Source organism: Streptomyces sp. NPDC058086 (assembly GCF_042885015.1).
In the GTDB taxonomy this organism is placed as follows: Bacteria; Actinomycetota; Actinomycetes; order Streptomycetales; family Streptomycetaceae; genus Streptomyces.
On the sequence record NZ_JBHVST010000018.1, the window covers coordinates 21,663 to 62,506 of the forward strand.

Genomic DNA, 40,844 nt, shown 5'->3' on the forward strand with positions numbered 1-40,844 from the left:
GGGGGGGCCGCCCCCCCCCCCCCCCCGACTCCCCCGCCCTCCCCTTCACCTGCTCAACTGCGCGGCCAGGGACGCCCGTCGAGACGCTCGATGTCACGGTTGAAACGGCTGAGATAGGCGGCGAACTCGGCCACCTCCTCGGGATCCCAGTCGGTCATGATCTTCTCCAGACCGTCCAGGTTCTCGGCGCGATGGGCGTCCAGTCGGCGCCTGCCCTCCGCGGTGATGACGAACTTGCGGGCGATGCCCCCTTCGGGGTCGGGCATGCGCTCGACGACCCCGGCCCGCAGCATCGCGGCGGTCTGCCGGTTGAGGGTGGACGCGTCCAGGCCGAAGGCCTCTCTGAGCTCACCGATGGACATCGGGCCTTGCACCTGAATCCGGCTGAGCAGGACGTACGCGCTGCGGTCCAGCCGCTCCTCACTCATCCCGCGCCCCCGCGGGTTGATCATGTGCATGTGGCGCCCGAGCAGCATGGTCTCGAATTCCAGCAGGTCAAGTGGCTTGTCCACGCGAGGCATCCTTCGGCTCCCGGCTCGCTTCCCCTACAGGAAAGCTACCTCCCGCCAGGTATACCACCGCGATGTGTATGATGCACTAGGCATGCATGATGCACATCGCGTGCAGCATGCAACTCGCGTGCGCCTTGCCCGCGACTCACCGTGATCCGGAGACACAGCAAGCCCGGTGATGCAGCAGGCCCGGATGCGCAGCTGGCCCGAATGCGCAGCAGGCCCAGAGACGCAGCACAGCAACAAGCCCGGAAGAGCAACAGGGAGTACCCGTGGACAGTTCCCAGCCCGCAGCCCGCTCCGGCGGTGTTGTCGGCATCCTCGCCTTCGGCGGCATCGTGGCCGCGATCACCCAGACACTGGTGGTGCCACTGATCGGGGAACTCCCGACCCTCTTCGACACCACCGCCTCGAACGCCTCCTGGGTCGTCACCGCCACGCTGCTCGCGGCGGCCGTGATCACCCCCGTCGCCGGCCGCCTCGGTGACATGTACGGCAAGAAGCGCATGCTTCTGGCCTCCCTGGTCCCGCTGATGCTGGGCTCCGTGGTCTGCGCCCTGTCCTCCTCGGTCGTCCCGATGATCGCCGGACGCGGTCTGCAGGGCCTCGGCATGGGCGTGGTGCCCCTCGGCATCAGCCTGCTGCGTGACGTCGTACCTGCGGAGAAGCTCGGCTCGTCCATCGCGATGATGAGCGCGTCCATGGGTGTGGGCGGCGCGCTCGGCCTGCCGTTCTCCGCGGCGATCGCCGAGAACGCCAGCTGGCGCGTGCTGTTCTGGGTCGTCGCCGCGCTGACCCTCGCGGTCGCCACGTTGATCTGGTTCTTCGTGCCCGCGGGCCGCGAGAGCACCGCCTCGGGCAGCTTCGACCTGCTCGGCGCGATCGGCCTGGGCATCGCGCTGGTCTGCCTGCTTCTCGGCGTCTCCAAGGGTGCGGACTGGGGTTGGGGCAGCGGCACCACGCTCGGCCTGCTCGCCGCCGCGATCGTCCTGCTGCTGGCCTGGGGCTGGTGGGAGCTGCGCAGCGCCGAGCCGCTGGTCGACCTGCGAGTGACCGCCCGTCCGCAGGTGCTGATGACGAACGCCGCCTCGATCCTGGTCGGCTTCGCGATGTACTCCCAGTCGCTCGTGATCCCCCAGCTGTTGCAGCTGCCCAAGGAGACCGGCTACGGCCTCGGCGAGTCGATGCTGGCCATGGGTCTGTGGATGGCCCCGGCGGGCCTCATGATGATGATCATGTCCCCGATCGGCGCCAAGCTCTCCGCCGCGAAGGGCCCACGCATCACCCTGTCCGTCGGCGCCCTGATCATCGCCCTCGGCTACGGCCTGTCGCTGCCGCTCATCGGCAACGGCTCCCCCTGGGGCCTGCTCGCGGTGACCATCGTCTGCAACACGGGCGTCGGTTTCGCCTACGGTGCGATGCCCGCGCTCATCATGGGCGCGGTGCCCCAGTCGGAGACCGCCTCGGCCAACAGCTTCAACACGCTGATGCGTTCGATCGGCAGCTCCGTCTCGGCCGCCGTGATGGCCGTGGTCCTGGCCCAGATGACCACGAAGTTCGGCCCGGTCTCCCTGCCGTCCGAGAGCGGCTTCCGTGTCGCCATGCTGATCGGCTCCTGCGTCGGCATCGCCGCCGCGATCGTCGCCTTCCTCATCCCGGTCCGCTCCACGGCCGCCCGCCCGCAGGCCGAAGCCGCCCAGGACACGACCCCCGAGACGGTCGAGGCAAAGGCCTGACCCGACCGGACCCAACCCGCGCGCCCGCGCACCCTCGCACCCTCGCACCCTCGCACCCTCGCACCTGAGCGACAGTCGCCATCGCAGGACCAAAGAAACCGCAGGTCAGATTCCTGACCTGCGGTTTTTTGTTTCCGCAGGTCAGGGCCTTGGGACGTCCCCGCGCGTCCCTGGGACGCCGGTAGGTCTGGCGCCCCGCCGACCTCCGATCCGACAGTCGTGACCGCTCCGGGAAAGTCCCGGTTCAGGAAGGACCACGGTGAGACGTCGGGTGTGCCCTGCGGGCACCTGCGAACGGACGTACGCGCGGCCGCACGCCGCACTGCGGCCAGGGGTGCACGGCTATCGCGGTTTCCGGCTGTCGCACGCGGGACCCCAGCGCCGGCTGGTCATCCCGCGGGGAACGGTGTCCTTGGTGATCGGCTTCGGGCCGCAACCGGAGCCGGACGGGCCGATGGGCGGCCAGAGCGGCGAGCCCGTCCGTGCCACCACCTCCCTGGCGACCGGTCTGCACACGCGGGCCCGGCACTTCGCGCGCCAAGGAGCCGTGCACGGCGTCGAGATCACCCTCGCACCCTGGGTCGCGCACCAGATCTTCGATGCGCCCATGAGTGAACTCGCGGACACCGTGGTCGACCCCGTCGACGTACTCGGTTCCGGTTTCCGGGAGCTGACGGAAGCCCTCCAGGCCGCCCGCGACTGGCCGGCCCGTTTCGCGCTGGTCGACTCGGCGCTGGTGCGGTGGACCCGGTCCGCGCACCTCGGGCGGTCTCCGGCAGGCGAGCTGCTGGGCGCCTGGGACCTGCTGGTCCGCTCCGCGGGGACCATCGCCGTACGGGATCTGGCGGCGACCACCGGCTGGAGTCAGCGGCACCTGGAGAACCTGTTCCGCGAGCAGTTCGGCCTCACCCCCAAACGGCTCGCGCGGATCATCCGGTTACGCCGCGCGCTGCGGCTGCTCACCACCGGCACCACCCCCGCCGACACCGCGTACGCCTGCGGCTTCTCCGACCAGGCCCATCTCACCAACGAGTTCACCACCCTGGTCGGCATGCCGCCGCGCCGTTTCCTGGCCGCACGTGGCACAGAAGGGCTGCCGAGTCACTGGGTGGCGGGGTGACCGTCTCCGCGTTTTTCTTCAATCCCCGCGCCCCCGCCCCTTGCGAGGGTTGACCGGCGCGGCCCGGCCGGGTCGCGCCATGGGATTTCCGTGGACGACCGACTCGAAGGAACGACTTGATGAAGAAGGCTCTGGCCACCCTGGCCATCGCAGGTGCCGCCGCCACGTCCGTGCTCGCGCTCGCGCCGGCCGCGTCGGCCGACTCATGCGTGCGGACCAACCTCAACACCGGATACCGCTCGTACTGGAACACCGCCTACAAGTCGTCCACCAGCGGCTGCCACGACCTCAACGTCGTCATGGCCAGTACCCCTGGTGGTTCCGGCGGTGATTCGGGCGATTACTACGCCGGCATGTACGTCAACTCGTCCGGCAACTGGACCTTCGGCTCGCGCGGGTACGTGTGGATCCCGAACGGGACGTACGCGGTCGACAAGTACGTCCTGGTGAGCGACCTCACGGGTGGCCGGGAGTTCGGCGTGGCCGCCTACAACAACATCGGTGGCGCGGTGACGATCGCGCACTGACGTCAGCCGCCCGTCGTTCCCGTGCCCGGCCGCCCGTACGGCAGCCGGGCACGGGAGCACCCACCCCGGCTCCGGAGGTACGCCGACCATGCCCCACCCCAACCAGCGTGTGCGCGTCACTCGTTGGCCGGTCCCGGTGCTGTTCCTGGGACTCGTCCTGGCCACGCTGGGCGCCTGCGCGAGCGGCCAGGACGGCGGGTCACCCTCGTCCGCGACCGCACCCGTGTCCGGGCACTCCGGCCCGGCGCCTCAGCGCGTCGCCGTGACGCACACGATGCCGACGGACATCACCGACCTGGTGCTGCCTGCGACGGGCGCGGACACCCGGTGGGCCCAGGGCCTCGACGCGCTCGGCCGGCTGGCCGCCGACAAGGCGACCCGCCAGTGCCTCGCGTCCCACGACGCGACGATGCCGCCTCAGCCGCCCGTCAGCTTCCTCCGCTACTCCGCCGTCCCCGACCTGGACTTCATAGCGCGGCACGGCTTCAACGGCGTTCCCGTCCCTGACGGCGCCGCCGCGACCTCCACAGCCGGCTCTCCGGCCGACGCGGCACCCTCGGGACCCGACGCCGCCCAGCGGACGTGTCTGACCCGGGGCTCGGCCGTCGGCAACGACTTCCGGACGTCGTACCTGCGACTGCAGACACAGTGGTGGCAGGAGGTCGCCTCCCTGAACTCCACTCCCGAAGTGAGGTCCGCGTTCGGCGAGTTCGGGCGCTGCCTGGCCGGGCACAAGACGCCGGCCAAGGACGAGAGTGCCTTCTTCGACCTCGTCGACCGGCGTCTGCAGGCCGGGGACACGGACCGTTCCCTGGGAGCCCTGTACGCCACCTGCATGAAACCGGTCGAGGACACCCGCGAACCGCTCCGCCAACACCTCAGGGACAACTTCCGCGAGGAACACCGCGGGGAGGTCGAGAAGGTACGTACGACACTGCCGCGCACCATCCGGGACCTGGAGCGGCGTTACGACATCCGCATCTCCTTCCCGGCCCCCTGAGAGAACCTCATCCCTGGGGAGTGCCGGGCACCGGCATGTGACGGGTGCATTCGCGGGCACCGCCGTTCGGCTGCGTCCCGCAGGCCCACGCGGTCATCCTCCCTGTCACGGCGACCATCGGTGAGTAGACGTCGTTGCCCCAGTGCACGGGCGTGGCGAAGCTGTCGCCCGCCGAGTTGTCCGCGTCGACGATCGCGCTCTTGCTGGCGTAGGTGATGCGTCCCCAGGCGGCGGCACAGGCCTTGCTGTAGCGGAGTTCGATGACGATGTCCTTGTTCCTGGTCAGCGTCAGCGTCTGCCCGTCCAAGCCGCAGTGCGTGACCGACGGGTCCTTGCCACCGCAACCCGCCGCCCTGCACTGCGGGGTCGGCGGCTCCGCGGACCCCGTCGCGGCGGCGGGCTTTGATGCGGCGGGGGCGTCATGGGAGTCCCCACCGGTGGCGAGTACCGCGGCGACGGACACCGCGGCGCCGAGGAGGCAGGCCGCGCCCACGAACAACAGCCGACGACGGCCGACCCACCGCTGCCGAAGGGACACGGAGGCATCGGCCTCCGCGACCGCACCGCTCCCGGCTCCGTTCGCCGACTCCTCCAACTCCCCGGCACCGTTCGCCGACTCCTCCGGCTCCCCGGCACCGTTCGCCGGCACCTCGGCACCGCCGTCGTCTGCACCGGCCGCGTCCGCGCGAGCCTCATCGGCCCGCTCCCACAGGGCCAGCAGCCGCTCGGGATCCAGTTCCAGGGCCGCGGCCAGGCTTTCGACAGCCGCACGCGGAGGGAACTGCTTGCCGTTGACCCAGCGCTCCCAGGAGGACTTCGCGTAGTGCGTACGCGCACCCAACCTGGCATAGCTGAGTCCTGAGGCCTGCTTGACCGCGAGCAGTTCCACGCGCAGCGCTTCGACCGGGTCTTCCGGCGGATGTCCCTGAGAGAAATGCCCGAAGGCCATCGTCCCCCGCCCCACACTCCATAGGCAGAGCCCGCACACGGACGAGGGCACGGTGAAACCGCAGCACCAAGAAACCAGCCCCCGCCCCCAGTCCCGGTGCTCCACGGTTCCTGAGAATCGCGCGAAGCATATCGCACAGAGGTTCGCCATAAATGCCCTTCTGTCGGGCGACACGCCGCTCGCGTACGGCCCGAAGAAATGACCTCCGAGACTCCTGAGGGGCGTGGGGTTGCTGTTCACCTCGTGGCGTCTTGCATGGGGGGACAGCCGGGGGGCTGGACATACTTCACAACGTTCGCCGACGCGCGCTCGGGCGCCGCCGCCGTCCGGCCACGCCCTTCCTCTTCCAGGAGGCCGCGTCGGCCCGCCGTAACACCACCCGTGGCGTCGTCGCCGCGTTGGCGGTCCTCGCCGTGACCGCTGGTCCCGGCCCGCTCTCCGTACCGGCCGGCTCTCCGTACCGGCCGACGCGGACGCCGCCGTCAACCTGTGGCACAACACCGGCAATGGCAAGGGATCGTTCGGGCCCCGCACGAAGATCGCCACGGGGTGGCAGACGTACAAGGCCCTGTTCCGACGACGTAGTCGGTGGCGCGCCGTGCGCGGTGACTTGAGCAGCCGGCGGCCCCCTCCGAGGGCCTCCTGCGCCGCCGACGCGTCCGGCAAAAGCAAAAGCCCCAGTTCACGGCGAGTGAGAATCCTGGGGCTTCTACAGAGCCGCCTTCGGGATTCGAACCCGAGACCTACGCATTACGAGTGCGTTGCTCTGGCCATCTGAGCTAAGGCGGCGCGCTGTCCGCACTATGGTGCGATCAGCAACGTCGGTAAGTCTACACAGTTTCCGGGGGTGCTCCGTACACGCCCCGGGAGGGCCGGTTCCGGGGCGTGTGGGAGGGCTATGAGCAGCGCTTTCCCTTCGCGGGAGGGGTGCCCTGGAGGAGGTAGCGGTCGATCGTGGAGTCGATGCAGACGCTGCCGCGGCCGTACGCGGTGTGGCCGTCGCCGACGTAGGTGAGAAGGACGCCGGAGGAGAGCTGGGAGGCGAGGGACTTGGCCCAGGCGTAGGGGGTGGCCGGGTCCCGGGTGGTGCCGACCACGAGGATCGGGCCCGCGCCCTTCGCCTGGATGCGGTGCGGCTCGCCGGTGGGCCTCACGGGCCAGTACGCGCAGTTAAGGGAGGCCCAGGCCAGGCCGTCACCGAAGACGGGGGACGCCTTCTCGAAGCCGGGAAGACCCTTCTCCACCTCGTCGGGTGTGGAGAAGGCGGCCGGGAGGTCGAGGCAGTTCACGGCCGCGTTGGCGAACATCAGGTTCGCGTACTTGCCGTCGGCGTCGCGCTCGTAATAGCTGTCGGAGAGGGCGAGCAGGCCCGCGCCGTCCTTGTCCTTCATCGCCGCGGTGAGCGCCTCGCGCAGCTGCGGCCACGCCGCCTGGTCGTACATCGCCGCGATCACGCCCGTCGTCGCGAGCGCCTCACCGAGCTTGCGACCGCCCGCGTCGCCCGTCGGGATCGGCTTCGCGTCGAGCTTCTTGAAGAAGGCGCTGAGGTTCTTGCCGACCTGGTCCGGGCTCGTGCCCGGGCCACCCAGCGGGCAGTCGCTGTGGCGCACGCAGTCCTTCGCGAAGGACTGGAACGCCGTCTCGAAGCCCGCCGTCTGGTCCTGGTTGAGTTTGCGTGCGGACAGGGACGGGTCCATCGCGCCGTCCAGGACCATGCGGCCCACCCGGCCCGGGAACAGGCCCGCGTACGTCGCCCCGAGGAACGTCCCGTACGACGCCCCCACGTAGTTCAGCTTCTGGTCACCCAGGACCGCGCGCAGGATGTCCATGTCCCGGGCCGCTTCGACCGTGGACACGTGCCGCAGCAGGTTCGGCGAGTGCCGGCCGCAGCCCTCGGCGAACTTCTTGTACGCGTCGACCAGTTCACCCGTCTCCTTCTTGTCGTCGGGGGTGACGTCCGTCTCCGTGTACGTGTCCATCTGGTGGCCGGTGAGGCACTCGACGGGCTCACTGCGGGCCACCCCGCGCGGGTCGACCGCGACCATGTCGTAGCGGGCACGGACCTCAGCCGGGTAGCCGATCCCCGCGTACGACTGGAGGTAGCCCACCGCCGAGCCGCCCGGGCCGCCCGGGTTGACCAGCAGCGAGCCGATGCGCTTGCCGGGACCTGTCGCCTTCTTGCGGGCCACGGCCAGCTTGACGTCGCCCGATGCCGGTTTCGCGTAGTCGAGAGGCGCCTTCATCGTGGCGCACTCGAAGCCGGAGGCGCCGCAGCTGCGCCAGGCCAGCTTCTGGTTGTAGTACGGCGACAGCGTGGAGGGTGTGGCGCGGGGCAGTGCGGCCAGCACCGCGTCCGCCGAGGTCGTGGCCGTCCTGGTCGAACTCCCCGTGGAGCAGGCAGAGACGAGCAGCGCGGTGGCGGCGAGCAGCACGCCGCCCGCACGGACGGTACGCATCGCACGGATCGCACCGCGGGGTCGGTTCGGCCGACGGGACCGGGGCGGCCGGGGGGTGCGCCTGAAGTACCTGGAGTACATCTCGCGAGCGTAACCCTGGGCGACGCAATGATCACCAACAGTCGTGGATGTGCCTCGTACGAGTGATTCCGTCAACACCGCGACTCAACTCCTGGTCCCCACACCTCGCCTCAGCTCCTCACTCCGGCTCCTCGGCACGGCCCGGCCCGGCTGTCGGCTGGTCGCTGTCGGCTGGACACTGGTCGCTGTCGGCTCCAGTTCCTCGGCTCGAGCGTGCCGTCGAGGCTCTCGGCTCAGCCCGCCCGCAGCGCCATCGTCATCGCCTCCACCGCCAGCAGCGGGGCCACATTGCGATCCAGTGCCTCGCGGCACGCGGCGATCGCGTCGATCCGGCGAAGGGTCGCCTCCGGCGAGCCGCCGCGGGCGAGGCGCTCGAGTACATCCTCGGCCTCCATGTTGGCGAGGGCCACCCGGGAGCCGAGCTGGAGGGCGAGGACGTCGCGGTAGAAGCCGGTGAGGTCGATGAGGGCCAGGTCCAGGCTGTCGCGCTGCGTACGCGTTCTCCGGCGCTTCTGCCGGTCCTCCAGCTCCTTCATGACGCCCGCGGTGCCACGCGGCATACGGCCGCCCTGCGACGCACCGAGGGCCGCCTTCAGGTCTTCGGTCTCCTTGACGTCGACTTCCTCGGCGAGCTGCTTGGCGTCCTCCGAGGCCGTGTCGATCAGCTCCTGGGCCGCCTTGAGACAGCCGCCGATGTCGTCGACCCGCAGCGGAAGCTTGAGGACGGCGGCCCGGCGCTCACGGGCACGCTGGTCCGTGGCGAGACGGCGGGCGCGCCCGATGTGCCCCTGTGTCACGCGGGCGGCGGCCGCCGCGACAGCGGGCTCGATGCCGTCACGGCGGACGAGGATGTCGGCTACCGCGTCCACCGGCGGGGTGCGCAGGGTGAGCAGGCGGCAGCGGGAGCGGATGGTGGGCAGGACGTCCTCGATGGAAGGCGCGCAGAGCAGCCAGACCGTACGGGGGGCCGGTTCCTCGACGGCCTTCAGAAGGACGTTGCCCGCGCCCTCCGTGAGGCGGTCCGCGTCCTCCAGGACGATGACCTGCCAGCGGCCGGTCGCCGGGGACATCTGGGCGCGGCGGACCAGGTCGCGAGTCTCCTTCACACCGATGGAGAGGAGGTCGGTGCGGACGATCTGCACATCTGCGTGCGTCCCGATCAGGCTGGTGTGGCAGCCGTCGCAGAAGCCGCAGCCGGGGACTCCGCCCAGCGCGCGGTCGGGGCTCACGCACTGGAGCGCTGCCGCGAAGGCCCGCGCCGCGGTGGAACGCCCGGAGCCGGGCGGGCCGGTGAACAGCCAGGCGTGCGTCATCTTGGACGCCTCGGGGAGCGGGGTGTCCGCGGCGACCGCCGAAACGAGGGCGTCGGCGTCACGAGCGGCGGCGGCGAGCTGCTCGCTCACCTTGTCCTGGCCCACCAGGTCGTCCCATACAGGCACGGGGCACCGCCCTTTCGTCGCACTTCGCCTTGCCGCGTCCATTGTGCGGGTCGCCACTGACAACGGGTCCCCGGACCGCTCCACGAACCACGAACCTCGAACCACGGCCAGGCAGTGGTGCCGCCGCTCTCAGCAGCCGCTCTCAAGAGCGGCTCCCAACAGCGGCTCAGCGACGGCGGCGACCGCCCCGTCCCTCACTCCCGTCGTCCTGCTCGTCGTCGTCACGCGGGCCCAGCAGTTCGTCCGCCAGCGTCGGGAGATCGTCGAGCGGGGTTTCCTCCGCCCAGTCGGAACGGGGGCGGCGGCGCGGTGCGCCCTCGGCATTGACCTGGGGCAGCTCGCGCGTACGGTCACCGGCCCTCTCGGGCCGGGGCTCGGGCCGCTCGTCCCGGAAGAAGCCCGGAGGCACCCGGTCCGCGGGATCACCTGCACCGGCATCCGCACCGGCATCCGGGGCGGCACCCGCGCCCCCGTCACGTACCGGAGGAAGCACCGCCGTCTCGTCGGCCGCGCCCGGCGCCACCGGCGGCAGCACGGTCGTCTCGTCCGCGGCCCCCGGAACCACCGGCGGGAGCACGGCCGTCTTCTCGGCCGCTTCCTCGGGCACGGGCGGCTTCGGCAGCTTGGCCGTCTCCTCCGAGTCGGAACGGGAACCCTCGCGGCTCTCTCCGGAGCGCACCGGCCGCAGCACCGTCGTCTCGTCCACCGAGCCGCCCGAGGTGCTCGGGGGCGTCACGACCGGCGTGGGCATCGTCGTCTCGTTGTCGGCCACGGGACCCGCGGCCGGCGACTCGCCAGAACCCACAGGTGCCGAAGCGGAAGGAGAAGCCGACGCAGGAGCTGAAGCAGCAGCCGCAGCCGCAGTCGAAGCAGAAGCAGAAGCAGACGTCGAAGCCGCCGTGGCCGCGGCCGCCGCCGCTGCCGCCGCCGCCGTCTCCGTCGCGGCCCGCCGCGCCTCCTCGGCCCGCAGCAGCGCCTCCTCGGCCTTGCGCTGCTTCTCCAGGCGGCGCTCCTCGGCCTCGGCCCGCAGCCGTGCCTGCTCCTCGGCCAGCCTGCGCAGCCGGTCCCGCTCGGCGGCCTGGGCCTGCTCCTCGGCCAGCAGCCGCGCCCGCTCCTCCTCGGCCCGGCGGCGGGCCTCCTCGGCGCGCTGTCGGGCCTCCTCCGCCTGGCGCTCGGCCTCGCGCCGCTGAGCCTCCTCCAGCTCGCGCTGCTTGCGCTCCTCTTCCTCCGCGCGCAGCCGGGCGAGCTGTTCCTGGCGCTCGCGCTCCAGTCGCTCTTCCTCGGCCTTGCGTGCGGCCTCTTCCTCGGCCTTGCGCCGGGCCTCCTCCTCGGCCGCCTTGCGTGCCTCCTCCTGGGCCTTCACCTCGGCCTCGGAGAGGGGCAGCATCACGTCGAGCCGGTGCCGGACGACGGTGGTGACCGCCTCGGGCTCCTGGGCGGCGTCGACGACCAGGTACCGGCCCGGGTCGGCGGCGGCAAGCGTCAGGAAACCGGACCGCACGCGCGTGTGGAACTCGACCGGCTCCGACTCCAGCCGGTCGGGCGCCTCCGTGAAGCGCTCACGCGCCGCCTCCGGGGAGACGTCGAGGAGCACCGTCAGATGCGGCACCAGTCCGTTGGTCGCCCATCGGTTGATGCGGGCGATCTCGGTCGGGGACAGGTCCCGGCCGGCTCCCTGGTAGGCCACCGACGAGTCGATGTAGCGGTCGGAGATGACGACGGCGCCCCGCTCCAGCGCGGGCCGCACCACCGTGTCCACGTGCTCGGCGCGGTCGGCGGCGTACAGCAGCGCCTCCGCGCGGTGCGACAGGCCCGCCGACGACACGTCCAGCAGGATCGAACGCAGCCGCTTGCCGACCGGCGTGGCGCCCGGCTCGCGGGTCACCACGACCTCGTGGCCCTTCGCGCGGATCCACTCCGCGAGCGCTTCCGCCTGCGTCGACTTCCCGGCCCCGTCACCGCCCTCCAGGGCGATGAAGAACCCGTTCGCGGTGGGATTCTGCACCGGGTCGTCGCCGCCGCGCAGCGCGTCCAGCAGGTCGTGCCGCAGCGGCACTCCGGAGCGGTCGTCGACCTTGGCCAGCACCAGGGCGGCGACCGGCAGCAGCAGGGCACCCACCAGCATCAGCGTGAAGGCGGCACCTCCGTGCGCGAACACGAACTTGCCGTTCTCGAGCCGGTGCGGGCCGATCGCCGCGGCCACCACCGGCGCCAGCAGGGCGCCGAGCGCCACGGAGACCCGTACGACCGCGTGCAGGTGTTCCGTCGTACGCGCCCGCCGGTACTCCTCGGTCTCCTGGTCGAGGAGCGCGTGCCCGGTGTTCGCGGCGACGCCCGCGCCGACGCCCGCGAGGGCGGCGATCAGCAACACCGTGGTGACGTCCGGGACCAGACCGGCGGCCAGCAGCGCGATTCCGGTGAAGGCGATCGCCAGCGAGAGCAGCCTGCGCCGCGACAGCGACGGCAGCACGGAGGGGGCCGTCCGGATGCCGATGACGACACCCCCGGTCAGCGCCAGCACCAGCAGGCCGTACGTGACCGGTCCACCGCCCAGGTCCTTGGCCTGCAGCACGGAGACAGCGACGGCGGCCGCGACCGCCGCGGCGACGGCCGCGCAGGCGAGCACCAGGAGCGGGATCGCGCCGGTACGGCCCTTGTCGACGCCCGTGCCCGTCTTGGGGCGGCGCAGGCCCTCCAGGGGCGAGCGCGCACGCGGGGTGCGGGTGTCGGGCAGTTCGAGGAACGTGAGCACGGAGAGCGAGGCGGCGAACAGTCCGGCGGCGACGTACGAGGCGAGCGCCCCCTGGTGCTGGTCGAACCAGGCGATCCCGGCACCCAGCAGGTTGCTGACGAGCGACACCACGACGAGCGTGGCGGCCGCGATCGGCACCGCCACGAAGGCCGTACGCAGTGACAGGCGCCGCAGTGCGTCCAGGTGGTCCGGCAGCGGGCGTACGGTGGCGCCCTCCAGCGGCGGCGCGGGCAGCAGCGCGGGCGCCGCGCTCTCCCGGCACACCGTCCAGAAGCGCTCGGCGACGCCGGTCACGAAGGCGAGGACGAGGAGGGCGGCGAGTGCGTTGTCCGGGGTCCAGTCGATCCACAGGGGCGCGAGGAGCATGAGCACGGCGCGCAGTCCGTCGGCTCCGACCATGGTCCAGCGCCGGTCGAGCGGCCCCTCCTGCGACGTCAGCGAGGTGAGCGGCCCGAGGAGTACGGCTCCGAAGAGCAGCGTGGCCAGAATGCGTGCCCCGAAGACGGCCGCCACGGCCAGGGCGACCCCGCGGTAGCCACCGCCGAAGGAACCCTCCGCGATCGCCGCCTGAAGGACGAGGATGACCAGCACGAGCAGGGCCAGGGTGTCGCCGACACCGCCCACCAGGTGGGCGCTCCACAACCGTTTCAGCTGAGGTCGGCGCAGCAACGCGCGGACGGCGCGCTCGCGGGAATCTGCGACCAGGGCGTCGTCGGGGGCCGGAGTGGGGGCCGTTGGCTGCTCGGCTCGCGTCATTCTGCAAGCCTATCCGGCCCCACTGACTGCCCGTAGGGGTGCCCGAACATGTGGACGCCCCCACACCGAAAGGTGTAGGGGCGTCCACATCCGAATCTGACAGAGGCCGCGAGACGTGGCCGAGGCCGCGAGGCCTGACAGCGGCCGCCGGGACCTGACAGAGGCCGCGAGCCCGGACCTCAGTTCTCCGAAGCCGCCGTCTTCTTGGCAACGGCCTTCTTGGCCGGAGCCTTCTTGGCAGCCGTCTTCGAAGTCGTCGTCTTCTTCGCGGCGGTCTTCTTGGCAGGGGCCTTCTTGGTCGCCGTCTTCTTGGCGGCGGCCTTCTTCGCGGTCTTCTTGGCGGGAGCCTTGGCGCGCTTCTCCGCCAGCAGCTCGTAGCCGCGCTCCGGAGTGATCTCCTCGACGCTGTCGGCGGAGCGCAGGGTCGCGTTGGTCTCGCCGTCGGTCACATAAGGCCCGAAACGGCCGTCCTTGACCACGACGGGCTTCCCGCTGACCGGGTCCTCGCCCAGCTCCTTGAGCGGCGGCTTGGCGGCCGCGCGCCCGCGCTGCTTGGGCTGGGAGTAGATCTCCAGCGCCTCTTCGAGGGTGATGGTGAAGAGCTGGTCCTCGGACTGCAGGGAGCGCGAGTCCGTGCCCTTCTTCAGGTACGGGCCGTAGCGGCCGTTCTGCGCGGTGATCTCCACGCCCTCGGCGTCCTTGCCGACGACGCGCGGCAGGGACATCAGTTTGAGGGCGTCGCCGAGCGTCACCGTGTCGAGCGACATCGACTTGAAGAGTGAGGCGGTACGCGGCTTGACGGCGTTCTTGCCCGTCTTCGGGGTGCCCTCGGGCAGCACCTCGGTGACGTACGGGCCGTAGCGGCCGTCCCTGGCGATGATCTGGTGGCCCGACTCCGGGTCCGTACCGAGCTCGAAGTCGCCGCTCGGCTTGGCGAGCAGCTCCTCCGCGAGCTCGATGCTCAGCTCGTCCGGGGCCAGGTCCTCGGGCACATCCGCGCGCTGGTGGTTCTCGGAGTCCTTCTCGCCGCGCTCGATGTACGGGCCGTAGCGGCCCACACGCAGCACGATGCCCTCGCCGACCGGGAAGGACGACACCTCGCGGGCGTCGATGGCGCCCAGGTCGGTGACGAGCTCCTTGAGGCCGCCCAGGTGGTCCCCGTCGCCGTTGCCGGCCTCGGCTGCGCCCGTGGCGTCGCCCTCGCCGAAGTAGAACCGCTTGAGCCACGGCACGGCCTGCGCCTCGCCCCGCGCGATGCGGTCGAGGTCGTCCTCCATCTTGGCCGTGAAGTCGTAGTCGACGAGCCGCCCGAAGTGCTTCTCCAGGAGGTTGACCACGGCGAAGGACAGGAAGGACGGCACGAGTGCCGTGCCCTTCTTGAACACGTATCCGCGGTCGAGGATCGTGCCGATGATCGACGCGTACGTCGACGGGCGGCCGATCTCGCGCTCTTCGAGCTCCTTGACCAGCGACGCCTCGGTGTAGCGGGCCGGGGGCTTGGTGGCGTGCCCGTCGACCGTGATCTCCTCGGCGGACAGCGGGTCGCCCTGGTTGACCTGCGGAAGACGGCGCTCACGGTCGTCGAGCTCGGCGTTCGGGTCGTCCGCGCCCTCGACGTACGCCTTCAGGAAGCCGTGGAAGGTGATCGTCTTGCCGGACGCGCTGAACTCGGCGTCGCGGCCGTCGGAGGCCGTGCCCGCGATCTTCACGGTGACGGAGTTGCCGACCGCGTCCTTCATCTGGGAGGCGACGGTCCGCTTCCAGATCAGCTCGTACAGCTTGAACTGGTCGCCGGTCAGGCCCGTCTCGGCCGGGGTGCGGAAACGATCACCCGAGGGACGGATCGCCTCGTGCGCCTCCTGCGCGTTCTTGACCTTCCCGGCGTACGTCCGCGGCTGGGCCGGCAGGTAGTCGGCGCCGTAGAGCTGCGTGACCTGGGCGCGGGCGGCGGAGATCGCCGTTTCCGAGAGGGTCGTGGAGTCCGTACGCATGTACGTGATGAAGCCGTTCTCGTACAGCTTCTGGGCCACCTGCATGGTGGCCTTCGCGCCGAAGCCGAGCTTGCGCGAGGCCTCCTGCTGGAGGGTCGTCGTGCGGAACGGCGCGTACGGCGAGCGGCGGTACGGCTTGGACTCGACCGAGCGGACCGCGAAGTTCGTGTCCTGGAGGGCGGCGGCGAGCGCACGGGCGTTCGTCTCGTCCAGGTGAAGCGTGTTCGCGCCCTTGATCTGGCCCAGCGAGTCGAAGTCGCGACCCTGGGCGATGCGCTTTCCGTCGACCGCGGTCAGACGGGCGACCAGGTTGGACGGGTCGCTGGCGTCACCGGCGCGGCCGGTACCGAAGGTGCCGGTGAGGTCCCAGTACTCGGCGGAGCGGAAGGCGATGCGCTCGCGCTCCCGCTCGACGACGAGCCGGGTCGCCACGGACTGCACACGGCCCGCCGACAGCCGCGGCATGACCTTCTTCCACAGGACCGGCGAGACCTCGTAGCCATAGAGGCGGTCGAGGATGCGGCGGGTCTCCTGGGCGTCGACGAGCTTCTGGTTGAGCTCGCGCGGGTTGGCGACGGCGGCCTGGATCGCGGCCTTGGTGATCTCGTGGAAGACCATCCGCTTGACCGGGACCTTGGGCTTGAGCACTTCCTGGAGGTGCCACGCGATGGCCTCGCCCTCGCGGTCCTCATCGGTGGCGAGGTAGAGCTCGTCGGAGTCGCGCAGCAGGTCCTTGAGCTTCTTGACCTGGGCCTTCTTGTCGGCGTTGACCACATAGATGGGCTGGAAGTCGTGCTCGACGTCCACGCCGAGGCGGCGCACCTCGCCGGTGTACTCCTCGGGCACCTCCGCGGCACCGTTGGGGAGGTCGCGGATGTGCCCGACGCTCGCTTCGACGACATAGCCGGGGCCGAGATAGCCCTTGATCGTCTTCGCCTTGGCAGGCGACTCGACGATGACGAGTCGGCGGCCGCCGTGTGCGGTGTCGCTGGTCGGGGACAACTTCGCTCTTCTCTCCGGTCGACGCAGGGGGTCTCCCCCAGGCCTTGGTCCCGGGGGTCGGGTCATGCTGACGCTGCGGAGTGTGACGGTACATCCCGCCCCCGTGTCAAACGGGAAAAGCCCGCAACGGCCACTCGAACGGTAACCCGACTACCGCCATTCCTGCCGCCCGGAGTGTCCAGCAGCCCTTTCGGGCCTATCCGGAGCGTGACCTCTCAGTTACCGGGGACCCACCTCTCACGCGCGCGTAAAACACCACATCCCCAGTGCCAGCGCACCCGCTCCGGCGACGCCGGCGAGCGTCGCCGATGCGACGCGGTTCACACCGACGGCGACGGGCTCGCCGTGTCGCACCCGCACCGCGGTCCAGACCAGCAGTCCGCCTCCGAACAGGGCGAACACCGTCCCCACGAAGATCGCTGGTCCGCTTTCCATTGATATGTCCTTCCACCCCGGAGCCCCAGGGTGGGAGGCTGCCACTCCCCGGAAGCCGACGTGCGAACCTGCGGTGAACGCCGGGAAGACGGCGCACCATGGACCGCTCAGACCATGGCGGGGTCGGGTATCCGCTCGCTCGTCCGCGTGCCGTCGACCCGTCTCACGGTGCACACGACTTTGCTGAAACCTTGATTCCACTCCTCCTCACTGGCCAGCCAACCGGAGACGGTGTGCTCCGTGTCGGAGGCCCAACTCGACGCGAACTTGTTGGTACAGAGCTTGCCTCCCTGGGCGAGGGCCTTCTTGTAGTCCATGCCCGCCGCGGCCTGCGCGGTGCCGATCACCTGGTCGGTATGCGGCTCACCACAGTCCGCCAGGTGAGCATCGAAGCTCTTGTCCTTCTCCGCGTAGTCCCAGCAGTCCCCGGTGCCCATCTGAGTGGGCCACAGATTCACGCCCGCGTCCCGGAACCGCCCCACCTCGCCGCCTATCGCGACATGCCGTCCGAGCACGAGACATGCCGTACCGCCCTTGGCCGCGCCGAACCCGTCCTTCGTCGGTACGACGGCGTAGACACCCGCGTCGGGCAGGGCGTCGGCCGTCGCCGTGCTCTGGCTGGTGCAGCGCTGCGCGCCATGGGCGAGGGCGTCGGCGTAGTCGTCGGCCGTGTCGACGGCCACGACCTGGCCGTCCGGCCAGTCCTTGGCGCAGTTCACGACGCCCAGGTTGAGCGCCGACTTGAAGGTGGGCCCCGACCAGACCGCCTTCACACAGTCCCCGGCCTGCAACGGCTTGGTGAGGCCCACCTGTTCGCCGTACGGATACACCGGCCCCGTCGGTCCCGACGACGGACTCCCTGTGGGGCGCTTCTTCGCGGTCGTGCCCTTCGTGCCCCCGTCGTCACCGGTGAGTGAGACGGCGGCCCAGGTGCCGCCGACGACCACCAGGAGGACTCCCACGACGAGGGCGACGACGGGGACCAGGGGCCTCTTGCGGCGCGTGAGCGGCCGGGGCGGGCCGGCCGTGGACTGGATGGGCGCGCCGGTCCCGGCGTACGGATTCCACTCGTACGCGCCACTGGGAGTGGACGGGCGCCAAGGGCCGTACGGAGGCGGGGCACCGGAGGCCGGTCCGAGCGGGCCACCGGGGGTTGCCGGGCCGCCGGGTGGAGTGTGCGGGGTGTTGGGGTTGTGCGGGGTGTTGGGGGTGTTCGGGTTGTGCGGGGTGTTGGGGGTGTTCGGGTTGTGCGGGGTGTTCGGGTTGTGCGGGGTCGACGGCGCACCTGAGGTCTGCGGGACGCCTGGAGTCAGCGGAACGCCGGGGATCTGCGGGGCGCCCGGGGGTTGCGGGGTTCCCGGAGGCGAGCCGGTGACATATCCGGGCGGCGCCCCGGCGGCATACCCGGGCGACGCCCCCGCGACGTACCCCGGCGGTGGCCCCGCGGGATACCCCGGCGGTGGCCCGAACACCCCGCCCGCCGCCGCCTGCACCACCCGCTCAAGCCCCCGCGCGACCGCCTCCGGCGAGGACCGCCGCAATGGGTCCTTGACGAGCAGTCCGTGCAGCACGGAGGTCAGTTCACCGGCGCGGACGGGCGGGGTGGGCTCCTCGCTGAGCAGGGCCGTCAAGGTCGCGTACTGACCCGGCCGGTCGAAGGGGCCGCGCCCCTCGACGGCGGCGTACAACGTGGCGCCGAGGGAGAAGAGGTCCGCGGCCGGGGTGGGCGGCTCGCCGCGGGCGCGCTCGGGGGCGAGATAGCCGGGCGTGCCGAGGATGCCGGCGGTGGCGGTGAGCCGGGGCTCGCGGGACTCGGGCTGGAGCGCGATCCCGTAGTCGGTGAGCAGTACGCGCGCGTAGGGATCGCCCGAAGAGTCGGGCGCCAGAAGGATGTTGGCCGGTTTCACATCCCTGTGGAGGATCCCGATCCGGTGTCCGGCGGAGAGCGCGTCGAGGACGGCCAGCCCGATCCGGGCGGCCCGGGCGGGCGGCAGCGGTCCCGACTGCCGTACGACCGCCTGCAGATCGACCGCGTCCGGCACGTACTCCATGACGATCCACGGCAGTCCCTCGTGCACCACCACGTCGTGCACGGTGGCCACATGGGGATGCCCGCGCAGCCGCGCCGCGTGCCGGGCCTCACTGCGCGCCCGGGCGACGCGCTGCCCATGCTCCGCCGCGTCCATCGGCACGTCCGGCAGCGCGATCTCCTTCATGGAGACCTCGCAGGTCAACTCCGCGTCGTACGCGAGCCACACCCTGCCCATGCCGCCCGCGCCGAGCGTCCGCAGCAGCCGGTACCGGCCGCCGATGATCCTGCCCTCGCCCTGATCCGGCGTCTCCCCCGCCATGGCGCCTCCCCCGAGACAGCGCGCCTCCCCCGAGGACGCATGGAGCTTGTCTCTTGAAGGTAGCTTCGCATGCACCACTGACAGGAGCCCTTTTACCGACCAATCCTGATCAATGTTGCGCAATCCCGTCAGAACAGGCACATGCGACTCAGCCCTTCACTCCGCGGGCTCGAGGAACCCCTGCTCCACCAGGAGCCGGATCTGCGCGGGCGTCTGGTCACGCAGCAACACCGGGTCCTCGCCGACCAATTGGGCGATGGCGTCCAGGATCCGCCCGGCGCTCAGAGTGCCGTCGCACACGCCCGCGAAGCCCGCTCCGACCGTGTCCACCTTGGTGGCCCGGCGCATCCCGCGGTGCTGGCGCAGCACCACGTGCTCCGGGTCCTCGGCGCCGGGCAGCCCGACCTGCTCCTGGACGACCTCGGCCACGAGCCTGAAGTGCCCGGCGAGCAGGGCCGCGTCGTCGCTCGCCCGCAGGTAGTCGACTCGGTCGAAGTGCGCGCGCACGGTCTCGCCGAGCGGCTGCTCGATGGAGTGCGGCCACTCCTCGACCGTGATGGACGGCTCGGCGGCCGCCGTTCTGCGCAGCGTGATCCATCCGAAGCCGACGGCCTTGACCTTGCGGGCCTCGAACTCGTCCAGCCAGGCGTCGTACCGCGCCTGGTACTCGGCGGGGTCGTCGCGGTGGTCGCCCGCATCGCGCAGCCACAACTCCGCGTACTGCGTGACGTCCTGCACTTCGCGCTGCACGATCCAGGCGTCACAGCCGCGCGGCACCCAGGAGCGCAGCCGGTCCTGCCACTCCTCGCCCTCCACGTGCTGCCAGTTGGCCAGGAACTGCGCGTACCCCCCGTCGCTGAGCCGGTCTCCCGCCTGCTGAACGAGCGTGCGGCACAGATCGTCCCCGCCCATCCCGCCGTCGCGGTAGGTGAGCCGGGCGCCGGGCGAGATCACGAAGGGCGGGTTCGAGACGATCAGGTCGTACGTCTCGTCGTCCACGATCGGTTCGAAGAGGGAGCCCTCACGCAGATCGGCCGCCGGGGCACCGGAGAGCGCGAGGGTGAGCGCGGTGATGTGCAGGGCGCGCGGGTTGAGGTCGGTCGCGATCACGCGCGTGGCGTGCTGCGCGGCGTGCAGGGCCTGGATCCCGGAGCCGGTGCCGAGGTCGAGCGCGGAGGAGACGGGCGTACGGACGGTGATGCCGGCCAGGGTCGTGGACGCGCCGCCCACACCCAGGACAACGCCCTCCTCGCGGCTGCCGATGCCGCCCGCGCCGCCGACGGCACACCCCAGGTCGGACACGATGAACCAGTCCTCGCCGCCGGGCCCGCCGTACGGCCGGATGTCCACGGTCGCGGCGATCTCGTCCGCGCCCGCCCGGGTCAGCCAGCCGCTCTCCAGGCAGTCCTCCACCGGCAGCACGTCCGCCACGCGCGCGTGCGGCACGGGCTGCTGGAGCAGGAACAGCCGTACGAGCGTCTCCAGCGGTGTGTCCCCGCGGGTCGCCCGGAGCGCGGGCACGGTCTCGCTGCGCGCCAGCGCCGCGTACGCGGGGGCGCCGAGCAGGTCGAGCAGGCCGTCGGCGGTGAAGGAGGCGCCGAGCAGGGCGTCCCGCAGCCGAGCGGCGACGGCGACGCGGTCGGACGAGGGCAACGGTGACAAGCTGGTGTGACTCACGTCCCCCATTGTGTCCGTTCCCGCCGAAAGGGACGTACACCTGTGGACAGAGCCCGCGCCAATGTGGACAAGCCCGCACGAGGAGTCGTGAGGGCTTGCGCCTGGAGCCGTGGGCCATGCGTCGTCGGGAGTCGTGGGCTTGCGCCGAGAGCCGTAGGGCATGCGCTACGGGCCCGGTACGCGCGCGTACCGGGCTCTTTCCGGGTGACGGGACGGGTCCCGCTCCGCGGTCGCTCCGCGGTCGTTCTCCGGGGGTCAGCCCTGAGTGGTCGCCGGCGAGGCGGACGCGGAGGCGGACTTGCAGCTCACCTGCTTGGCCATCGCCTTGCCGACGTCGCCCGCTTCGAGCTCCTTCAGGGCGTCGGTCCCGGTCTTGCTGAGCTTCTCCAGCTGCTTGGCGACACCGTCGAGACCGTCCGCGAACTTCGCCTGGTCCTTCGTGTTCAGCGCGTCGGACTGCTTCCCCAGATCGGCGTAGGAGGCGGAGAGGGCGTTGAGCTCCTTGACCGCGTTCTCCTGCTTGGTCTTGCCGCTGTCCACGTCCGGCGGGCCGGCCTTCTCGATGGCGGCCGCCATCGCCTTGTAGGCGTCGGAGATGTCCTGGAAGCCCTTGGAGTCGGCCTTCTGCACGTCCACCGGTGCGCTCTGGTCCGTGGTCTCCTTCTGGATCGCGGTGTTGGCGGCCGCGATCTTCTGGACCTGCGGCTGCACCGCGTCACAGACCTGCTTGGCCCAGGGGTCCAGCTTGTCGTCCTTGCTACTACTACCGCTGCTGCATGCCGACAGCGCCAGCACCAGTACCGCACCGCCGGACAGTGCGGCCGTGAGCTTCTTGTTCACCGGATTGGTCCCTTCCGTGGCTCTCGGCCCCGGAACTTACACGCCGCATGGGCGCCGCCCCTATGGCGAATTTCCGATTTAGTACCTATTGCAGCCATTTGCTCCATGCGAGAGAAGGCTCACGACACAGGTGTCGACACACACGAACGACGGGCGGGCGGCACGTCGCTGCGTGCCGCCCGCCCGTGGGGACCTGCCCAAAGACCCGAACGCTACGAAACCACCGCGGCGTCGTGAGACTTGGACACTCGTTCCGCGTTGCCTTCGTCACCTACGGCGATCCCGCGCCGCTTGGAGATGTACACCGCGCCCACGATCACGAGGATCGAGAGCACCGCGATCAGGATGCGCATACCGAGGTTCTTGTCGTCGCCGTAGGAGAACTTCACGACCGCGGGTGCGATCAGCAGCGCCACCAGGTTCATGACCTTGAGGAGCGGGTTGATCGCGGGGCCCGCGGTGTCCTTGAAGGGGTCGCCGACGGTGTCGCCGATCACCGTGGCGGCATGGGCCTCGCTGCCCTTGCCGCCGTGGTGGCCGTCCTCGACGAGTTTCTTCGCGTTGTCCCACGCACCTCCGGAGTTGGCGAGGAAGACCGCCATCAGCGTGCCGGTGCCGATCGCGCCCGCCAGATACGAACCGAGCGCGCCGACGCCGAGCGTGAAGCCGATGGCGATGGGCGCCAGAACGGCGAGCAGACCCGGAGTGGCCAACTCCCGCAGGGCGTCCTTGGTGCAGATGTCGACGACCCGCCCGTACTCCGGCTTCTCCGTGTAGTCCATGATCCCGGGGTGCTCGCGGAACTGCCGCCGCACCTCGTAGACCACGGCCCCCGCGGACCGCGAGACAGCGTTGATCGCCAACCCCGAGAACAGGAAGACGACCGCCGCGCCCGCGATCAGGCCCACCAGGTTGTTGGGCTGCGAGATGTCCATCATCAGGTTCAGCGGCGCGCCGGGCCCGGAGACCTTCTCGCCCACGCCGTTCGCGGCCGTGAGGATCGCGTCCCGGTACGAGCCGAAGAGCGCCGAGGCCGCGAGGACGGCCGTGGCGATGGCGATGCCCTTGGTGATGGCCTTGGTGGTGTTGCCCACGGCGTCCAGGTCGGTGAGCACCTGGGCACCCGCGCCCGCGACGTCGCCGGACATCTCGGCGATGCCCTGCGCGTTGTCGGAGACCGGACCGAAGGTGTCCATGGCGACGATGACGCCGACCGTGGTGAGCAGACCGGTTCCGGCGAGCGCCACCGCGAACAGCGCCAGGATGATCGACGTACCGCCGAGCAGGAAGGCCCCGTAGACGCCGAGGCCGATCAGCAGGGCGGTGTAGACGGCCGATTCCAGACCGATGGAGATACCGGCCAGGACGACGGTGGCCGCGCCGGTCAGCGAGCTCTTGCCGATGTCCCGTACGGGACGACGGGTGGTCTCTGTGAAGTAGCCGGTCAGCTGCTGGATGAGGGCGGCGAGCACGATGCCGATGGCCACCGCGACGACCGCGAGGATCCGCGGGTCGCCGTCCTTGGCCTTGATCGCCGCGTCTGTGACGCCGTCGAGGTCGGCGTACTTCCCCGGCAGGTAGACGAAGACGGCCACCGCCACCAGCACCAACGAGATCACCGCGGAGATGAAGAAGCCGCGGTTGATCGCGGACATGCCGCTGCGGTCGGAGCGACGGGGTGCCACCGCGAAGATGCCGACCATCGCGGTGAGGACGCCGATCGCGGGCACGATCAGCGGGAAGGCGAGCCCGGCGTCGCCGAACGCCGCCTTGCCGAGGATCAGCGCGGCGACGAGCGTGACGGCGTACGACTCGAAGAGGTCCGCGGCCATGCCGGCGCAGTCGCCGACGTTGTCGCCCACGTTGTCGGCGATGGTCGCGGCATTACGCGGATCGTCCTCCGGAATGCCCTGCTCGACCTTGCCGACCAGGTCGGCGCCGACGTCGGCGGCCTTGGTGAAGATGCCGCCGCCGACACGCATGAACATGGCGATCAGCGCCGCGCCGAGACCGAAGCCCTCCAGGACCTTCGGCGCGTCGGCCGCGTACACCAGCACCACACAGGAGGCGCCCAGCAGACCGAGCCCCACCGTGAACATGCCGACGACGCCGCCGGTACGAAAAGCGATCTTCATGGCTTTGTGCGAGACGGCGGTGAGATCCTTTTCGGGTTCACCCTCGGCCGGAGTCGCTTCCCTTGCCGCGGCGGCCACGCGGACGTTGCTGCGTACGGCGAGCCACATACCGATATATCCGGTGGTCGCCGAGAACGCCGCGCCGATCAGGAAGAAGATCGATCGTCCGGCGCGCTGATTCCAGTCGTCCGCGGGCAGCAGCATGAGCAGGAAGAACACCACGACGGCGAATACACCGAGCGTGCGCATCTGCCGCCCCAGGTAGGCGTTCGCGCCTTCCTGGATGGCCGTCGCGATCTTCTTCATGCTGTCGGTGCCCTCGCCTGCCGCGAGCACTTGCCGTACCAGCACCCCGGCGACGGCCAGGGCCGCCAGGGCCACGGCACCGATGACCATCACGATCAAGCGATTGTCATTGGTCAGTACTGCGGATGCGAAGGTTGTGGGATGGTCAAACTGATGAGGGGTAGAAAGCCCCGCCATTCGTCCTCCTTGACGCCTGTGCTGAGCTCAAGATGTGGACGGATTGTAGGTACCGGAACCTGATCAAAACAGTGCCCGGTAAGCGGAATTCGCCTTCACATGCCGATCAGCAAATGATCGACGGGCATCCATGGAACCCAAAAGAAGTAATGCCCTAAAAGCGTTGACGCTTGATCCAATAATCGCGTGATTGATCGTGAATGAATTCACGAAAAGGCCGGACCGGACCCCGGCCGGAAGCAGGCATACAAAAAGGGCCCTGCTCAGCAGGGCCCTTCGAGTGTGTTGCGGGGGTGCGATCAGGGAACGAGCGCGGCCGGCGGCGTGGTCGGCCAGCTCATCTTGATCAGTCCACCGTGCTCACCGGCGGTGACTTCGACATCGTCGACGAGGCCACTGATGACCGCGAGGCCCATCTCGTCCTCCTCGGCATCCATGTCCGGATCACCCGAGCCACCGGGTGCCGTCTCACCGGGCGCCGAACGCGGCGCCTCGTCGCCGACCTCGATGGAGAACTGCTTCTCCTCCTCGATCAGCTTCACCTGCACCGGCGCCGAGATGCCGTTGCTCTGGTGCAGTCCGACGGCACGAGTACAGGCCTCGCCGACGGCGAGTCTGACCTCGTCGAGGACGGCCTCGTCCACTCCGGCCCTGCGCGCCACCGCTGCCGCCACCAGTCGGGCGGTCCTGACGTGCTCGGGCAGCGCGCTGAAGCGGAGTTCAACGGTGGCCATGCATCCCCCTCAACTACGGGCGTGCTGTCAGGGGGCCGGGCCGCCGAGGCCCGGTCCTCCGTCCATTGCTTCTACCGTCTCGGACGCCACATCACTCGTGAGGCCCGGGTACGGGGTCAGTCGGTGGCCGCTACCGCTTCCTCGACCGAGGTGTGGATGGGGAACACCTTGGTGAGACCGGTGATGCGGAAGATCTTCAGAATGCGCTCCTGGTTGCAGACCAGTCGCAGCGAGCCCTCATGGGCACGGACACGCTTCAGGCCGCCCACCAGCACGCCGAGCCCGGTGGAGTCGAGGAAGTCCACGCCCTCCATGTCGACGACAAGGTGAAAATTGCCGTCGTTCACCAGCTCGACCAGCTGCTCGCGCAGCTTGGGCGCGGTATATACATCGATTTCGCCACCGACCTCGACGACCGTACGATCGCCGACGGTACGGGTCGACAGGGACAGGTCCACGGATCCTCCAGCACCTTGCTATCGAGCGGTCATCCCAAGGGACACCTCGGCAGAGCCCCCGGGACGGTTCGCCAGCCGCGATGGCATTCAATCACTTACCGGCAGGCGTGCACGACGCCTTGGCCCCATTGTCCGTCACGCCAGTGACACACTCGGTGCCGATGGCCAAGAATCACCGATCCGATCGACCCTCGACGGACACCGCTTCCCGCCCCGATCCGGGCACGGTCCTTGACCGGCTCGCCTCGGGGCCGAGCCGGGCTTCGCGCATCACTCATACGGAGCACTTGCCCCCGCGGGCGGGTCGCCATGCAGTGTGGCCCGACCGGATCCGTCCGGAGGTCATCGCCGCGGTGCAGGCCGCGGGCATCGAGCACCCCTGGGCCCACCAGGCGCTGGCCGCCGAGCACGCCCTGGACGGCGACTCCGTGATCGTCGCCACCGGCACCGCCTCGGGAAAGTCCCTGGCGTACCTCACACCGGTCCTGACGGCCCTTCTGGACGGCTCCGAGGCTCCGAACGGCCGGGGGGCCACCGCGCTCTATCTGGCCCCCACAAAGGCCCTTGCAGCCGATCAGCGCCGGTCGGTGAAGGAACTTTCACAACCTTTGGGCAAGGCGGTTCGCCCAGCCGTGTACGACGGCGATACTCCGTTCGAGGAACGCGAGTGGGTACGGCAGTACGCCAACTACGTCCTGACCAACCCCGACATGCTGCACCGCGGGATATTGCCCTCCCACCCCCGCTGGTCCTCCTTCCTCCGCGCCCTGAAGTACGTCGTCATCGACGAGGTCCACACCTACCGCGGTGTCTTCGGCTCCCATGTGGCCCAGGTGCTGCGCAGGCTGCGCCGTCTGTGCGCCCGCTACGGCTCCTCCCCGGTCTTCCTGCTGGCCTCCGCGACCGCCGCGGAGCCCTCGGTCGCCGCCCGCCGGCTGACCGGCCTCCCGGTCGTCGAGATCGCCGACGACGCCTCCCCTCGCGGCGAACTCGTGTTCGCCCTCTGGGAGCCCCCGCTCACCGAGCTGCACGGCGAGAAAGGAGCACCCGTTCGGCGTACCGCCACCGCCGAGACGGCCGACCTCCTCACCGACCTGACCCTCCAGGGCGTGCGCTCCGTCGCCTTCGTACGGTCCCGCCGCGGCGCCGAGCTGATCGCGGTGATCGCCCAGGAGCGTCTCGCCGAGATCGACCGCTCACTGGCCCGGCGCGTGGCCGCCTACCGCGGCGGCTACCTCCCCGAGGAACGCCGCGCCCTGGAGCGCGCCCTGCACTCCGGCGAACTCCTCGGCCTCGCCGCCACCACCGCCCTCGAACTCGGCGTCGACGTCTCCGGCCTGGACGCCGTCGTCATCGCGGGCTACCCGGGCACCCGGGCCTCCCTGTGGCAGCAGGCGGGCCGCGCCGGCCGATCGGGGCAGGGCGCACTCGCCGTCCTCGTCGCCCGCGACGACCCGCTGGACACGTTCCTCGTGCACCACCCCGAGGCCCTGTTCGACCAACCGGTGGAATCCACCGTCCTCGACCCCGACAACCCGTACGTCCTCGCCCCGCACCTGTGCGCCGCCGCCTCCGAGATCCCCCTCACCGAAGAGGATCTGGAGCTCTTCGGCCCGGCCGCCGCGGATCTAATGCCGCAGCTGGAGGCCGCGAAGCTGCTGCGCCGCCGGACGACGGCGTGGCACTGGACCCGTCGGGAGCGGGCCGCCGACCTGACCGACATCCGCGGCGAGGGCGGCAGTCCGGTACAGATCGTCGAGGCCGGGACCGGGCGGCTGCTCGGCACGGTCGACGCGGGCTCCGCGCACACCACGGTCCACGAGGGCGCGGTCCACCTCCACCAGGGCCGTACGTACCTGGTGAAGCACCTGGACCTGGAGGACTCCGTCGCCCTGGTCGAGGAGGCCAACCCGCCGTATTCGACGGTCGCCCGCGACACGACGTCCATCTCCGTCCTGGAGACGGACACCGAAGTCCCCTGGGGCGAGGGCCGGTTGTGCTACGGCTCCGTCGAAGTCACCAACCAGGTCGTCTCCTTCCTGCGTCGTCGTGTCATCACCGGTGAAGTGCTGGGCGAGTCGAAACTCGACCTCCCTCCTCGTACGCTCCGCACGCGCGCCGTGTGGTGGACGGTCACCGAGGACCAGCTGGACGCGGCCCGGATCAGCCCGGAGATCCTCGGCGGCGCCCTGCACGCCGCCGAGCACGCGTCGATCGGCATGCTCCCGCTGTTCGCCACCTGCGACCGCTGGGACATCGGCGGCGTGTCCATCCCGCTGCACCCGGACACGCTCCTGCCCACGGTCTTCGTCTACGACGGCCACCCGGGCGGCGCGGGCTTCGCGGAGCGCGCCTTCCACACCGCCCGGGCCTGGCTCACCGCCACCCGGCAGGCCATCGCGTCCTGCGAGTGCGAGGCCGGCTGCCCGTCCTGCATCCAGTCCCCCAAGTGCGGCAACGGGAACGAGCCGCTGCACAAACGGGGCGCTGTGCGGCTGCTCACTCAGCTGCTGCGGGGGGCGCCGGAGGGCTAGGCCCCGGCTCCTGCGGTCTCGCGGGACCGGCTCTGGACCTGACCTCCACGTCGAAGGGTCCGGCGCCCGACGCAGCCGTGACGTCCGAGATCTCGCCCTCCACGGCGCACCGCACCAGCCGGGCCCGCTGGGCACGCGCCACCCGGTCCGCCTGGGCGCAGGCCGCGTTGCCGCCGTCCGACCAGTGGTCCGCCGCGGCGAGCGCGGCCAGGTCGGCCGCCCCCGCCGCGCGGTGCCGGACCACGACCGCCTGTCCCATGGCCAGGACGGCCCCGAACACGACACACAGGACGGCGATCGCCCCGACGGTCCACACGGTGGCCGATCCTCTGTCCGAGCAACGGGGCCGGTAGGTGTGCCATCTGTTCCAAGCGGCCGTCCGCGCGACGTGACCGCGGCTCCAGACCCTCATCCCCTCACCACCCCCACCGTCTCCTCCGCCAGCGCCACGGCCTCGTCGCTCAGCTCCAGCGACAGTCCGTCCGGTCCCGGCGCGCTCGCCTTGACCGTGACCCGGACGAGGTCGCCCTCCCGGGTCACCGTGACCCTGGCGCCGCGCGGTGCCGCGCGGCGTGTCGTCGCCGCCACCGTGTCCGGCGGGTCCTGGCGGGCCGCCGCACGGGCACCCGCCCTGGCCGCGTCCACGCACTGGATCTGCGCCGACGCGGCGAGCAGGGCCCAGACCAGCGCCATTCCGACGAGCACCAAAGAGGGCAGCACCACGGCGGCCTCGGCGGTCACGAATCCCCGGTCCCGGTCCCGGTCCCGGCTCCGGCTCCGGCTCCGGCTCCGGGCCCGGCCCCTTCCCGCCGTCCCGCGTTCACATCGGGGCATTGAGCGCCCGCCCCACGATGTCCTGCAACTCCGCGCCGACCTGGCCACTCGTCACCACCTTGTAGAGCACCGCCGCGAAAGCCACCGCCGCGAGGACACCCACCGCGTACTCGGAGGTGACCATTCCCGCGTCCCTGCGCACCGCCAGACCCAGCAGCCACGCCCGCATCCGTACGCCCACCGTCTTGCACATCTCAACCCCCGTAAGGTTCGAATCTGTTGATCGTCCGTCGTTCAGCTGATCGTCCGTTGCTCAGCCCAAGCCGTAGCCCGTCATCCGCCACCCCCTCCCAGCACCCCGTCCGCCAGCCCGATCACCACGGGCAGGACGCCCATCGCGAGGAACGCGGGAAGAAAGCACAGCCCCACGGGCGCGGTGACCATGACGGCTGCCCGACGCGCCCGCGCCGTCGCGGTGCGGCCCCGCTCGGCGCGGGCCTCCATGGCGAGCCGCCCGACCGGCACGGCAGCCGGTACGCCCGACTCGCCCGCCCGTTCCAGCAGCCGCGCCAGCGCCCCCGTGCCCGGGAGCGACGCCAACCTCCGCCATGCCTCGGCCGGTTCGCCCCCGAGCCGTACCTCCGCGGCGCCCCGCGCGAGCCGCTCCCCCACCGGTCCGCCCAGGGCCTCGCCAACCGCCTGCGCTGCGACCACGGGGTCCGCCCCCGCCGCGATACAGGCCGCGACCAGGTCGGCCGCCAGGGGGAGTTGCCGGGCAGCCAGTGCCGCGTCGTACTCCTCCACCGGCCCCGGTCTGCGACGCTGCCGCCACCGCCAGGCCCCGAACCCGGCCAGCAGCCCCACCACAACCCCGGCAAGACCGCCGACCAGCACCCAGCCGGCGCACACCGCGCCCGCCACCGGCAGCCACCGCCGGACGACGTCCCGGACCGCGAAGTGCCGCTTCTCGGGTGTCCTCTCCAAGGCCAGCAGGTCGGTCAGCCTTCTGCGCGCCCGTCGCTCACGCCGCGCCGCACCCAGCGCCCGGGGCAGCCACCCCAGCGCGAGCGCCCCGCACACAAGCGCCCCCAGCCTGTGGACAACTTCTGTGTTCATGCCGCCTCCGCTCCCTTCACGATGCGCAGCGCCCACCACAGCCCCACGCCCTCCAGCACTCCTCCGACCACCAGACAGCCCAGGCCCGGCCCGCTGTGCAGCAGCACGTGCAGCGGATCGGCGCCCAGCGCGGTGCCGAGCAGAAGGCCCATAACGGGCAGCCCCGCGAGCATCACCGCCGTGGATCGCGATCCCGCCAATTGGGCTCGCAGGTCGGCCCGTTGGTCCCGCTCCGCGCACAGGGCCCCTTCCAGGCGGTCGAGTCCCGCCGCCAGGCCCGCGCCCCGGTCCACCGCCACCCGCCAACACGCGGCGAGCCCCACCAGCCCGTCGGCCCCCGGCTGCCGTGCCGCGTCGGTGAGCGCGCCCGGCACATCACCGCCGAACCGTGCCGCCGCCAGCACCACCGCCTGGGCCTCGCCGAGCCCGCCCGAGTCACGCGCGGCTCTCCGCAGGGCCTCGCCCGGCTGATGCCCGGCCCGCACCTCGCCGGCCAGCGCCCCGCACAGGGCGATCACCGCCTCACCCCGCTGCTCCCCCGCGCGCCGCGCCTCCCCGGCCCGCCGTACTCGGCGGAGCAGCGGCATCCCGGCCGCCCCGAGGAACAGCGGCACCACGGACGCGCCGAGTACCGCGATCACCAACCCGGCGACCAGCGACCACCCTTCGGGACGCAGCCGCCCGCGCAGCCGCCGCCACTCGGCCCGTGCCCGCTCCCACGCCGGCGGTCCGGTGGCCACCACCCCGCCAGCAGCGCACAGCAGCCGCGCCCTGCGCGCCCCCGCGTCCCACCCGCCCATCAACCAGGCCGCCGCCCCGGCACACGCCATGGCAGCCCCCACCGAGATGTCACCGACCCCCGTCAACACAGCCCACTCCCCTCGGTCCCGTCCCGGAGCAGCCCCCGCAGCCGCTCCCACCCCCGCTCGTACGCGAACGCCTCCGCGCCCCACCGCAGCGCGGGCACCGTCACCACCAGCCCCGTCGCATCGCGCTCCAGGACATGCACCTCGGCGATCCGCCGCCGCCCGGCCCGGTCCCGTACGAGATGCAGGACCACGGACAGCGCCGCCGCCAACTGACTGTGCAGCGCCGCCCTGTCGAGCCCTGCCGCCGTGCCCAGGGCCTCCAGACGGGCCGGTACCTGCGCCGCAGCATTCGCATGCACCGTTCCGCAGCCGCCCTCGTGGCCGGTGTTGAGCGCCGCCAGGAGCGACACGACCTCCGGTCCGCGCACCTCGCCGACCACCAGTCGGTCCGGTCGCATGCGCAGGGCCTGACGGACCAGGTCCTGCAGCGCCACGAGTCCGACGCCCTCCTGATTGGCGGGCCGCCCCTCCAGGCGCACCACATGGGGATGGTCGGGCCGCAGCTCCGCCGAGTCCTCGGCCAGCACGATCCGCTCCCCGGCGCCGACCAGCCCAAGCAGCGCGCTCAGCAGGGTCGTCTTGCCGCTTCCGGTGCCGCCGCTGATCAGGAACGACAGCCGGGCGTCCAGCAGGGCTCTGAGCACTCGGTCCCCGCCCGGCGGGACTGTCCCCGCCGCCACCAGCTCGTCGAGGGTGAACGCGCGCGGCCTTACGACCCGCAGCGACAGGCAGGTGGAGCCGACGGCCACCGGGGGCAGTACCGCGTGCAGGCGGGTGCCGTCCGGAAGCCGGGCGTCGACCCAGGGGCGGGCGTCGTCGAGCCTTCGCCCGGCCACGGCCGCGAGGCGCTGCGCGAGGCGTCGTACGGCCGCCGCGTCCGGAAAGGAGACGCCCGTCAGTTCCAGGCCACCGCCCCGGTCCACCCACACCCGGTCCGGCGCGGACACCAGGACGTCGGTCACCGACGGGTCGGCGAGCAGCGGCTCCAGCGGCCCACTGCCGACCAGCTCGGAGCGCAACCGCTCGGCGGCGCCGAGGACTTCGGCGTCTCCGAGCACTCGCCCCTGCTCGCGCAGGGCCTGTGCCACGCGCGCGGGAGTCGGCTCCGACCCGCTCTCGGCGAGCCACTGCCGTACGCCGTCCAGCAGTCCCGTGCCGGTCCCCGCGCCCGTGCCCGCCTCCCAGCTCATACGCCCCCGCCTTCCACCGGAACCCGCGCCCAGAAGGCCGTGCAGAACCGGGCGAGCGGCCCCCGCGACGCTCCCCCGGGCGGCACGCCGGTGTCTGGCAGCGTGGATTCCGCGGGCACCTCTCCGACCAGCGGCAGTCCGAGCAGGCGGGCCACTTCGCGGTCGTCGAGACCCGGCGCATAGGGGCCGCGGACTGCGACGCGCAGGTCGCGCAGGACCATGCCGACCACGGACGCCACCCGTTTGGCCGCCGCGACGGCGCGCAAATCGGCGGGGACCACCAGCAGCCCGAGGTCGAGCTGGGCGAGGGCTTCCGCGACGCCATCGTCGACGCGGCGGGGCAGGTCGACGACCACGGTGCCGCCGCGCCGTCTGGCGGCGGCCAGGACCGCGCGGACGGCCTGCGCCGGGATGGTGACGCAGTCGCCGCGGTCCCAGCTGAGGACGCGCAGCGCGTGCAGTGCGGGAAGGGACTCCTCCAGGGCGCCGCCGCCGACCCTGCCGCGGGAGGCGGCGAACGCCGGCCAGCGCAGGCCTTCGGCGGCCTCTCCGCCCAGGAGTACGTCGAGTCCGCCACCCAGAGGATCCGCGTCCACGAGCAGGGTGCGACGTCCCTCGCGCGCAGAGGTGACGGCGAGCGCGCAGGCCAGCGTGGAGGCTCCGGCCCCGCCGCGGCCGCCGATCACTCCGACGGTGAGCGCGGGGCGGCCGACTCCCTCGGCCACATCGGCGATGCGGTCGACGAGCCACTGCTCGCCGTCCGGAAGCATCAGGACGTGGTCGGCTCCGATCTCGACAGCCCGTTTCCAGACGCCGGAGTCGTCCTGGTCCCGGCCGATCAGCACCACTCCGGGTCGGCGCGCCGCTCCGCGCACGCGCCGCGCCGCGTCGTCGCCTACCAGGACGAGCGGTGCCGCCTCCCAGCTGCCGCGGCCCTCGGGCACCCCGTGGTGGACCTCCGGCCTCGCGCCCGCCGCGGCGCACAGGCGCAGCAGGTCGTCGAGGAGTTCGGCGTCCTCCGTGACGATCAATGGTCCGCCCTGCCGCCCGTCGGCGGCGGGCGGCAGGTCGTGTGTGATGGCTCCCGCCACGATCTCCAGCCCCCTTCGCTGCTCCTTGCGCGGAGCTCGCAAGGTCCTCTGCGGACCCGCGATTCCCTCTCGTGTGAAGAACCGGCAAGCGGCCTCCATATGAACGGCCGATACGAACCGGCCAAACGCGTCCGACAAACGGAACCGGCCATGAACTTGCCGCGAGGAACTTGCCGCGAGCGGGACGCGCTGGAATCACGGTGCAGCGATCCAGAAAATCGTGTGGATCTTGGTCGATAACTGTGGACAACTCAGTGGTTGTGAATATCGCCTTCACCCATACCGGTGAGCCGCCTGCGACTTCCACAGAGCAGCCTCACGGATACGCAGAGTGACGAAACATGGGCGTGCAGAGGGGGCGGCCACAGCGGTGACTAGGGGGTCCTGGGGTCGCGCGAGAGAGGGGAAAAACCCATCCGGACATGCGACGACCCCCGCCGGGGGGGAGAGCGGGGGTCGTCCCCACGGCCGACTCGGGGGGGGAGGAGTCGGACCGGGTTAGCACGGTCGCGAACGATCCGTGACTTCCATGGTGTACCCGAGAGCCCTCTCAGGCAAACCCACGCGCCCCACACTAGCCCGAATGGTGGGCGCATATGCTCGGGCCCGTGGAAAACCACTCCTTGCCTCGCACGGCAGCCTTCTTTGACCTGGACAAGACGGTCATTGCGAAGTCGAGCACGCTCACGTTCAGCAAGTCGTTCTACCAAGGCGGGCTGATCAACCGAAGGGCCGTGTTGCGCACCGCATATGCCCAGTTCGTGTTCATGGCGGGCGGCGCGGACCACGATCAGATGGAGCGGATGCGCGCATACCTGTCCGCGCTGTGCCGCGGCTGGAACGTCCAGCAGGTCAAGGAGATCGTCGCCGAGACGCTGCACGACCTGATCGACCCGATCATTTACGACGAGGCCGCCTCTCTCATCGAGGAGCACCACACCGCCGGGCGCGATGTCGTGATCGTCTCCACGTCCGGGGCAGAAGTGGTCGAGCCGATCGGAGAGCTGCTCGGCGCAGACCGGGTGGTGGCCACACGCATGGTCGTCGGCGAGGACGGCTGCTTCACCGGAGAAGTGGAGTACTACGCGTACGGGCCGACGAAAGCCGAGGCGGTCAAGGAGCTGGCCGCGTCCGAGGGGTACGACCTCGCGCGCTGCTACGCCTACAGCGACTCCGCGACCGATGTTCCGATGCTGGAGGCCGTCGGCCATCCCCATGCGGTGAATCCGGACCGTGCGCTGCGACGCGAGGCGCTTGCCCGCTCGTGGCCGATTCTGGACTTCCACCGGCCGGTCCGGCTCAAGCAGCGGCTGCCCGCACTGTCGGTGCCGCCGCGTCCGGCGCTCGTCGCGGCGGCCGCGATAGGAGCGGCGGCGGCCACGGCGGGACTCGTCTGGTACGCGAGCAAGCGGCGCACGACGGTGGTGTGAGCGCGACACGCGTGTGCGTGCGGCACATTTACGTCCGATTCGCCGCCATTTGAACCTAAAAGTAAAGAAGTGCAGTCAGGGGTTCCGCTTCCTCTGGACCAGGAGTAGAAAGGGGTTAACGGCCCGCGAGACCAAGGACATCCGAAAGGATCACCTTCAAACGCAACCGAAGGCCCCACGGACCGCGCATGGACATCGAGCACCCACGCGACGTCGACCCGTCGATTACGGGCCAGCCGCACCAGGTGACGGGCAGGAGTTCCCGACCTGATGGGCAACATATCGAGGACGCTTGGTAACCCGGTGAGCATGCCAGCGGCGGTACGAGAACTCGTACCGCCGCAACCCTGTCCGGAGACTTACGCCGCGCCGCGCTGAAGCGCCTCGCAGACAGCTGTCGACTCCCTGGCTCCCAGTTCAATCGCCCTGCCGCAGTGGGCGATCCAGGTCGCCATGCCCTGCGGGGTGCCGGAGACATAGCCTTCCAGGGCCGCCAGATAGGCCGCGCGGCCCAGCTCGGCGTGACCGACCTCCGCCGGGCAGACGGATTTGGGGTCGAGGCCGCTGCCGACCAGAACGATGCGCTCGGCCGCGCGTGCGACCAGGCCGTTGTGGGTCCCGAAGGGGCGCAGGGCGAGCAGCTCGCCGTGTACGACGGCAGCCGTCACCAGCGCCGGGGCCGAACCACCCGCGATGATCAGCTGCGAGAGCCCTTCGAGTCGGCCGGCCACCTCGGTCGCGTCGGGCAGGGGCAGCTCGACGAGCGGCTCGTCGACCGGTTCGCCGTCCTGACGGGGCCTGCCGACGGTGTCCCCCTGGTCCGCAGCCGCGACGAGGTGCAGCCGGGCCAGCACCCGGAGGGGCGACTGCCGCCAGATGGACAGCAGTTGGCCCGCCTCGGCGGTCAGCCGAAGAGCCGCGCCGACCGTCTGGGCCTCGTCGTCACCGCTGAAGTCGGTGCGTCGACGCACCTCTTCGAGGGCCCAGTCGGCGCCGGACAGCGCCGCGGAACCACGGGCTCCCCGCAGTGCGGCCTCGGAAGTGATCTCGTTGCTGCGGCGCCGCATGATCCGGTGTCCGTAGACCCGGTCCACTGCCTTGCGGACGGACTCGACGGATTCGGCCACGCCGGGCAGCGAGCCCAGGGCCGCGAGCGGATCGGCGGTCGCGCCTGTCGTACTCATGAGTACGACCCTACGCACCCCGGCGGCCCGCCCCACGAAGGAGTGGTCTTCTTCACGTCACCAGGGCACTGTGCGCAGTCACCCCACTACCCTTGGTGAACATGAAAATTGCTTTCGTAGGGAAGGGCGGCAGCGGCAAGACGACCCTGTCCTCCCTCTTCATCCGCCACCTCGCGGCCTCGGGATCGCCGGTCGTCGCGGTGGACGCCGACATCAACCAGCACCTGGGGGCCGCCCTCGGCCTCGACGAGGCGGTGGCCGCCGGGCTGCCCGCCATGGGCCCGCGGCTGCAGCTGATCAAGGACTACCTGCGCGGGTCCAATCCGCGGATCACGTCCGCAGAGACGATGATCAAGACGACCCCGCCCGGTGAGGGGTCCCGACTGCTGCGGGTGCGCGAGAACAATCCGGTGTACGACGCCTGTGCGCGTCCGGTGGAACTCGACGGCGGCGCCGTCCGTTTGATGGTCACCGGCCCGTTCAGCGAGGCCGATTTGGGAGTGGCCTGCTACCACTCCAAGACCGGTGCAGTGGAGCTCTGCCTGAACCATCTCGTCGACGGCCAGAGCGAGTACGTCGTCGTCGACATGACGGCGGGCTCCGACTCCTTCGCGTCCGGCATGTTCACCCGCTTCGACATCACGTTCCTCGTCGCCGAGCCGACCCGGAAGGGAGTCTCCGTCTATCGGCAGTACAAGGAGTACGCCCGCGACTTCGGAGTCATCCTGAAGGTCGTCGGCAACAAGGTGCAGGGCCAGGACGACATCGACTTCCTCCGCGCCGAAGTGGGTGACGACCTCCTGGTCACAGTCGGGCACTCGGACTGGGTGCGCGCCATGGAGAAGGGCCGCCCACCCCGGTTCGAGCTCCTGGAGGACGCCAACCGCCGCTCCCTGCGCACCTTGCAGACCGCCGCAGACGCCACGTACGAGCTGCGGGACTGGGAGCGCTACACGCGCCAGATGGTGCACTTCCACCTGAAGAACGCGGGCAGCTGGGGCAACGAGAGGACCGGGGCCGACCTGGCGGCGCAGGTCGACCCCGGTTTCGTACTAGGAGAGGGACTGGTGGCTACGGCTTGAGGGCCGGCGCCCCGGGAATGCCCTTCGGGGCCGGGGCGGGGCGGCCCGACAGGAAGGACGCCCAGCCCTGCTTCGGGGCCTCTCCGACGGTGAGGCCGCGCAGCCTGTCCAGCGTGGTCGGGTCCTGGGCGTCGAGCCAGTCGGCGAGTTGCCGGAAGGAGACGCAGCGGACGTCGGGCTTGTTGCAGACGTTCTCCACGACCTGGTCGATGGCACGCATGTAGGTGCCGCCGTTCCAGGACTCGAAGTGGTTGCCGATGATCAGCGGCGCGCGGTTGCCGTCGTAGGCGCGGTCGAAGCCCTTGAGCAGGCCGTCACGCATCTGGTTGCCCCAGTACTCCCGCTTGTCGGGGTCGCCCTGGGTCTGCGTGCCCGACTGGTTGACCATGAAGTTGTAGTCCATGGTGAGCTGCTCGAAGGTGTGCCCGGGGAAGGGGACCAGCTGCATCGACAGATCCCACAGGCCGTTCTTCTTCTTGGGCCAGAGCTGGTTGTTGACGCCGCTGGTGTCATAGCGGAAGCCCAGCTGCCGTGCCGCCTTCATGAAGTTCTTCTGGCCCTCCAGGCAGGGCGTGCGGGCGCCGATGAGCTCCTTGTCGTAGTCGAAGGGCAGCGGAGCCGCGTTCTTCATGCCCACGTTGGTCTTCCAGGACTTCACGAACGCCTTCGCCTGGGCGATCTCGCTCTTCCACTCCGCGACCGACCACTCGCCGACACCGCCTCCCGCACCACAGAAGTGGCCGTTGAAGTGCGTGCCGATCTCGTTACCCTCCAGCCACGCACCACGTAGCTGCTCGACGGTGTCCTTGATGCCCTTCTCGTCGTTGAAGCCGATCTCCGAGCTGCCCGGCGAGTGCTCCGGCGGCTTGTACAGCTCGCGCTTGTCCTCCGGCAGCAGGTACACGCCGCTCAGGAAGTACGTCATCGTCGCCCCGTTGTCCTTGGCGACCTTGCGGAAGTGCGAGAAGAGCTTCTGGCTGTCCTCGCCGGCGCCGTCCCACGAGAAGACCACGAACTGCGGGGGCTTCTGACCGGGCTTCAGCCGCTCGGGCTTGGGCAGATTCGGCTGCGCTCCGGTGTACGCGGTGGAGCCGTCGCCGATCAGGCGGACCACGCTCTGGGGCGCCGGGGCCCCCGCGGCCTCGTTCGCGCCGTGCGCGCCTTCCTTGGAACCGGTGGTGCCGGTGGCGCAACCGGCGAGCGCCGTGGCGCAGGCCGCGGCGACTGCTACGCCCGCGGCGATCCTCTGGGTGGCGGCCATTTCCGCCCACCTTCTTCCTTCTGTCAGAGCAACGCCGCTTTGGGCGTTCTATGGTGTTGTGCGGCTAAATGCCGACAGCGCCGTCAAGGTCGCACGGGGGCGAGACCGAATAAATACGACAAGCCGATAAAAAGATCGGTTCACCCACGAGGGTGAATTAATGCCCCATTTGCCACTAAAGTCCGCATGAGAGCTTTACTCTGGATTACGATCTATTTACCGAGCGTTGAAAGTCCCGCCACTGCACGCCGTGACCCACGGCCGCGATCTGCCCCCGTCCTCCCTGGACGGGGATCACCTGTTCCGCGACCGCGCTGCCCCGGAGGAGACGGGAATGTCTGCCTGCGTCCCCACCCGCGCCGCCGACTCGACTCGGCCCAGGCGCATCCACCAACCCCACAGCCCCCCGCCGACCCCGCCCCGCCGATTCCGTATCGCGGGCGCCGATCTGTCGGCCTCGATCGCGGTCTTCCTGATCGCCCTGCCTCTGTCCCTCGGCATCGCCCTCGCCACCGGCGCGCCGCTCCAGTCGGGGCTCGTCGCCGCCGCCGTGGGCGGACTCGTCGCCGCACGGCTCGGCGGCTCACCGCTCCAGGTGAGCGGGCCCGCCGCCGGGCTCACGGTCGTCACCGCCGAGCTCATCCACCGCTACGGATGGCGTACGACCTGCGCCATCACCGTCCTCGCCGGAGTCGCCCAGCTGGGCCTGGGATGCCTGCGCGTGGCCCGCACGGCGCTCGCCGTCAGCCCCGCGATCGTGCACGGCATGCTGGCCGGCATCGGTGTGACCATCGCCGTCGCCCAGCTGCACATCGTGCTGGGCGGCACCCCGCAGAGCGCCGTGCTCGACAACCTGCACGCGCTACCCGCCCAGTTGGCGCGCGTTCACCCCGCGGCGGTCTCGATGAGCGCGCTGACACTGACGCTCCTCTTCGCCTGGCCACGAATTCCCGGACGGGTCGGGCACGTCCTGCGCACCGTGCCGGCCGCGCTGGTCGCCGTCGCGGGGGCTACCCTGACCGCCTCACTCACCGGGCTGGTCCTGCCCAAGGTCGACCTGCCGTCCTGGAGCAGCCACGCGCTGGCCGGGCTGCCCGAGGGGCCGGTGCTCGGGATCGCCGCCGCCGTTCTCACCGTCACGCTGGTGTGCAGTGTGCAGTCGCTGCTCGGCGCCGTGGCCGTGGACAAGCTGGTGGCGGGGCGACCCGCGCAGCAAGCCCGGGTGGGCCGCTCCGACCTGAACCGGGAGTTGCTCGGTCAGGGCGCCGCCAATGTCGTCTCCGGCGCGCTCGGCGGGCTGCCCGTCGCCGGGGTCGCCGTGCGCAGTTCGGCGAATGTGCAAGCCGGTGCCGTGAGCCGGAACTCCACGATGCTGCATGGCGTTTTCGTAGCAGTTGCCGCGCTGCTGATGGTCCCGATCCTGGAGCTGATCCCCCTCGCATCGCTCGCCGCCCTGGTGATGGCCGTCGGCATCCAGATGGTGTCCCTGCACCACATCCGCACGGTCACCCGCCACCGCGAAGTGCTGGTGTACGTCGTCACCACGCTCGGCGTCGTGTGCCTCGGTGTTCTCGAGGGCGTGGCGCTGGGGGTCTCCGTGGCCGTCGCCGTCGCCCTGCACCGCCTCACCCGCACGCGCATCACGCATGACGAGAGAGGAGCAGTCCATCACGTACGAGTACGAGGGCAGCTGACGTTCCTCGCGGTGCCTCGGCTCAGCCGCGCCCTGCACCTGGTACCTCAAGGGGCGCATGTGGTCCTGGAGTTGGATGGATCGTTCATGGACCACGCGGCATACGAGTCCCTGCAGGACTGGCAGAACGCGCATGTCGCGCGAGGCGGCACGGTCGATTTGACCGGTCGGACCGGCACCCGGATCGCCGAGCCCGCGGGCTCCTCCCACTGCCACTGCCGCCCCTGGACGCCGTGGCGCAACCACCACTGCGAACCTTCCGCCGGCCCGCAGCCCGCATTCGCCGACGACCGGTCGGGTGGGGCGGGCCGGGCAGACGGGTCGGAGGGGCCGGACGGTGCCGCCGGGCGCGATGGCCGGAGCGGGCAGAGCGGTCAGAGCGGTCATCAACTGGCGCGCGGGATCAGCGCGTTCCAGCGCAACACCGCGCCCCTGGTGCGGGGTGAGCTGGCGCGGCTGGCACGGGAAGGGCAGCAACCGTCGCAGCTGTTCCTGACCTGTGCCGACTCGCGGCTTGTCACGTCGATGATCACCTCCAGTGGTCCGGGCGACCTGTTCGTCGTACGCAACGTGGGCAACCTCGTGCCGAGACCCGGGGAGGAGAGCGGGGACGATTCGGTGGCCGCGGCGATCGAGTACGCGGTGGACGTACTGCATGTGCGATCCATCACGGTGTGCGGGCACTCCGGGTGCGGGGCCATGCAGGCCCTGTTGAACGCGGAGCCCGGCGGGGCACAGACCCCACTCAAGCGGTGGCTGCGGCACGGGCTGCCGAGTCTGGAGCGGATGGCCGCCAAGAACCGCCCCTGGGCCCGGCTGGCCGGGCGGGCGCCGGCCGACGCGGTGGAGCAGCTGTGCCTGACCAACGTGGTGCAGCAGTTGGACCATCTGCGGGCGCACGAGTCAGTGGCGCGGGCCCTGCGGGAGGGTGCGCTCGAGCTGCACGGGATGTACTTCCACGTCGGGGAGGCGCAGGCGTATCTGCTGGTCGAACGCGACGACGGCGAGCTGTTCGATCATGTGGGGGCGACGGAGGATCTGCGGCACCCCGCCTGACCTCGCCGCCCGTGTGACCTCGGCGTGGGGGGGGGGCCCCGGGGGGGGGGGGGGCCCCCCCCCCGACGGATTGTTGGGGGGGGGGTTTTTGGGGTGGAGTATTAAAAAAATAAACAGCGCGCGCAAGGTT

The 40,844-nt window shown here is 70.8% G+C and carries 30 protein-coding genes and 1 tRNA gene; 8 read left to right on the forward strand and 23 right to left on the reverse strand.

Going from position 1 to position 40,844, the window contains the following annotated elements; translation table 11 throughout:
• Positions 1–53: 53 nt before the first annotated feature.
• Positions 54–512 (reverse strand): MarR family winged helix-turn-helix transcriptional regulator, encoded by a 459-nt coding sequence (locus tag ACFVWD_RS16675; RefSeq protein WP_389596792.1) that lies wholly within the window; start codon positions 510–512, stop codon positions 54–56.
• A gap of 272 nt (positions 513–784) precedes the next feature.
• Here ACFVWD_RS16675 and ACFVWD_RS16680 point away from each other — a divergent pair, with 272 nt between their 5' ends.
• From ACFVWD_RS16680 to ACFVWD_RS16695, 4 genes are all read left to right on the forward strand, one after another.
• Positions 785–2,248: an MFS transporter gene (locus ACFVWD_RS16680; protein ID WP_389596794.1), complete on the forward strand. Its 1,464-nt coding sequence runs from the start codon at positions 785–787 to the stop codon at positions 2,246–2,248.
• 259 nt (positions 2,249–2,507) lie between these two features.
• Positions 2,508–3,368, forward strand: a complete 861-nt coding sequence (locus tag ACFVWD_RS16685; RefSeq protein ID WP_389596796.1) for a helix-turn-helix domain-containing protein — start codon at positions 2,508–2,510, stop codon at positions 3,366–3,368.
• Between the two features lie 119 nt (positions 3,369–3,487).
• Complete coding sequence (locus ACFVWD_RS16690) at positions 3,488–3,895, forward strand: hypothetical protein (protein ID WP_389596797.1); 408 nt, start codon at positions 3,488–3,490, stop codon at positions 3,893–3,895.
• A gap of 88 nt (positions 3,896–3,983) precedes the next feature.
• Positions 3,984–4,895, forward strand: a complete 912-nt coding sequence (locus tag ACFVWD_RS16695; RefSeq protein ID WP_389596799.1) for a hypothetical protein — start codon at positions 3,984–3,986, stop codon at positions 4,893–4,895.
• Positions 4,896–4,902: 7 nt separating this feature from the next.
• Here ACFVWD_RS16695 and ACFVWD_RS16700 read toward each other — a convergent pair whose 3' ends face one another.
• The 13 genes from ACFVWD_RS16700 to bldG all read right to left on the reverse strand — a co-directional run bounded on the left by ACFVWD_RS16700 (position 4,903) and on the right by bldG (position 25,434).
• Complete coding sequence (locus ACFVWD_RS16700; RefSeq protein WP_389596801.1) at positions 4,903–5,844, reverse strand: DUF2690 domain-containing protein; 942 nt, start codon at positions 5,842–5,844, stop codon at positions 4,903–4,905.
• Positions 5,845–6,559: 715 nt separating this feature from the next.
• A tRNA-Thr gene (locus ACFVWD_RS16705) sits at positions 6,560–6,633 on the reverse strand.
• Positions 6,634–6,740: 107 nt separating this feature from the next.
• Positions 6,741–8,300, reverse strand: a complete 1,560-nt coding sequence (locus tag ACFVWD_RS16710) for an alpha/beta hydrolase (protein ID WP_389596803.1) — start codon at positions 8,298–8,300, stop codon at positions 6,741–6,743.
• 314 nt (positions 8,301–8,614) lie between these two features.
• Positions 8,615–9,820 carry a DNA polymerase III subunit delta' gene (locus tag ACFVWD_RS16715; RefSeq protein WP_389596805.1) on the reverse strand — a complete coding sequence of 402 codons (1,206 nt, stop codon included), beginning with the start codon at positions 9,818–9,820 and terminating at the stop codon, positions 8,615–8,617.
• A 166-nt stretch (positions 9,821–9,986) separates the two neighbouring features.
• Positions 9,987–13,328 (reverse strand): dTMP kinase, encoded by a 3,342-nt coding sequence (tmk, locus tag ACFVWD_RS16720; protein WP_389596807.1) that lies wholly within the window; start codon positions 13,326–13,328, stop codon positions 9,987–9,989.
• 179 nt (positions 13,329–13,507) lie between these two features.
• Positions 13,508–16,321, reverse strand: a complete 2,814-nt coding sequence (topA, locus tag ACFVWD_RS16725) for a type I DNA topoisomerase (protein ID WP_389596808.1) — start codon at positions 16,319–16,321, stop codon at positions 13,508–13,510.
• Positions 16,322–16,558: 237 nt separating this feature from the next.
• A complete protein-coding gene (locus ACFVWD_RS16730) occupies positions 16,559–16,756 on the reverse strand; it encodes a hypothetical protein (RefSeq protein WP_389596810.1) in 198 nt (65 codons plus the stop codon).
• A 107-nt stretch (positions 16,757–16,863) separates the two neighbouring features.
• Complete coding sequence (locus tag ACFVWD_RS16735) at positions 16,864–19,107, reverse strand: protein kinase (RefSeq protein WP_389596812.1); 2,244 nt, start codon at positions 19,105–19,107, stop codon at positions 16,864–16,866.
• A gap of 156 nt (positions 19,108–19,263) precedes the next feature.
• Positions 19,264–20,793: a methyltransferase gene (locus ACFVWD_RS16740; RefSeq protein ID WP_389596814.1), complete on the reverse strand. Its 1,530-nt coding sequence runs from the start codon at positions 20,791–20,793 to the stop codon at positions 19,264–19,266.
• Between the two features lie 246 nt (positions 20,794–21,039).
• Positions 21,040–21,624, reverse strand: a complete 585-nt coding sequence (locus ACFVWD_RS16745; RefSeq protein ID WP_382177114.1) for a small secreted protein — start codon at positions 21,622–21,624, stop codon at positions 21,040–21,042.
• A 212-nt stretch (positions 21,625–21,836) separates the two neighbouring features.
• On the reverse strand, positions 21,837–24,242 hold the full coding sequence (locus tag ACFVWD_RS16750; RefSeq protein ID WP_389596815.1) for a sodium-translocating pyrophosphatase: 2,406 nt from the start codon (positions 24,240–24,242) through the stop codon (positions 21,837–21,839).
• Between the two features lie 299 nt (positions 24,243–24,541).
• Positions 24,542–24,976 (reverse strand): ATP-binding protein, encoded by a 435-nt coding sequence (locus tag ACFVWD_RS16755; protein WP_384917650.1) that lies wholly within the window; start codon positions 24,974–24,976, stop codon positions 24,542–24,544.
• Between the two features lie 116 nt (positions 24,977–25,092).
• Positions 25,093–25,434, reverse strand: a complete 342-nt coding sequence (bldG, locus tag ACFVWD_RS16760; protein WP_010986038.1) for an anti-sigma factor antagonist BldG — start codon at positions 25,432–25,434, stop codon at positions 25,093–25,095.
• An 80-nt stretch (positions 25,435–25,514) separates the two neighbouring features.
• On the opposite strand from bldG, the gene ACFVWD_RS16765 reads away from it, so the two are divergent.
• Positions 25,515–27,968 (forward strand): DEAD/DEAH box helicase, encoded by a 2,454-nt coding sequence (locus ACFVWD_RS16765; RefSeq protein ID WP_389596817.1) that lies wholly within the window; start codon positions 25,515–25,517, stop codon positions 27,966–27,968.
• Here the strand turns inward: ACFVWD_RS16765 and ACFVWD_RS16770 are convergent.
• From ACFVWD_RS16770 to ssd, 7 genes are all read right to left on the reverse strand, one after another.
• Complete coding sequence (locus ACFVWD_RS16770) at positions 27,934–28,380, reverse strand: Rv3654c family TadE-like protein (protein WP_389596818.1); 447 nt, start codon at positions 28,378–28,380, stop codon at positions 27,934–27,936. The two genes, ACFVWD_RS16765 and ACFVWD_RS16770, sit on opposite strands and share 35 nt — an antisense overlap.
• Entirely contained in the window at positions 28,377–28,802 is a 426-nt protein-coding gene (locus tag ACFVWD_RS16775; protein WP_389596819.1) for a TadE family type IV pilus minor pilin, read from the reverse strand. Before ACFVWD_RS16775 ends, ACFVWD_RS16770 begins: the two co-directional genes overlap by 4 nt.
• Positions 28,789–28,995, reverse strand: coding sequence for a DUF4244 domain-containing protein (locus tag ACFVWD_RS16780; protein WP_248296872.1), 207 nt, complete (start codon positions 28,993–28,995; stop codon positions 28,789–28,791). Before ACFVWD_RS16780 ends, ACFVWD_RS16775 begins: the two co-directional genes overlap by 14 nt.
• A gap of 80 nt (positions 28,996–29,075) precedes the next feature.
• Positions 29,076–29,858, reverse strand: coding sequence for a type II secretion system F family protein (locus tag ACFVWD_RS16785; RefSeq protein ID WP_389596821.1), 783 nt, complete (start codon positions 29,856–29,858; stop codon positions 29,076–29,078).
• The gene (locus tag ACFVWD_RS16790; protein WP_389596931.1) at positions 29,855–30,688 is read right to left on the reverse strand and encodes a type II secretion system F family protein; all 834 of its coding nucleotides are present in this window, start codon (positions 30,686–30,688) and stop codon (positions 29,855–29,857) included. The genes ACFVWD_RS16785 and ACFVWD_RS16790 overlap by 4 nt, the downstream gene beginning before the upstream one ends.
• 32 nt (positions 30,689–30,720) lie before the next feature.
• Entirely contained in the window at positions 30,721–31,917 is a 1,197-nt protein-coding gene (locus tag ACFVWD_RS16795; protein WP_389596823.1) for a TadA family conjugal transfer-associated ATPase, read from the reverse strand.
• Positions 31,914–33,008, reverse strand: coding sequence for a septum site-determining protein Ssd (gene ssd / locus ACFVWD_RS16800; RefSeq protein WP_389596824.1), 1,095 nt, complete (start codon positions 33,006–33,008; stop codon positions 31,914–31,916). Before ssd ends, ACFVWD_RS16795 begins: the two co-directional genes overlap by 4 nt.
• Before the next feature lie 596 nt (positions 33,009–33,604).
• On the opposite strand from ssd, the gene ACFVWD_RS16805 reads away from it, so the two are divergent.
• Positions 33,605–34,438, forward strand: a complete 834-nt coding sequence (locus ACFVWD_RS16805; protein WP_389596826.1) for an HAD family hydrolase — start codon at positions 33,605–33,607, stop codon at positions 34,436–34,438.
• A 359-nt stretch (positions 34,439–34,797) separates the two neighbouring features.
• Here ACFVWD_RS16805 and ACFVWD_RS16810 read toward each other — a convergent pair whose 3' ends face one another.
• On the reverse strand, positions 34,798–35,622 hold the full coding sequence (locus ACFVWD_RS16810) for a Fic family protein (RefSeq protein ID WP_168509914.1): 825 nt from the start codon (positions 35,620–35,622) through the stop codon (positions 34,798–34,800).
• Between the two features lie 101 nt (positions 35,623–35,723).
• Between ACFVWD_RS16810 and ACFVWD_RS16815 the strand changes: the two genes are divergently transcribed.
• The gene (locus tag ACFVWD_RS16815) at positions 35,724–36,704 is read left to right on the forward strand and encodes an ATP-binding protein (protein WP_384917623.1); all 981 of its coding nucleotides are present in this window, start codon (positions 35,724–35,726) and stop codon (positions 36,702–36,704) included.
• Here the strand turns inward: ACFVWD_RS16815 and ACFVWD_RS16820 are convergent.
• A complete protein-coding gene (locus tag ACFVWD_RS16820) occupies positions 36,694–37,965 on the reverse strand; it encodes a hypothetical protein (RefSeq protein WP_389596828.1) in 1,272 nt (423 codons plus the stop codon). The genes ACFVWD_RS16815 and ACFVWD_RS16820 overlap by 11 nt on opposite strands.
• 334 nt (positions 37,966–38,299) lie before the next feature.
• Between ACFVWD_RS16820 and ACFVWD_RS16825 the strand changes: the two genes are divergently transcribed.
• On the forward strand, positions 38,300–40,714 hold the full coding sequence (locus tag ACFVWD_RS16825; protein WP_389596830.1) for a bifunctional SulP family inorganic anion transporter/carbonic anhydrase: 2,415 nt from the start codon (positions 38,300–38,302) through the stop codon (positions 40,712–40,714).
• Positions 40,715–40,844 lie beyond the last annotated feature (130 nt).

What these genes read in the sequence shown, in the direction of transcription:
- ACFVWD_RS16690 (WP_389596797.1), top strand. Translation starts at nt 3,488, where the DNA reads ATGAAGAAGGCTCTGGCCACCCTGGCCATCGCAGGTGCCGCCGCCACG.
- ACFVWD_RS16695 (WP_389596799.1), top strand. Translation starts at nt 3,984, where the DNA reads ATGCCCCACCCCAACCAGCGTGTGCGCGTCACTCGTTGGCCGGTCCCG.
- ACFVWD_RS16700 (WP_389596801.1), bottom strand. Translation starts at nt 5,844, where the DNA reads ATGGCCTTCGGGCATTTCTCTCAGGGACATCCGCCGGAAGACCCGGTC.
- ACFVWD_RS16710 (WP_389596803.1), bottom strand. Translation starts at nt 8,300, where the DNA reads ATGCGTACCGTCCGTGCGGGCGGCGTGCTGCTCGCCGCCACCGCGCTG.
- tmk (WP_389596807.1), bottom strand. Translation starts at nt 13,328, where the DNA reads ATGACGCGAGCCGAGCAGCCAACGGCCCCCACTCCGGCCCCCGACGAC.
- ACFVWD_RS16730 (WP_389596810.1), bottom strand. Translation starts at nt 16,756, where the DNA reads ATGGAAAGCGGACCAGCGATCTTCGTGGGGACGGTGTTCGCCCTGTTC.
- ACFVWD_RS16735 (WP_389596812.1), bottom strand. Translation starts at nt 19,107, where the DNA reads ATGGCGGGGGAGACGCCGGATCAGGGCGAGGGCAGGATCATCGGCGGC.
- ACFVWD_RS16740 (WP_389596814.1), bottom strand. Translation starts at nt 20,793, where the DNA reads ATGGGGGACGTGAGTCACACCAGCTTGTCACCGTTGCCCTCGTCCGAC.
- ACFVWD_RS16750 (WP_389596815.1), bottom strand. Translation starts at nt 24,242, where the DNA reads ATGGCGGGGCTTTCTACCCCTCATCAGTTTGACCATCCCACAACCTTC.
- ACFVWD_RS16755 (WP_384917650.1), bottom strand. Translation starts at nt 24,976, where the DNA reads ATGGCCACCGTTGAACTCCGCTTCAGCGCGCTGCCCGAGCACGTCAGG.
- ACFVWD_RS16765 (WP_389596817.1), top strand. Translation starts at nt 25,515, where the DNA reads ATGGCATTCAATCACTTACCGGCAGGCGTGCACGACGCCTTGGCCCCA.
- ACFVWD_RS16770 (WP_389596818.1), bottom strand. Translation starts at nt 28,380, where the DNA reads ATGAGGGTCTGGAGCCGCGGTCACGTCGCGCGGACGGCCGCTTGGAAC.
- ACFVWD_RS16775 (WP_389596819.1), bottom strand. Translation starts at nt 28,802, where the DNA reads ATGCCCCGATGTGAACGCGGGACGGCGGGAAGGGGCCGGGCCCGGAGC.
- ACFVWD_RS16780 (WP_248296872.1), bottom strand. Translation starts at nt 28,995, where the DNA reads ATGTGCAAGACGGTGGGCGTACGGATGCGGGCGTGGCTGCTGGGTCTG.
- ACFVWD_RS16785 (WP_389596821.1), bottom strand. Translation starts at nt 29,858, where the DNA reads ATGAACACAGAAGTTGTCCACAGGCTGGGGGCGCTTGTGTGCGGGGCG.
- ACFVWD_RS16790 (WP_389596931.1), bottom strand. Translation starts at nt 30,688, where the DNA reads ATGGCGTGTGCCGGGGCGGCGGCCTGGTTGATGGGCGGGTGGGACGCG.
- ACFVWD_RS16795 (WP_389596823.1), bottom strand. Translation starts at nt 31,917, where the DNA reads ATGAGCTGGGAGGCGGGCACGGGCGCGGGGACCGGCACGGGACTGCTG.
- ACFVWD_RS16805 (WP_389596826.1), top strand. Translation starts at nt 33,605, where the DNA reads ATGCTCGGGCCCGTGGAAAACCACTCCTTGCCTCGCACGGCAGCCTTC.
- ACFVWD_RS16810 (WP_168509914.1), bottom strand. Translation starts at nt 35,622, where the DNA reads ATGAGTACGACAGGCGCGACCGCCGATCCGCTCGCGGCCCTGGGCTCG.
- ACFVWD_RS16815 (WP_384917623.1), top strand. Translation starts at nt 35,724, where the DNA reads ATGAAAATTGCTTTCGTAGGGAAGGGCGGCAGCGGCAAGACGACCCTG.
- ACFVWD_RS16820 (WP_389596828.1), bottom strand. Translation starts at nt 37,965, where the DNA reads ATGGCCGCCACCCAGAGGATCGCCGCGGGCGTAGCAGTCGCCGCGGCC.
- ACFVWD_RS16825 (WP_389596830.1), top strand. Translation starts at nt 38,300, where the DNA reads ATGTCTGCCTGCGTCCCCACCCGCGCCGCCGACTCGACTCGGCCCAGG.